This window comes from Acinetobacter sp. BWR-L5, assembly GCF_039655985.1.
Taxonomy (GTDB): Bacteria; Pseudomonadota; Gammaproteobacteria; order Pseudomonadales; family Moraxellaceae; genus Acinetobacter; species Acinetobacter johnsonii.
This window is the reverse complement of record NZ_JAGFEV010000002.1, coordinates 230,687-288,357: the sequence shown is the minus strand read 5'-3', so window position 1 is coordinate 288,357 and position 57,671 is coordinate 230,687. Positions and strand designations below refer to the sequence as shown.

General features: G+C 41.6%; 55 protein-coding genes, 6 tRNA genes, 1 other RNA gene and 1 riboswitch (2 of these 63 running past the window's edge). Of the genes, 29 read left to right on the top strand and 33 right to left on the bottom strand.

Going from position 1 to position 57,671, the window contains the following annotated elements; genetic code table 11:
- Positions 1 to 453, top strand: the 3' portion of a protein-coding gene (gene greA, locus JZ787_RS04870) for a transcription elongation factor GreA (RefSeq protein ID WP_004695598.1). Its footprint begins 24 nt before the window's first position; the window shows 453 of its 477 coding nt (coding positions 25-477); the start codon falls outside the window, past its left edge; the stop codon is at positions 451 to 453.
- A gap of 211 nt (positions 454 to 664) precedes the next feature.
- Complete coding sequence (locus tag JZ787_RS04865; protein ID WP_346311802.1) at positions 665 to 1,282, top strand: CatB-related O-acetyltransferase; 618 nt, start codon at positions 665 to 667, stop codon at positions 1,280 to 1,282.
- 34 nt (positions 1,283 to 1,316) lie between these two features.
- On the opposite strand, the gene JZ787_RS04860 is transcribed toward JZ787_RS04865, so the two are convergent.
- Positions 1,317 to 1,799 carry a hypothetical protein gene (locus JZ787_RS04860; protein ID WP_346311801.1) on the bottom strand — a complete coding sequence of 161 codons (483 nt, stop codon included), beginning with the start codon at positions 1,797 to 1,799 and terminating at the stop codon, positions 1,317 to 1,319.
- 818 nt (positions 1,800 to 2,617) lie between these two features.
- Between JZ787_RS04860 and JZ787_RS04855 the strand changes: the two genes are divergently transcribed.
- Positions 2,618 to 3,058, top strand: a complete 441-nt coding sequence (locus JZ787_RS04855) for a universal stress protein (protein WP_004695589.1) — start codon at positions 2,618 to 2,620, stop codon at positions 3,056 to 3,058.
- A 43-nt stretch (positions 3,059 to 3,101) separates the two neighbouring features.
- Here the strand turns inward: JZ787_RS04855 and JZ787_RS04850 are convergent, their stop codons facing one another.
- On the bottom strand, positions 3,102 to 3,425 hold the full coding sequence (locus tag JZ787_RS04850) for an MGMT family protein (RefSeq protein ID WP_058870079.1): 324 nt from the start codon (positions 3,423 to 3,425) through the stop codon (positions 3,102 to 3,104).
- Positions 3,426 to 3,539: 114 nt separating this feature from the next.
- Entirely contained in the window at positions 3,540 to 5,039 is a 1,500-nt protein-coding gene (locus tag JZ787_RS04845) for a cation:proton antiporter (RefSeq protein ID WP_004695584.1), read from the bottom strand.
- Positions 5,040 to 5,262: 223 nt separating this feature from the next.
- Here JZ787_RS04845 and JZ787_RS04840 point away from each other — a divergent pair, with 223 nt between their 5' ends.
- Entirely contained in the window at positions 5,263 to 5,820 is a 558-nt protein-coding gene (locus tag JZ787_RS04840) for a hypothetical protein (protein ID WP_279734909.1), read from the top strand.
- A gap of 54 nt (positions 5,821 to 5,874) precedes the next feature.
- Here the strand turns inward: JZ787_RS04840 and JZ787_RS04835 are convergent, their stop codons facing one another.
- A complete protein-coding gene (locus JZ787_RS04835) occupies positions 5,875 to 6,780 on the bottom strand; it encodes a neutral zinc metallopeptidase (RefSeq protein ID WP_004695581.1) in 906 nt (301 codons plus the stop codon).
- Between the two features lie 41 nt (positions 6,781 to 6,821).
- Positions 6,822 to 7,748, bottom strand: coding sequence for a DUF808 domain-containing protein (locus tag JZ787_RS04830; protein WP_346311800.1), 927 nt, complete (start codon positions 7,746 to 7,748; stop codon positions 6,822 to 6,824).
- A 197-nt stretch (positions 7,749 to 7,945) separates the two neighbouring features.
- On the opposite strand from JZ787_RS04830, the gene trpS reads away from it, so the two are divergent.
- The 3 genes from trpS to JZ787_RS04815 all read left to right on the top strand — a co-directional run bounded on the left by trpS (position 7,946) and on the right by JZ787_RS04815 (position 11,823).
- The gene (trpS, locus tag JZ787_RS04825) at positions 7,946 to 8,959 is read left to right on the top strand and encodes a tryptophan--tRNA ligase (protein ID WP_004695576.1); all 1,014 of its coding nucleotides are present in this window, start codon (positions 7,946 to 7,948) and stop codon (positions 8,957 to 8,959) included.
- 461 nt (positions 8,960 to 9,420) lie between these two features.
- Positions 9,421 to 10,065 carry a YqiJ family protein gene (locus JZ787_RS04820; protein ID WP_005400418.1) on the top strand — a complete coding sequence of 215 codons (645 nt, stop codon included), beginning with the start codon at positions 9,421 to 9,423 and terminating at the stop codon, positions 10,063 to 10,065.
- A gap of 45 nt (positions 10,066 to 10,110) precedes the next feature.
- Positions 10,111 to 11,823, top strand: coding sequence for a flotillin family protein (locus tag JZ787_RS04815; RefSeq protein ID WP_339422338.1), 1,713 nt, complete (start codon positions 10,111 to 10,113; stop codon positions 11,821 to 11,823).
- 301 nt (positions 11,824 to 12,124) lie between these two features.
- Here the strand turns inward: JZ787_RS04815 and JZ787_RS04810 are convergent, their stop codons facing one another.
- The 10 genes from JZ787_RS04810 to sdhC form a co-directional block, all read right to left on the bottom strand.
- Positions 12,125 to 12,499: a hypothetical protein gene (locus JZ787_RS04810; protein ID WP_346311799.1), complete on the bottom strand. Its 375-nt coding sequence runs from the start codon at positions 12,497 to 12,499 to the stop codon at positions 12,125 to 12,127.
- Positions 12,500 to 12,867: 368 nt separating this feature from the next.
- On the bottom strand, positions 12,868 to 13,758 hold the full coding sequence (gene sucD, locus JZ787_RS04805) for a succinate--CoA ligase subunit alpha (protein WP_004982733.1): 891 nt from the start codon (positions 13,756 to 13,758) through the stop codon (positions 12,868 to 12,870).
- Between the two features lie 11 nt (positions 13,759 to 13,769).
- Positions 13,770 to 14,936 carry an ADP-forming succinate--CoA ligase subunit beta gene (sucC, locus tag JZ787_RS04800; protein WP_062033971.1) on the bottom strand — a complete coding sequence of 389 codons (1,167 nt, stop codon included), beginning with the start codon at positions 14,934 to 14,936 and terminating at the stop codon, positions 13,770 to 13,772.
- A 172-nt stretch (positions 14,937 to 15,108) separates the two neighbouring features.
- Positions 15,109 to 16,542: a dihydrolipoyl dehydrogenase gene (gene lpdA / locus JZ787_RS04795; protein ID WP_346311798.1), complete on the bottom strand. Its 1,434-nt coding sequence runs from the start codon at positions 16,540 to 16,542 to the stop codon at positions 15,109 to 15,111.
- Between the two features lie 59 nt (positions 16,543 to 16,601).
- On the bottom strand, positions 16,602 to 17,816 hold the full coding sequence (gene odhB / locus JZ787_RS04790; RefSeq protein ID WP_062033969.1) for a 2-oxoglutarate dehydrogenase complex dihydrolipoyllysine-residue succinyltransferase: 1,215 nt from the start codon (positions 17,814 to 17,816) through the stop codon (positions 16,602 to 16,604).
- 16 nt (positions 17,817 to 17,832) lie between these two features.
- A complete protein-coding gene (locus JZ787_RS04785) occupies positions 17,833 to 20,655 on the bottom strand; it encodes a 2-oxoglutarate dehydrogenase E1 component (RefSeq protein ID WP_159152604.1) in 2,823 nt (940 codons plus the stop codon).
- An 805-nt stretch (positions 20,656 to 21,460) separates the two neighbouring features.
- Complete coding sequence (locus JZ787_RS04780; RefSeq protein ID WP_005400410.1) at positions 21,461 to 22,171, bottom strand: succinate dehydrogenase iron-sulfur subunit; 711 nt, start codon at positions 22,169 to 22,171, stop codon at positions 21,461 to 21,463.
- Between the two features lie 14 nt (positions 22,172 to 22,185).
- Positions 22,186 to 24,084 carry an FAD-binding protein gene (locus JZ787_RS04775; protein WP_010327291.1) on the bottom strand — a complete coding sequence of 633 codons (1,899 nt, stop codon included), beginning with the start codon at positions 24,082 to 24,084 and terminating at the stop codon, positions 22,186 to 22,188.
- 12 nt (positions 24,085 to 24,096) lie between these two features.
- Entirely contained in the window at positions 24,097 to 24,462 is a 366-nt protein-coding gene (sdhD, locus tag JZ787_RS04770) for a succinate dehydrogenase, hydrophobic membrane anchor protein (protein ID WP_004695554.1), read from the bottom strand.
- Entirely contained in the window at positions 24,462 to 24,860 is a 399-nt protein-coding gene (gene sdhC, locus JZ787_RS04765; protein WP_005400408.1) for a succinate dehydrogenase, cytochrome b556 subunit, read from the bottom strand. Before sdhC ends, sdhD begins: the two co-directional genes overlap by 1 nt.
- Positions 24,861 to 25,887: 1,027 nt before the next feature.
- Here sdhC and gltA point away from each other — a divergent pair.
- Positions 25,888 to 27,162, top strand: coding sequence for a citrate synthase (gltA, locus tag JZ787_RS04760; protein ID WP_004695551.1), 1,275 nt, complete (start codon positions 25,888 to 25,890; stop codon positions 27,160 to 27,162).
- Positions 27,163 to 27,310: 148 nt separating this feature from the next.
- Here gltA and JZ787_RS04755 read toward each other — a convergent pair whose 3' ends face one another.
- From JZ787_RS04755 to JZ787_RS04740, 4 genes are all read right to left on the bottom strand, one after another.
- Positions 27,311 to 28,903, bottom strand: coding sequence for an NAD(P)/FAD-dependent oxidoreductase (locus tag JZ787_RS04755; RefSeq protein WP_346311797.1), 1,593 nt, complete (start codon positions 28,901 to 28,903; stop codon positions 27,311 to 27,313).
- An 18-nt stretch (positions 28,904 to 28,921) separates the two neighbouring features.
- Positions 28,922 to 29,767: an SDR family NAD(P)-dependent oxidoreductase gene (locus tag JZ787_RS04750; protein ID WP_234950553.1), complete on the bottom strand. Its 846-nt coding sequence runs from the start codon at positions 29,765 to 29,767 to the stop codon at positions 28,922 to 28,924.
- Between the two features lie 15 nt (positions 29,768 to 29,782).
- Positions 29,783 to 30,739: a metal-dependent hydrolase gene (locus JZ787_RS04745; protein WP_168158161.1), complete on the bottom strand. Its 957-nt coding sequence runs from the start codon at positions 30,737 to 30,739 to the stop codon at positions 29,783 to 29,785.
- 183 nt (positions 30,740 to 30,922) lie between these two features.
- A complete protein-coding gene (locus tag JZ787_RS04740; protein WP_078389149.1) occupies positions 30,923 to 31,429 on the bottom strand; it encodes a type IV secretion protein Rhs in 507 nt (168 codons plus the stop codon).
- Between the two features lie 203 nt (positions 31,430 to 31,632).
- Between JZ787_RS04740 and JZ787_RS04735 the strand changes: the two genes are divergently transcribed.
- Entirely contained in the window at positions 31,633 to 33,258 is a 1,626-nt protein-coding gene (locus JZ787_RS04735; protein WP_346311796.1) for an NAD+ synthase, read from the top strand.
- Positions 33,259 to 33,374: 116 nt separating this feature from the next.
- On the opposite strand, the gene JZ787_RS04730 is transcribed toward JZ787_RS04735, so the two are convergent.
- Positions 33,375 to 33,451, bottom strand: a tRNA-Met gene (locus tag JZ787_RS04730).
- Positions 33,452 to 33,629: 178 nt separating this feature from the next.
- Between JZ787_RS04730 and JZ787_RS04725 the strand changes: the two genes are divergently transcribed.
- Positions 33,630 to 33,929 carry a hypothetical protein gene (locus tag JZ787_RS04725; RefSeq protein WP_346311795.1) on the top strand — a complete coding sequence of 100 codons (300 nt, stop codon included), beginning with the start codon at positions 33,630 to 33,632 and terminating at the stop codon, positions 33,927 to 33,929.
- A gap of 280 nt (positions 33,930 to 34,209) precedes the next feature.
- On the opposite strand, the gene JZ787_RS04720 is transcribed toward JZ787_RS04725, so the two are convergent.
- From JZ787_RS04720 to coaD, 4 genes are all read right to left on the bottom strand, one after another.
- Positions 34,210 to 34,286 (bottom strand) — tRNA-Met (locus tag JZ787_RS04720).
- Between the two features lie 73 nt (positions 34,287 to 34,359).
- Positions 34,360 to 34,737, bottom strand: an RNA gene (rnpB, locus tag JZ787_RS04715) — RNase P RNA component class A.
- A 26-nt stretch (positions 34,738 to 34,763) separates the two neighbouring features.
- Positions 34,764 to 35,027 carry a YfhL family 4Fe-4S dicluster ferredoxin gene (locus JZ787_RS04710; RefSeq protein ID WP_004695536.1) on the bottom strand — a complete coding sequence of 88 codons (264 nt, stop codon included), beginning with the start codon at positions 35,025 to 35,027 and terminating at the stop codon, positions 34,764 to 34,766.
- A 1-nt stretch (position 35,028) separates the two neighbouring features.
- Positions 35,029 to 35,520 (bottom strand): pantetheine-phosphate adenylyltransferase, encoded by a 492-nt coding sequence (gene coaD / locus JZ787_RS04705; protein ID WP_004695534.1) that lies wholly within the window; start codon positions 35,518 to 35,520, stop codon positions 35,029 to 35,031.
- Between the two features lie 141 nt (positions 35,521 to 35,661).
- Here coaD and smpB point away from each other — a divergent pair, with 141 nt between their 5' ends.
- Positions 35,662 to 36,138 (top strand): SsrA-binding protein SmpB, encoded by a 477-nt coding sequence (smpB, locus tag JZ787_RS04700; RefSeq protein ID WP_004695532.1) that lies wholly within the window; start codon positions 35,662 to 35,664, stop codon positions 36,136 to 36,138.
- 42 nt (positions 36,139 to 36,180) lie between these two features.
- Here smpB and JZ787_RS04695 read toward each other — a convergent pair whose 3' ends face one another.
- From JZ787_RS04695 to rluD, 3 genes are all read right to left on the bottom strand, one after another.
- Positions 36,181 to 36,747 carry a flavodoxin family protein gene (locus tag JZ787_RS04695; protein WP_346311794.1) on the bottom strand — a complete coding sequence of 189 codons (567 nt, stop codon included), beginning with the start codon at positions 36,745 to 36,747 and terminating at the stop codon, positions 36,181 to 36,183.
- Between the two features lie 107 nt (positions 36,748 to 36,854).
- Positions 36,855 to 37,595 (bottom strand): peptidoglycan editing factor PgeF, encoded by a 741-nt coding sequence (pgeF, locus tag JZ787_RS04690; RefSeq protein ID WP_346311793.1) that lies wholly within the window; start codon positions 37,593 to 37,595, stop codon positions 36,855 to 36,857.
- 30 nt (positions 37,596 to 37,625) lie between these two features.
- Positions 37,626 to 38,678, bottom strand: coding sequence for a 23S rRNA pseudouridine(1911/1915/1917) synthase RluD (gene rluD / locus JZ787_RS04685; protein ID WP_346311792.1), 1,053 nt, complete (start codon positions 38,676 to 38,678; stop codon positions 37,626 to 37,628).
- 71 nt (positions 38,679 to 38,749) lie between these two features.
- Here rluD and JZ787_RS04680 point away from each other — a divergent pair, with 71 nt between their 5' ends.
- A complete protein-coding gene (locus JZ787_RS04680) occupies positions 38,750 to 39,733 on the top strand; it encodes an outer membrane protein assembly factor BamD (protein WP_168158167.1) in 984 nt (327 codons plus the stop codon).
- A gap of 191 nt (positions 39,734 to 39,924) precedes the next feature.
- Positions 39,925 to 41,823: a DNA primase gene (locus tag JZ787_RS04675; protein ID WP_346311791.1), complete on the top strand. Its 1,899-nt coding sequence runs from the start codon at positions 39,925 to 39,927 to the stop codon at positions 41,821 to 41,823.
- Positions 41,824 to 41,848: 25 nt separating this feature from the next.
- On the opposite strand, the gene hemA is transcribed toward JZ787_RS04675, so the two are convergent.
- On the bottom strand, positions 41,849 to 43,132 hold the full coding sequence (gene hemA / locus JZ787_RS04670; protein ID WP_346311790.1) for a glutamyl-tRNA reductase: 1,284 nt from the start codon (positions 43,130 to 43,132) through the stop codon (positions 41,849 to 41,851).
- A gap of 78 nt (positions 43,133 to 43,210) precedes the next feature.
- Here hemA and JZ787_RS04665 point away from each other — a divergent pair, with 78 nt between their 5' ends.
- The 11 genes from JZ787_RS04665 to panD all read left to right on the top strand — a co-directional run bounded on the left by JZ787_RS04665 (position 43,211) and on the right by panD (position 49,298).
- Positions 43,211 to 44,920: a hypothetical protein gene (locus JZ787_RS04665; RefSeq protein WP_346311789.1), complete on the top strand. Its 1,710-nt coding sequence runs from the start codon at positions 43,211 to 43,213 to the stop codon at positions 44,918 to 44,920.
- 5 nt (positions 44,921 to 44,925) lie between these two features.
- Positions 44,926 to 45,507, top strand: a complete 582-nt coding sequence (gene lolB, locus JZ787_RS04660) for a lipoprotein insertase outer membrane protein LolB (protein ID WP_004695517.1) — start codon at positions 44,926 to 44,928, stop codon at positions 45,505 to 45,507.
- A 10-nt stretch (positions 45,508 to 45,517) separates the two neighbouring features.
- Complete coding sequence (gene ispE / locus JZ787_RS04655) at positions 45,518 to 46,348, top strand: 4-(cytidine 5'-diphospho)-2-C-methyl-D-erythritol kinase (RefSeq protein ID WP_195728183.1); 831 nt, start codon at positions 45,518 to 45,520, stop codon at positions 46,346 to 46,348.
- 1 nt (position 46,349) lies between these two features.
- Positions 46,350 to 46,424: transfer RNA gene (locus JZ787_RS04650), tRNA-Gln, on the top strand.
- A gap of 28 nt (positions 46,425 to 46,452) precedes the next feature.
- A tRNA-Gln gene (locus tag JZ787_RS04645) sits at positions 46,453 to 46,527 on the top strand.
- Between the two features lie 19 nt (positions 46,528 to 46,546).
- A tRNA-Gln gene (locus JZ787_RS04640) sits at positions 46,547 to 46,621 on the top strand.
- A 90-nt stretch (positions 46,622 to 46,711) separates the two neighbouring features.
- Positions 46,712 to 46,786: transfer RNA gene (locus JZ787_RS04635), tRNA-Gln, on the top strand.
- Positions 46,787 to 46,822: 36 nt separating this feature from the next.
- Positions 46,823 to 47,776 (top strand): ribose-phosphate pyrophosphokinase, encoded by a 954-nt coding sequence (locus JZ787_RS04630; RefSeq protein ID WP_004695513.1) that lies wholly within the window; start codon positions 46,823 to 46,825, stop codon positions 47,774 to 47,776.
- Positions 47,777 to 47,877: 101 nt separating this feature from the next.
- Positions 47,878 to 48,174 (top strand): 50S ribosomal protein L25, encoded by a 297-nt coding sequence (gene rplY, locus JZ787_RS04625; RefSeq protein WP_004695511.1) that lies wholly within the window; start codon positions 47,878 to 47,880, stop codon positions 48,172 to 48,174.
- An 18-nt stretch (positions 48,175 to 48,192) separates the two neighbouring features.
- Positions 48,193 to 48,774 carry an aminoacyl-tRNA hydrolase gene (pth, locus tag JZ787_RS04620; RefSeq protein ID WP_004695508.1) on the top strand — a complete coding sequence of 194 codons (582 nt, stop codon included), beginning with the start codon at positions 48,193 to 48,195 and terminating at the stop codon, positions 48,772 to 48,774.
- Between the two features lie 143 nt (positions 48,775 to 48,917).
- Entirely contained in the window at positions 48,918 to 49,298 is a 381-nt protein-coding gene (gene panD, locus JZ787_RS04615; RefSeq protein ID WP_004695506.1) for an aspartate 1-decarboxylase, read from the top strand.
- A 64-nt stretch (positions 49,299 to 49,362) separates the two neighbouring features.
- Here the strand turns inward: panD and JZ787_RS04610 are convergent, their stop codons facing one another.
- Together JZ787_RS04610 and JZ787_RS04605 are read right to left on the bottom strand one after the other, a co-directional pair.
- The gene (locus tag JZ787_RS04610; RefSeq protein WP_346311788.1) at positions 49,363 to 49,965 is read right to left on the bottom strand and encodes a GDYXXLXY domain-containing protein; all 603 of its coding nucleotides are present in this window, start codon (positions 49,963 to 49,965) and stop codon (positions 49,363 to 49,365) included.
- Positions 49,962 to 51,746, bottom strand: coding sequence for a DUF2157 domain-containing protein (locus tag JZ787_RS04605; protein ID WP_346311787.1), 1,785 nt, complete (start codon positions 51,744 to 51,746; stop codon positions 49,962 to 49,964). The genes JZ787_RS04610 and JZ787_RS04605 overlap by 4 nt, the downstream gene beginning before the upstream one ends.
- 247 nt (positions 51,747 to 51,993) lie before the next feature.
- Positions 51,994 to 52,156: riboswitch (FMN riboswitch) on the top strand.
- 105 nt (positions 52,157 to 52,261) lie between these two features.
- Here JZ787_RS04605 and ribB point away from each other — a divergent pair.
- A complete protein-coding gene (gene ribB / locus JZ787_RS04600) occupies positions 52,262 to 52,921 on the top strand; it encodes a 3,4-dihydroxy-2-butanone-4-phosphate synthase (protein WP_339399548.1) in 660 nt (219 codons plus the stop codon).
- Positions 52,922 to 52,983: 62 nt separating this feature from the next.
- Here ribB and JZ787_RS04595 read toward each other — a convergent pair whose 3' ends face one another.
- Complete coding sequence (locus JZ787_RS04595; protein ID WP_346311910.1) at positions 52,984 to 53,595, bottom strand: LysE family translocator; 612 nt, start codon at positions 53,593 to 53,595, stop codon at positions 52,984 to 52,986.
- A gap of 85 nt (positions 53,596 to 53,680) precedes the next feature.
- The gene (locus JZ787_RS04590; RefSeq protein ID WP_005400387.1) at positions 53,681 to 54,166 is read right to left on the bottom strand and encodes a DUF1289 domain-containing protein; all 486 of its coding nucleotides are present in this window, start codon (positions 54,164 to 54,166) and stop codon (positions 53,681 to 53,683) included.
- A 180-nt stretch (positions 54,167 to 54,346) separates the two neighbouring features.
- Here JZ787_RS04590 and JZ787_RS04585 point away from each other — a divergent pair, with 180 nt between their 5' ends.
- The 4 genes from JZ787_RS04585 (at position 54,347) to JZ787_RS04570 (ending at position 56,922) form a co-directional block, all read left to right on the top strand.
- The gene (locus tag JZ787_RS04585) at positions 54,347 to 55,279 is read left to right on the top strand and encodes a rhodanese-related sulfurtransferase (RefSeq protein ID WP_078425297.1); all 933 of its coding nucleotides are present in this window, start codon (positions 54,347 to 54,349) and stop codon (positions 55,277 to 55,279) included.
- Between the two features lie 214 nt (positions 55,280 to 55,493).
- Complete coding sequence (locus tag JZ787_RS04580) at positions 55,494 to 55,793, top strand: hypothetical protein (protein WP_183174773.1); 300 nt, start codon at positions 55,494 to 55,496, stop codon at positions 55,791 to 55,793.
- Between the two features lie 78 nt (positions 55,794 to 55,871).
- On the top strand, positions 55,872 to 56,486 hold the full coding sequence (locus tag JZ787_RS04575) for a DedA family protein (RefSeq protein WP_346311786.1): 615 nt from the start codon (positions 55,872 to 55,874) through the stop codon (positions 56,484 to 56,486).
- Between the two features lie 22 nt (positions 56,487 to 56,508).
- The gene (locus JZ787_RS04570) at positions 56,509 to 56,922 is read left to right on the top strand and encodes an ABZJ_00895 family protein (RefSeq protein ID WP_004695488.1); all 414 of its coding nucleotides are present in this window, start codon (positions 56,509 to 56,511) and stop codon (positions 56,920 to 56,922) included.
- 64 nt (positions 56,923 to 56,986) lie between these two features.
- Here the strand turns inward: JZ787_RS04570 and JZ787_RS04565 are convergent, their stop codons facing one another.
- On the bottom strand, positions 56,987 to 57,671 hold the 3' portion of the coding sequence (locus JZ787_RS04565; protein WP_346311785.1) for a LysR family transcriptional regulator. It continues 209 nt past the right edge of the window; the window shows 685 of its 894 coding nt (coding positions 210-894); the start codon falls outside the window, past its right edge; it ends in the stop codon at positions 56,987 to 56,989.

Here is a 57,671-nt window from a genome sequence, read left to right as displayed (position 1 = left end):
CAAGGCAAATTAGCCTTAGAGAAAGAATTACATCAATTAAAAAGTATTGAACGTCCACGTATTATTGCGGCAATTGCTGAAGCACGTGAGCACGGGGATTTAAAAGAAAATGCGGAATACCATGCTGCACGTGAGCAACAAGGTTTCTGTGAAGGTCGTGTTCAAGACATCGAAGGTAAATTGGGTGCGGCTCAAGTTATCGATGTAAAAGAACTTGAACAGAACGGTCGCGTGGTTTTTGGGGTGACAGTCACTATCGAAAACTTAGACACCGAAGAACAAAAGACCTATATGATCGTGGGTGACGACGAAGCTGATTTTAAAATCAATAAAATTTCAGTGAACTCTCCTATCGCACGTGGCCTTTTGGGAAAAAGCGAAGGCGATGAGGTAAAAATTCAAACTCCTCAGGGTGAAGTTGAATACGAAATTGTGAAAGTTGCATATATCTAAGTTTCTTTGATATTTACGGCTGTAGAAACCCCTCGATTGAGGGGTTTTTTGTTTTTGTATTTTACCAAATAGCTCTTCCTAGCCCTCTTCTTATCCACGTGGGAAATTTCACTCCAAGAATGAGATAGATTTAGGGTATTCATTTCCCCTCTTTATCAAAGCAAGACTTTTATTTGTTATAATTTCTCACACTCTTCAACGCTGTCTTTTTATGTCTGAGCCACTGATTAATTCTCCTGTCAAACACTGGTGTGAGTTTGAGTTCATCTCTAAAACGGTGAAGAATCCGAATATTCACATTAAAGGGAATTACTCTTACTATTCAGCGTATTGGGATCAAGGTTTTGAACGTTGTGTCGTGCGTTATTTGCATGATAAGCCCTCGACCATAGACAAACCAATTGATCAACTCTATATCGGCAACTTCGTCTGTTTTGGCGCAGAATGCGTCATTATGATGGGTGGTAACCAACTGCATCGTACTGACTGGATTTCGGCTTTTCCTTTTGATACACGTAGTTTTATTCCCGCAGGTGATACCATCATTGGAGATGGCTGCTGGATTGGCTCTCGTGCCATGATTATGCAGGGTGTGGAGTTAGGTGAAGGCGCAGTGGTCGCAACAGGTGCTGTCGTGACCAAAGATGTTCCACCCTATGCAGTTGTGGGTGGTGTACCTGCTAAAGTGATTAAATATCGTTTTTCTGAACAAGATATTGAAAAACTGCTTGCACTGAAGCTCTATGCCTTAGATGAAAAGCAGTTTTTAAAAATGCGGGAGCAGTTACAGACGGATGATGTTACTCAACTCATTGAACACCTGAATTAAACGTCTGTTGTAAGATAGCATCTCATTCTTCTTGTTATACCCTCACCCGAAAAGAATCGATCATTTTAAAAGAATCTTGTTGTATTTCTTGCCAATGCGGAAGCAATTCTGCATGAAAATAGATCGTTATATAGCTCGTATTGAATCCATAATTTGGTACGTGATAACTTAATTCACAACTTGTATTTTCACTTTGAAAGTAATGGCAATTAATGATAGCACCCACTCCTTTCCCCTCAATTTCTTGCCAAAAAACCCTTTGAGAAACCCGCCCAATTCCTCTAACATCTATTTGGTAAAGCCCAAGATTTGGGTTAAATACTTTTTTTTCATTGATCTCTTTTGCGCTCATCTCTTCATGTGTTGCTATATCTCTTAGGTAGAGTTTTAAACTAGCAATTGAATCAAAAAAGCCTTTGTTCTCTTGTTCTTCTAGCCATATAGTCCGCTGATTGAGTGCTACTGTGATGTTATTTACATTTTTTGAATCCAACTGAAATCCATCTGATGGCTCCATTTCAGGCTATTTGACGTCAAAACTAGCATTTTGAATCTGATCATCGCATCCTTTGATATTATGCTGTTCTCTAACATTCTTGCCCCAATAGTTCACATCTTGGTATTCAACTCTTGCAAAAAATAGATAATTTCGATCGATCTTCATTTGTTGATCACCAAATCTCCCACACTCGTAAGGCTGATCTTTTATACTTGGAATATCACTAGGTTCTAAAATTATGGCAATAAAGATCACAATACTAATAATTATTGGTGACAATAATAGTAAGACTAAAAAATCTACGACTGTAAGTGGTTTTCTGAGAAAATCTAAAATCATGAGTGCCTTAGTTGGTAAATATTTAGCTACCTAATGCTTAACATCTAATAAGTTACTAAAATATATTGTTTTATTTTCTATCATTATCATTAAAATTTAATCACTTATTCTTCTTTAAATATAACCATCTGAAAAATTTAAGATAGCTTAACATTCTCTAAATTTGTTCGTTGCCAATTCAGTTGATTCGTATCTGTCATCGTATTTATAAAGTAGTAAGTTGTTCATAAATATAAGCTATTTTTTAGGCAAAGCCTATGTTTCTTAAACGCTACATTTACATTCAACTTTAGTGTTAAATTGATTATTATTCACACGCTTTTGTGCTAATTTAGAAGTGAGAAATTAGCATTTCATATGCAAATATCCATATGAATTTACTAGGTTTTATTCTTTAAAAAATACAGCTATTATCAAGATATAAGCTGTATTTAACCCGTGATACATTAGAACAGAAATCTGCACGTATAATCAGTTGATAATAAGGAGAAACAACCATGGCATACCAAAACATTTTAGTCCCTGTAGACGGTTCAGAAACATCATATGCAGCAGTTGCGCAAGCGGCTGAACTTGCTAAAGCATTTGGCGGTAAAATTACAGTCGTTCAAGTACTTGCACTTGACCCTTACATTGCAGCTGAATACATTTCTGCAACTCAAACCAATGACTTAATTGAACGTGCGCGTACTTCAGTTTTGAAAACGCTAGAGGAAGCTGCGGCTAAATTTAGCGATCTGGGCATTCCAGTTGAAGCAAAACTACTTGAAGGTCAGGTGGTGCACCGTGAAATTATCAAAGAAGCAGAAACATCTAAAGCAGACCTGATTGTCATTGGCTCTCATGGCCGCACAGGTTTAAAACGTTTATTCCTAGGTAGTGTTGCACAAAGTGTTTTAGGTGAAGCGCACATTCCTGTTTTAGTTGTTCGCCAGTAATACATCGAGTGCTCTACTTCTACGGAGGTAGAGCATTTCTATTTTAAATATCCCACTGAAACTCTTTCATTTTCACTTTGTCCCCAATCACTAAAATACCTTCCGCCATAAGTAACTGTGCTTGAATGTTCTGTCCCTGATCATTCAGTTTACTTAGGCTAATTTTCCCTTGGGAGTTGATTACCCGATACCAAGGTAAACTACTGTCTGCATCCATATGTTTTAGCACATAGCCTACTAAACGTGCATGTTTGGGAATACCTGCTAAGCGTGCAATTTGTCCATAACTGGCTACCCGCCCATAAGGAATCTGGGCGATCACCTGAAAAATCATCGGTGCCAGTTCTTTGACTATCGATTCCGCCATTTCAAATGTGTCCTGTTCTAACTATTCCATAATGACATCATTATCTGATTCAAATAAACCAGCTCATTCATTCTAAAAAGCCCCAATACAGGGGCTTCTTGATAGAGCAAATCGCTAAAAATTATCAGGACTTTCCAAACGTTTCACTTCCTGAACTCGCTCAGGGTTATGCACCGCAGCAATGCCGTCATCTGCTTTAACATCAATCAATGCTTCAGGTTGATAGACGATAATGGTTTCATAGCCCTGTGCATCTTCACCAATAATGTACTTGAAGCCTTTACGGTTCATTTTATTACACAGACGTTGATACCAACCTTTAAAACCTGTCTTTTCTTCATTCGGGTTGTAGTAAAACGCATTCATTACAGCAGGCAATCCTAGACCACAGACCATACCTGAAAGCAACACGGCGATAAAAGTATAACCAATCAAGATACTGCTGTATTCGCTCAGCTCAGGCACGTTAGCTACCGCTAAGATCAGTGCTAAGGAGATACCTCCACGCACTCCACCCCATGACAAAATCGCTAAACTTCCGTTATAACTTTTCTTACGGAAAGAGGGAAAAAAGGCAAAAGATAAATAGTTCGCTGCAAAACGTGAAGCATGCAGAATAATGAAAGCGACGATGCCGCCAAAAATCAGACTAAAGCTGAGATCTAAAATAAACAGTTCCAAGCCAATTAAGGTGAATAAGAACGAGTTAATAATCCCTTCAACCGTATGCCAAAAATGGTTTACTTCCCGTATTTCGCGTTCTTGTAAAATTTCTTTCCATTTATTCCCCACAATCAAACCACCGATGACGCATGCAATCGGTGCTGAAGCATGGGCAAACAGTGCAACCAAGTACGAACCACAGGCTAAGAGTGCTGTGGTTAAAATGAGAGACTCCATTTCGTGCTTACCACGTAGTAGTCGCAAGATCCCTAAACCAAAGGCCCAACCAATAATGACGGCGACAAAAATTTCATAGAGTAAGGTCTGCAATACCCCCATGACGGTAAAGTTTTCACCTTGTAAGACGTTTAAGAGCGTCATAAATAAGGCAATACACATGGCATCATTAAACAGTGATTCTCCTTCGAGCTTGACCATTAAATGATGGGGTGCACGTACCGAACTGAGTACGCCTTTGATCCCAATCGGGTCCGTTGCACCCAATGCAGCACCCAACAGCAAAAGCACCAATAAATCAACATGCTGTCCAATGATGAACTGATAACCATAGAGCACCACCCCAAAGAACACGGCACACAGAACCAACGCAATACTGGCTAAAATACTGATTGGCTTCCAATAACTACGTAAATCTGAGACTTTGAACTTCAGTGCCGAAGAGGTCAAAATGAAGCAAATCACACCATTGATTAAAAAGTCATAAAAATCAATGTGACGAACCGCTTCTTCAATGTTATGAATATTGATGGTAATAAACTGATTACCACTCAGCAGGCTCGCACCCCACTGTAAAATAAAGACAAAAATGGCGGAAACGATGGGGACGCCAATAGCTTGGGGAAAACCTAAAATACGTTTATTAAAAATAGTCGTTGCAATGGATAATGCAAAAATAACGGTAAAAACTTGTAGAAAAAAATAATTTCCCATTGAACTTCCAAATTGGGCGGTTGGGGAGATGGTGGCTTTCAGTGCTTATCTATGGAATAAAAATTCACTTCATACACATTGATGCTCGAAATATTTTAATCATTTTTCACATCAACGCCCGAAAAAAATAATTTTTTTAACATTTCTCCTGATGATGAATTAACATAGGGCATATGCATGTTTTTTATGCGTGAACGTTCCCTTTGGCCAAGTTTGATCTCCTATGCAATTCACTTTTAAAACCATCTTTCGGATGTTCTTCGCACTGATTATTTTCCTGACCACCTTTGCGTTGTTTCTAACCTGCTTTGCGAAAACCAAAGAAATTTTACAGGCTGAGCAAACTTTTGCCTCAGCCCAAAGTTTTAAAATGAACTCTCGTCCCGATCAAACTCTGGTTCTACTTTCAAACAATAAAGCACCCGATGATCATATTTATTTGCATGTGGCCAATCAGGGTTATATCGCCAAACTCAGCTGTAATCATTATTTAACCGACATTTGTGTAGATGACTACAACGAACAACATACCCGCCAAATTCAGTCAATTGAACTACTCAAAGCAGGGCAATTTAACTATATTCAGCAAGTCAGTTATCTCGATACACGGACACAAAATGTTAAAACATTACGTTATACGCCTGAGCAAATTCAGCAGTTTTACCGTGCGGATATGAGCAACTTAAAATATGTGGTGTTTGGGGTGTTGTTATTTGCCTGTATTGCGTTATATGTGAGTGTCCGTATTGCTCGAAACTTTAAGCAGTTCTTAAACCGATAGAAAGAATTGATTGAAATAAAAAAAGAGGCGATCAATCGCCTCTTTTTTTATGGCTTAAATGGCTTGATTAAAAGTATCACAACTTTCAACTTGCCCCGACTTAAAGCCCGTGCCAAACCAAGTCATACGCTGTTGACTGGTTCCATGGGTAAAGCTATCAGGGACCACTTGCCCTGTTGCCCGTTTTTGTAGGTAATCATCACCAATCTTATGTGCCGCATCCATCGCTTCTTCAACATCGCCTTGCTCTAAGAACTGAGTCCGTTGATTGTTATGATGCGCCCATACTCCTGCTAAACAGTCAGCCTGTAACTCTTGGCGTACCGATAAAGCATTGCCTTGCGCTTTTGAGCCCTGCGCACGAGCCTTTTGCACTTGTTCAGAAATCCCTAAAATGGTCTGAATATGATGTCCAACCTCATGTGCCACTACATAAGCCTGAGCAAAGTCACCCGCTTGATCTTGGCGCGCCAACTCCGTTTGGTTTTGCTCTCCTCCAATACCCATTTGAGTCCGCATGTCTTTAAAGAAAGCGGTGTCGATATACACCTTCTGATCTGCTGGACAGTAAAACGGCCCCATTGCAGACTGAGCAGTACCACAACCAGAATTGATCACCCCTGAAAACATCACCAACTTCGGTGGAACATATTGTTGTCCCAATTGCTGTTGGAAAATTTGACTCCATGTGTCTTCAGTGTCGGCCAGTACCGTACCGACAAAGTCCATCGCTTCCTGCTGATCAGGCGTTGGGTTATCCAAACCTTGAGTTTCTGCCGCTCCAGTTTGTGCGGTCACTTGTTTAGTGGCTTGGTAGGCTTGCTGCGGATCGACTCCTAGAAATTTCCATGCCACAAAGGCCACGATCAGCCCTAAAATACTGATGCCACCCGCCTTGACACCGCCTCCACCGCGGCGATCCTCGACATTGCTACTGACACGACGTCCCTTCCAACGCATAGCACTCTTCCTTCTTCTAATTCATGCTGACCCAATCCAGTTTATGCCTTTTTTGAGCTCGGCCAAACTTTTTTAATCAAGCTCACAATAGCCAATACAATCAAACCAGCCACAAAACCAATCACTAAGTTAATCAATGTTGGGGTTAATGCCCCCACAATGCTTCCCACAGTTGGAATATGTTCAGCATAATCCACTGAACCTTCAGTGAAATGATGCAATAAAGGCACGCCGTGGGAAATAATGCCACCACCCACTAAAAACATCGCGATAGTGCCCACGATGGTTAAGGTCTTCATTAGTTTTGGTGCAAAAGCCAATAAACCACGGCCAATCGTTTGCTTAAATGAAGAGGCTTGCTGAGTTAGATATAGCCCTAAATCATCAATTTTGACAATCATCGCCACAAAACCATACACACCGACGGTCATTAAAATGGCAATTACAGACAACACCATGACTTTGGTTGAAAAAGTTGCAGCAGCCACAGTCCCCAGTGAAATCACCACAATTTCTGCCGACAAAATAAAGTCGGTGCGAATCGCGCCTTTGACTTTATCTTTTTCAAAAGTCGCCATATCTGTTTCAATCGCAGTTAATTCTTGGCTGGCTTCTTCTTTGGTTTTGGCTTTTTTGTGATGCAAACTATGTAGGACTTTTTCTACCCCTTCATAACATAGAAATAAACCACCAATCATTAACAGTGGTGTGATCAGCCACGGCGCAACTACACTAATCAACAGCGCCGCAGGGACTAAAATCAATTTATTAACAAAAGACCCTTTTGCCACAGCCCAAACCACAGGCAGCTCACGGTCAGTACGAACCCCACTCACCTGTTGTGCATTGAGTGCTAAATCATCTCCCAAAACACCCGCCGTTTTTTTTGCCGCCATCTTACTCATGACCGCAACGTCATCTAATATCGTGGCAATATCATCTAGTAATATTAATAAGCTACTCGCCATTTATTTTTATCCATCTTGAGAATTTTGACATTTTAATCTGTGATCTAAGCTTTTGAATATTTGTTTTTTGAAATTTAACTGATTTTATAATTTTTTCACTGCAGTTTTTTTAAGACTGACATTGAAAAAGATTATGCCGTACAATGTCTGCATTCTTTGAAAATAGCATGTCGCTACGACGACTTTGGAAATAGATAATGAGTAATCAAGACAACCGTCCTGTTATTTTGACAGGCGACCGTCCAACGGGACAACTTCATTTAGGGCACTTTGTCGGATCTTTACGTTCACGTGTGGGTTTGCAGGATTCACACCATCAGCATTTATTATTGGCCGATGCGCAAGCCTTTACTGACAATGCAGATAACTTTGAAAAAGTTCGCCGCAATATTCTTGAAGTTGCCACAGATTACTTAGCAGTCGGGATCGACCCAACCAAAACCACCATTTGCGTGCAGTCGAGCTTACCTGCGCTGAATGAACTCACCATGTTGTATCTCAACTTTGTGACCGTGTCTCGTTTAGAACGTAACCCAACCATTAAGTCTGAAATTCAGATGCGTGGTTTCGAACGAGATATTCCAGCGGGTTTCTTATGCTACCCCGTCGCACAAGCAGCAGATATCACCGCATTTAAAGCAACGGTTGTACCTGTGGGTGAAGACCAGATTCCAATGATCGAACAGACCAATGAAATCGTACGCCGCTTAAACCGTCAGATTGGTCAGGAATTACTACCTGAGTGTAAGGCTCTGCTTTCCAATATGAGCCGTTTACCCGGCTTTGATGGTAAAGCCAAAATGTCGAAATCTTTAGGCAATACCATTGTGTTGGATGCAACAGATAAAGACATTAAAAAAGCAGTTAATGCGATGTACACCGACCCGAACCACCTGCGTGTTGAAGACCCAGGTCAGGTTGAAGGTAATATCGTATTTACGTATTTAGATGCGTTTGATCCAAACAAAGAAGAAGTTGAAGAACTGAAAGCACATTACCGCCGTGGCGGTTTAGGCGATGGTACGGTGAAAAAACGTCTTGAAGGCGTATTGAAAGAGCTGATCACGCCAATTCGTGAACGTCGTATGGAACTTGCGAAAGATCCTGATTACATCATGGATATTTTGAAGACTGGTACAGACAAATGTCGTGATATTACTCAACAGACTCTAGATGAAGTTAAATCGGGTTTAGGGGTGTTTCATTTCTAATCCGTTCTTAAACTAAAGCGCATATTTAAGCCTTTCTCACTGAGAAAGGCTTTTTTTGATCACTAAACAAACAAAAATAAGCCACATGCATCTCAAAAACTGACATTTAGTGTCGTTTGTTAACCTAAATTTACAGTAATTAACGTGAATACTCATGAAATAAGAATGCACAGCCCTTATGATAAGTCCATAGCTTAGATTAACCCTGAGATATAACGTTTCTCCTTTTTACCGAAACTGTGTAACAACAGATTCGTAGTTCTACGCAATGAATACCCCAATCATTGCGTATTTTTTTTGCCTAAAATTTGTCAAATCACAATTAAACCGCTCTCTCTTTACGTGCCAACAAACTTAGACATTCTGTTTTTTGAATGCTATGCTAAAGCCCAATTTCAATACAATTCTTTTTAAAAATTTACACTTAACTGATAACAGCATAAAAATAGAGAACCTTTAGAATGTGGGAATTATTTACTCACCCATCCAATTTAATTTTTAGTATTTGTCTCAGTCTGATGTTTTTGTTGGGACTGCTCGAATTGATTTTATTGGTATTAGGGGGCGGCTCACAAGGCCTACTTGACCAATTTCTACCTGATGACCTAGGCAGTACTAAAGACGTCGACATTGCACTAGATGCCGATCAAGGTTGGCTCAATGCCCTGCTGGATTGGTTGTTTATCGGCCGTGTCCCTCTTTTAGTCTGGCTGATTATCTTCCTCACTCTATATAGCTTAAGTGGCTTTATTCTACAGTCCATTCTTCAAACTTGGACGGGAAGCTATTGGAGTGCATGGATCATGGCACCACTTTGCCTCATACTTTCGATGCCTATGATTCGTTACAGCGCCATGCTGATTGCTAGAATTTTGCCACAAGATGAAACCACAGCAATTTACAGTGAAGAGCTGATTGGACGAACAGCACTGATTATTTTAGGTGAGGCTAAAGTCAACTCACCGGCTCAAGCACGAGTTCAAGATCAGTTCGGGCAAACGCATTATGTACTGGTTGAACCTGAAACAGACCTTCATTTTTCTCAAGGTCAAGAAGTCATTTTGACTCAAAAAACCAAGATTGGCTTTAAAGCCATTTCACTTTAATTCTTTCATTTTGTACTTATAACTTTAAATAAAATCGGGACCCTTATGCTCAGCAACAATTTCTATAACATTCTTATTCTTGCAGGGATTATCTTTGCAGCTCTGGTTATTATCGGCATTATTATTGCCCGTCTGTACCGTCGTTCCAGCAAAGAAATCTCTTTCGTACGTACCGGTTTTGGCGGCGAAAAAGTCATTTTAGGTGGAGGTGCAATTGTACTGCCTGTATTACATGAAATTATTCCTGTCAACATGAACACGCTACGTTTAGAGGTTCGCCGTGCTGATGATCAAGCGCTCATTACCCGAGACCGTATGCGCGTCGATGTCATGGCGGAATTCTATGTCCGTGTGAAACCACTAGCAGAATCAATTGCAGTTGCCGCACAGACTTTGGGACAAAAAACCATGTCTCCAAATGAGTTGAAGAACCTTGTGGAGGGTAAATTTGTCGATTCCTTGCGTGCAGTCGCTGCTGAAATGGCGATGGAAGAGTTACATGAAAAGCGCGTGGACTTCGTACAAAAAGTACAACAAGTGGTGTCTGAAGACTTACATAAAAATGGTCTAGAGCTTGAAACTGTATCTTTAACAGGTTTAGACCAAACAGGTTTCAAATACTTTAATCCTCAAAATGCATTCGATGCCGAAGGTTTAACCAAGCTGACCGAAACAATTGAAGACCGTCGTCGTAAACGTAATCACATTGAGCAAGACGCTGACCTTGCCATTAAGACCAAAAACTTAGAAGCAGAACAAGCTCGCCTACAAATCATTCGCGAAGAAGAATACGCCAAACTTCAACAAGAGCGTGAAATTGCAATTCGCCGTGCAGAACAATTGGCTGAAATTGCCTCTCAAGAAGCAGAGAAAAAACGTGAAGCAGAAGAAGCACGTATTGCAGCTGAGCGTGAAGTCGAGTTAAAGCGTATTGGTGCAGCACGTGATGTGGAAAGCCAAAACATTCAAAAATCACAAATTATTGAACAAGCACAGGTTGAACAAAAGAAAACCATCGAGCTGGCGGAACAGTCACGTGCCATTGCAATTGCTGAAAAGTCGCGCGAAGAGTCTGAAGCCAAAGCTTCTGCTGACCGTGCACGTGCTGAGGCGGTTAAAGCCGAAGAAGAAGTGATTACCGTACGTGAAACACAGCGTGCTGAGCGTCAAAAAGCTGTTGAATTGGTTGCAGCGAAGCAAGCTGCAGAAAAAGATGCAATTGCGATTACGGTTGCAGCAGAAGCAGGCAAACAAGCCGCTGCCGATGATGCCGAAGCCGTTCGTATTGCAGCGGAAGCTCAAGCCGAACAAGCTCGCTTAAAAGCCAAAGGTGAAGCGGATGCCAAAATACTGTTGGCTCAAGCAATGGAAAAACAATACCAAGTCGACGCAGATGGTACACGTGCGGTGAATGAGGCCAACAACGTCTTATCTCCAGAGCAAGTCGAAATGCAAATTCGCCTAGCATTGTTAAAATACTTACCTGAAATCATTCGTGAAAGTGTTAAACCAATGGAAAATATTGATGACATCAAAATTCTACAGGTCAATGGTTTAGGTAATGTCGGCTCAGCCACAACTGGAGGTGATGGTGTGGAATCTTCACAAGTTGCTTTGTCTGATCAAGTGGTGAATAGTGCGCTACGCTATCGTACCCAAGCGCCATTAATTGATAGCTTAATGAATGAACTGGGAATTCAAGGCGGCGACATCAATGGTTTAACTCAAAGCTTAAAACCGCAAAGCAAAGCTCAATAGTAATTAGACTTACAAGCAAAAAAACGCGATGATCTGTCGCGTTTTTTATCATCTACTTTAATATTCAACTTTCAATAAAATACACATTTAAGCTGTTAAAACGATAAACCTAAGAATTCACTCAGCACAGTAAGCCTATCATCTATTATAAAAATTTAAGTTAGTTTAGCTTGGTAATCGATTCGCCGACCATCAGAAAAGTCCAAAAAGTAATATGAACATCCTAGACGCTACAATTGAGTGAAAACATTCTAAACAGTAATGAAAAAAACTTTTTAATGAATAAATAGAATTAAGCTATTTAGTGCAAACGTACCCAAAAGAAACGAATCAATTGCCCACGATCATAAGGAAAATTTGAAAGGTACTCATATCCAACTTTATTTCTTTTATTAACTTTAATTTCGATACCATACCCGAATGAAATACTGAGTACATCCAAGTCTGAACTGTGAAACTCCCCTGTCCCTAATTTATGGCTCAAACCATCAGAGTTGTAGGCCGAGTAGTTAAATACACGAATATATTCATTCTCATAAAAATCATTATTGATCAATGTATAATCGTTTTCCTCTTCCTCATGTTGTGCAGCTAACTGCTGATAATGGTGGAAGATATCATCACTCAAAGACTCTGCCAAATAGACATCTTCATTTTCAGCATAAGCGCTATTCATCGCCAATCCGAATAAGAATAAGCAGCGGAAAAATAATAAATGAATCGGCTTCAACATCTGCAATACTATGTCTTCAAAAGAATTATTTTAATTATGAATATAGCATAGTCCTCTATAGAAACAGTGCTCACTAAATATTTATCGATACTCAGATTGGTAGGTACATAGCAAATCTTGCTCTAATTTCACCATTTTATCTTTTGTTCAGTATGGCTTTTTCAATGCGGCAGAATATAATTTTCAACAGGGATTAAGTTACTTTAAACCCTCATATTATTTTTTGTCTTAGAGCAAACCAAAATACTCCCCACAAAAAAGCCGCATGTGCAATTAACACCTACGGCTTTTTCCTTTAAAATATAAAAAGCTTAAACTAAACCTTTGTCCTTTAAAAGTTGGAACATCGTTGAACCGAGTTCTGCTGGGCTACGTGTATACGCCATCCCCGCCTTTTCAAATGCTGCAAACTTTTCTTCTGCAGTACCTTTACCACCAGAAATAATTGCTCCCGCATGTCCCATACGCTTGCCTTTCGGTGCTGTTACACCTGCAATATAACCCACCACAGGTTTAGTCACATGCGATTGAATATATTCAGCTGCTTCTTCTTCAGCCGTACCACCAATCTCACCAATCATGATTATCGCTTCAGTTTGCGGATCTTCTTGGAACAGTTTCAAACAATCAATTTGGTTCATGCCCGGAATTGGATCACCACCAATACCAATACAGGTTGATTGTCCTAAGCCCAGTTTTGTCGTTTGAGCAACCGCCTCATAAGTCAACGTACCTGAACGCGAGATAATACCAATTTTACCCGGTTGGTGAATATGACCCGGCATAATCCCAATCTTACATTCACCCGGAGTAATAATACCCGGACAGTTTGGACCAATCAGACGCGTACCATTACCATTGGTTTCAAGATAACGCTTAGCTTTGAGCATGTCTAAAGTTGGCACGCCTTCTGTGATGACCACAATCAGTCCAACACCTGAATCCACTGCCTCAATAATTGAATCTAATACAAACGGTGCTGGCACATAAATCACAGTCGCATCTGCGCCTGTGCCTGCAACTGCATCTTTCATGGTGTTAAATACAGGTAAATCTAGATGAGTTGTGCCACCTTTACCAGGAGTTACCCCGCCAACGACTTTAGTTCCATAATCTAGTGCTTGTGCTGAGTGAAATGTACCGTTTTTACCTGTAAAACCTTGTACCAATACTTTGGTGTCTTTATTAATTAATACGCTCATATTGATACTCCTTACGCTTTTACTGCAGCAACAATTTTTTCTGCGGCATCCGATAAGCCATTTGCAGAAATAAGTTTTAAACCTGATTCATCAAGTAATTTGGCACCCAATTCAGCATTGTTCCCTTCTAAACGAACAACCACAGGTACGGTCACATTTACTTCTTGAACCGCTGCAATAATTGCTTCAGCAATCATGTCACAACGTACAATTCCACCGAAGATATTAATCAATACCCCTTGTACAGAGGTATCTGCCAGAATAATTTTAAACGCTTCAATCACGCGGTCTTTGGTTGCACCACCACCGACATCAAGGAAGTTCGCAGGTTGGCCACCATAGAGTTTAATAATATCCATGGTTGCCATCGCAAGGCCAGCACCATTAACCATACAGCCAATATTGCCTTCAAGCGCGACGTAGTTAAGGTCAAATTCAGACGCTTTTAACTCACGTTCATTTTCCTGTGACTTATCGCGCAGCGCAGCAATTTCTGGTAAACGATAGAGCGCGTTGGAGTCGATCCCCACTTTGGCATCGACACATAGGATGTCACCATTTTCACGCACAGATAGCGGGTTAATCTCAAATAAAGCAAAGTCATTTTCAATGAATGCTTGATACGCAGCAGACATGACTTTCACAAATTGATTTACTTGACCATCTTTAAGGTTCAACTTAAATGCAACTTCACGTGCTTGAAATGGCAATAAGCCAACCAAAGGATCGACTTCAACTTTGATAATTTTTTCTGGGGTTTCTTCAGCAACCTTTTCAATTTCAACGCCACCTTCGGTTGAAGCCATAAAGGTCACACGACGACTTGAGCGGTCAACCACTGCACCTAAATACAGTTCACGCTCTACAGGATAAACATCTTCCGCGACAAGTACGCTATTTACAGGTTGGCCATGGCTATCGGTTTGATAGGTAACAAGGTTGGTCCCGATGATGCTTTTTGCATATTCAGCAGCTTCCGTTGCTGACTTTACAACTTTTACGCCACCCGCCTTACCACGACCACCCGCATGCACTTGGGCTTTCATGACAGCAAATTTTCCGCCTATTTGATCAAAGGCTTTTACTGCTTCGTCTGGAGTGGTGGCAAGTACGCCCTCTTGGACAGGCATACCATATTTTTTTAATAGCGCTTTAGCTTGATATTCATGTAAATTCATCGACTAACCTTTTTATTACTGCTTATTTACTTTTTGTTGCACCGAAACTGGTTACTATCACAGTAACCATTTTGGATTTTTAAAACTTCTTGTCTTTATTTTTAGATGATTCTTCATGAGAAGACAACACCTGAAACAAAAAAGAGCGACCGTAGTCGCTCTTTTCGTTGTCTTATTTGCGTTTACGCTGGATTGCGTGAATCGCTCGACCATCCACTGCAAGTGCAGCTTCATGAACCACTTCAGAGAATGTTGGGTGACCGAAAGTCATCAACTGTAGATCTTCAACCGAAGATACAAACTCAAGTGCAATCATACCTTGGTGTACGATGTCAGACGCAGCAGGCCCAATCACGTGCATACCCAGTAAACGGTCAGTTTTTGCATCAGCAACAAACTTCACGAAACCTGCACCTTCACCCGCAGCTAAAGCACGACCATTGACAGCAAAACCGAATTGACCTGTTTTAACTTCATGGCCTTTTTCTTTGGCTTGCTCTTCAGTTAAACCAACCCACGCTGCTTCTGGATGTGTGTAGATCACAGAAATGATTGTGTCATAGTTCACTTGAGCTACATGACCGTGAATACGTTCAACAGCCATTACACCTTCTTCCATCGCTTTATGCGCAAGCATTGGACCACGAACCAAGTCACCAATTGCATATACGCCGTCAACAGACGTCGCACACCAATCATTCACTTCAACTAAACCGCGTTCAGTGAGTTTGATACCGCAGTCATCTGCCAACAAGCCTTCAGCATACGCACGACGGCCTACACAAACAATCAACTTATCAAATGCTTGAGTTTTTTCTTCGCCGCCTTGAGTATATTTAACAGTGACTCCAGAACCATTAACTTCTGTGCCTGCAACTTTAGCGCCAACACGGATATCAAGACCTTGTTTCGTCAAAAGTTTTTGGTAGTCTTTCGCCAATGCTTTATCAGCCATTGGTAAGAATGCATCCATTGCTTCAAATACAACAACTTCCGCACCTAGACGACGCCATACTGAACCAAGCTCAAGACCAATTACACCCGCACCAATGACACCTAAACGCTTAGGTACTTCTTGAAACTCAAGTGCGCCTGTAGAGTCAACAATAATGTCTTGATCTACTGGAGCTACAGGAATGTTTACAGGAACAGAACCCGTTGCAAGAATCACATATTTAGGCTCTAAAATTTGAGTTTCACCTTCGTGAGATACAAACTCAACTTTTTTGCCTGCAAGTAATTTACCTGTACCCTTTAACCACTCAATACCATTACCTTTAAGTAATTGGTCAATACCGCCAGTTAATTGGTCAACGATTTTGTCTTTACGCGCAAGGAGTTTAGGCAAATCAAAGTTCACCTCACCTGTTGTAATACCGTGATCAGCTAAGTGATGCACTGTATCTTCGTAGCGGTGAGAAGAATCAAGTAAAGCTTTAGAAGGAATACAACCCACGTTTAAGCAAGTACCACCTAAAGATGGTTTGCCTTTGTGAATACGTTTTTCGATACAAGCAACTTTAAAACCTAATTGCGCTGCACGAATCGCTGCTTCATAGCCACCTGGGCCACCGCCAATTACAACAAGATCAAATTGTTGAGACATTTTTATCTCCAAAAATGGGCTTAGAGGATAGCTCTAAGCCCATGTTTTATTCTTTAGAATTAAAGGTCAAGGATCAATTTAGCTGGTTCTTCTAACAATTCTTTGATTGTTACCAAGAAACCAACTGCTTCTTTACCATCAATTAAACGGTGGTCATAAGAAAGCGCTAAATACATCATCGGTAAGATTTCTACTTGACCGTTTACAGCCATTGGACGCTCTTGGATTTTATGCATACCCAAAATCGCAGTTTGTGGTGTATTCAAAATCGGAGTCGACAACAATGAACCGAAAGTACCACCGTTAGTAATGGTGAATGTACCGCCAGTCATGTCTTCGATGCCCAATTTGCCATCACGTGCTTTGTAAGCAAAGTCACGGATACCATTTTCAACTTCAGCATAGTTCATGCGATCTGTATCACGAAGTACAGGTACAACTAGACCACGCTCAGAAGATACTGCTACACCGATGTCATAGTAACCGTGGTAAACAATGTCATCACCGTCAATTGAAGCATTAACTGCTGGGTAGCGTTTAAGCGCTTCAGTTGCCGCTTTAACAAAGAAAGACATAAAGCCAAGACGCGCACCGTGACGCTTCTCAAATGCGTCTTTGTATTGAGCACGCATTTCCATGATTGGCTTCATGTTCACTTCGTTAAACGTTGTCAACATTGCAGTTTCTTGCGTTGCAGCAAGTAGACGCTCTGCAACACGCTTACGAAGACGTGTCATAGGAACACGCTTTTCAACACGCTCACCCACAGCAACACTTAATGGTGCTGCAGCTGGAGCTGCTGGTTTAGTTTGGTGATTTGCTACATCTTCTTTTGTGATGCGACCACCACGGCCTGTACCTGCAACATCAGCAGCTGGAATGCCAGACTCAGTCAATGCTTTACGCACAGCAGGCGCTTGATCAGCAACTTGAGCACGTTCAACGACTGGTGCAGCACCCGCTTCAGTTTGAGTAACTGCTTGTTCTACTTTCGCTTCAGACTGAACTGCTTCAGTTTGCGCAGCGCCAGATACAGCACCTTCTTCAAACTGTGCAATCACTTCATTTGAAAGAACTGTGTCACCTTCACCTTTAATGATCGATGCAATTGTACCGTCAGCAGGAGCAACAACTTCTAAAACAACTTTATCTGTTTCAATATCACAGATCACTTCATCACGTGATACTGCTTCACCTGGTTGTTTGTGCCAAGTTGCGATTGTTCCATCCGCAACTGACTCAGGGAATACCGGTGCTTTAATTTCGGTTGCCATTACTAAGAATCTCCTGTTATTCAGCTACGATCGCTAAAGCGTCATTTACGAGCTGAGCTTGTTGTTTTGCATGCAAATATGGTGAACCACAAGCCGGTGCAGCAGAAGCTTCACGACCTGCATAACTGATACGTACTGGTTTAGCCGACTTCATTACATCATCATATAGACGAGGAGCAATAAATAACCAAGCACCTTGGTTCTTCGGCTCTTCTTGCGTCCAAACAATGTCTTTCACATTTGGATATTGAGCAAGAACTTCAGCAATACGTTGTTCAGGGTATGGATACAATTGTTCAATACGAACGATTGCAGTGTTATTCAACTCTTGCTCACGACGTTTCTCAAGCAAGTCATAGTAAACCTTACCACCACAAAGCACTAAACGTGTTACGTCTGCTTTGTTGATGTTGTCGATTTCATCAATCACAGTTTGGAATGTACCATTTGCAAGTTCACTTAAAGTAGACGTTGCAAGCTTGTGACGAAGTAAAGACTTCGGTGACATGATGATCATTGGCTTACGAATTGGGCGAATCGCTTGACGACGTAAAGCATGGAAAATCTGTGCAGGCGTAGTCGGTGTCATCACTTGCATGTTGTCTTCAGCACATAGCTGTAAGAAACGTTCTAAACGTGCAGATGAGTGCTCTGGACCTTGACCTTCAAAACCGTGAGGAAGAAGTAAGGTTAAACCACACACACGTTCCCACTTGGTTTCACCTGATGCGATGAACTGATCGATTACCACCTGTGCACAGTTTGCGAAGTCACCAAATTGTGCTTCCCAAATGATCAAACTCTTAGGCAGAGTCGTTGCATAACCATACTCAAAACCTAACACCGCCATTTCAGACAACAATGAGTCATAAATAGCAGTACGTGGTTGATTTTCTTTGATATGGCAAAGTGGAATGTACGTTGAACCATCCACTTGGTTATGCAGTTTTGCATGACGGTGTGAGAAGGTACCACGACCTACATCTTCACCAGTCAAACGAACCAAATAGCCATCATCTAAAATAGATGCATAAGCCAAAGTTTCTGCAGCACCCCAGTTCAATGGAATTTCGCCAGTTTGCATTTTTAAGCGATCATCAATCACTTTTGCAACTTGACGCTGCATCACAAAACCTTCAGGAAGCTCGCGCATTTTGCGACCAAGCTCTTTTAAGCGATCTTCAGAACATGTTGTATCCCATACGTCTGTATAGTCATGTCCTAAGTACGGTGCCCAATCTACAAACATTTTTGTATTTGGTTCAAGTACCAATGCATTTGCAACGTGCTTACCTGCTTCTAAATCAGCACGGTAGTCTTCAACCATTTGATCTGCTTTAGCACGGTCTAATACGCTTTCTTGAACCAATTGGTCTGCATACAGCGCACGCGTTGTCGTTTTCTTGTTGATGACTTGATACATCATTGGCTGAGTTGCAGCTGGCTCGTCCGCTTCGTTGTGACCACGGCGGCGGTAACAGAACATGTCAATGACAACGTCTTTACGGAAAGTATGACGGAAGTCATGTGCCAATTGCGCAACAAACAATACTGATTCAGGATCATCACCGTTCACATGGAAAATCGGTGCTTGGATCATTTTCGCGATGTCCGTACAGTATTCTGTAGAACGCGCATCACGTGGATCAGACGTTGTGAAACCAACTTGGTTATTCACCACAATATGAACCGTGCCACCCACTGTATAGCCACGTGTTTGTGACATTTGGAAGGTTTCTTGGTTAACACCTTGACCTGCAAATGCAGCATCACCATGAACAATTACTGGCAATACGTCATCACCACCAATGTCTTTACGACGAACTTGACGTGCACGTACTGAGCCTTCAACCACAGGGCCAACGATTTCTAAGTGTGATGGGTTAAACGCCAATGCCAAGTGAACTTCACCACCTGGAGTCATTACGTTTGAAGAGAAACCTTGGTGGTATTTAACGTCACCAGAACCTTTTTTATGTAAGCTCTTACCTTCAAACTCACCAAATAGGTCTGCTGGGTTTTTACCCATGATGTTTACAAGAAGGTTTAAACGACCACGGTGCGGCATACCAATGACCACTTCTTTACAACCTACAGAACCTGCACGTTGAATCAAAGCATCAACCATTGGAATGAAAGATTCACCACCTTCCACGCCAAAACGTTTTGCACCAACGTATTTATTGCCTAGGAACTTTTCTAGGCCTTCAGCCGCAGTTAAACGCTCTAATACGTGTTTTTTCTGTTCTGCAGTGAAGTTAAATTGACCACGTGCACCTTCAAGGCGTTGTTGAATCCAACGTTTTTCTTTGGTATCAACAATGTGCATGTATTCTGCACCAATTGAAGCACAGTACGTTGCTTCCATGGCTTGAACCATTTCACCTAGAGTTGCTTCGTCTTTACCAATCAAAAGATTACCTGTATTGAATACAGTGTCTAAATCAGATTGGGTTAAGCCATGTGCAGCAAGGTCAAGATCTGGCACGATTTCACGTTTTGCCAAACCTAAAGGATCAAGCTTCGCTTTTTGGTGACCGCGGTTACGGTACGCTGCGATTAGTTGTAGTACGCCAATTTGACGACGTTCATGTTCTGTACTAACAGAACTTTGTACCACTGCTTGAACACGACTTGAATTACGACCTAGTAATAAGAATTGCTCACGTACATTGCTGTGTGGTTGATCACCTTTCGGGTATTTATCGAAGTATGCACGCCAGTCAGCTTCTACTGAGTCTGGTGCAGCCAAGTACTGCTCATAAAGTTCTTCAATATACGCTGCACTATCAGCGGAAAGTTCAGTGTCAAGACGCAATGCGTCAGCAACTTCTTGCATTTGTGGACCCATTTCCTATTGCAAAAACATTTCAGGATGCTTTTTAAGCGAACCCATGATTAGTAATGTCAAATTGGTAACATGACATTAGTCCCCATAAGGCGGATGCCATGAGGCGTTATCACTACATTAGAATTACCCAATGTGACAATGAATCATAACGCCCTCAGCGGCATCATCACTCATTCATACCCGGCCAAAACCGAGCAATTTTTTGCAAATCGACTTAGAAAAAATAAGGCATTGCATTATTTTTTCTAAAGCGACTAACCCTTCATTTATACTCGCTCTAATGCGGCTTAAATGTTGAATTAATGTACATATTTAGCGCGCATTTTTTAAATATAAACGTGCAAAAATTTTAACATACTCCCCATATTTCAATTGATTTTTTTGACACATACCTTTCATAAATTGGCGAAATACACATATCAAAATATCATCTAATATATGGTGCTTTAAATAAAACTGAGTTTCAACGTAGACCAAAGTCTACTCCAAAAAACACATACGAAAAGAGAGCATCATCTTTCAATATGCCCTCCCCATCAACAATATCCATCTTAACATCTTCATAACTTTTTTTGCAGACTCATACTTGCACTTATTTATGACATTTGTTTTAAATCGCCGCGCTTTTCACCAATCTGGTGCAATTTTCACAACAGCCACCTATCACAAACAAAAATAGTGCCAACCACACACTTTCACTCAACTTTATTTTTAATTGCAAAAATATAGCTATACAAATAAAAAAGCACACCCTGAAGGTGTGCTTTTTTTAACTGATAAATCAGCCTACAAATTAACCCGCCACATCTAAAAGCATGTTACGGATGTGACCGATTGCTTTAGTTGGGTTCAAACCTTTAGGACAGACTGATACACAGTTCATGATGCCTTTACAACGGAATAGCGAGAATGGGTCGTCTAGACGAGCCAAACGCTCTTGAGTTGCTGTATCACGAGAGTCGATGATAAAACGGTATGCATTCAACAATGCTGAAGGCCCCAAGAACTTGTCTGGGTTCCACCAGAATGATGGGCATGAAGTTGAACAACATGCACAAAGAATACATTCGTATAAACCATCTAAGTGTTCACGCTCTTCAGGAGACTGTAAACGCTCTTTTGGTGGTGCTGGTTGGTTGTTGATCAAGAATGGGTGAATTTTGTTGTACTGATCGTAGAACTGATTCATATCCACAACTAAATCTTTAACCACCGGCAAACCAGGTAAAGGACGAACTGTGATCACTTCTGGTAAGTCGTTTAGGTTCCAAAGACACGCTAAACCATTTTTACCATTGATGTTTACACCATCCGAACCACAAATACCTTCACGGCATGAACGGCGGAATGTTAATGATTCATCCTGTACTTTCAATGCAAGAAGCGCATCAAGCAACATACGGTGCTTATCAGTCAACTCTAACTTGAAAGTTTGCATGTACGGCGCTGCATCCTTATCAGGATCGTAGCGGTAGATATTAAATGTACGAGTACCTCTACTCATCTTACTTCTCCCAATTAGAATGTACGTGGTTTAGGTGGAATTGCAGCAACAGACAATGGCTTATAACGTACTGGCTTGTACTCAAGACGGTTATCGCTAGAGAACCATAATGTGTGCTTCATCCACTCATCATCACGACGACCATATGGGTAAGCTGGATGATCTGGCGACTCTTCAAAGTCTACAACCGTATGCGCACCACGGCACTCTTTACGAGCTGCTGCTGAGATCAATGTTGCTTTAGCCACTTCATACAAGTTTTCAACTTCTAAAGCCTCTACACGCGCAGTGTTAAATACTTTAGATTTGTCTTTCAAGTGAATATTGCGTACACGCGGTTCAATCGCAAGAATCTGCTTCACGCCTTCTTCAAGAAGTGCAGTTGTACGGAATACACCAGCATGATCTTGAACGATGTCACGAATTGCATCTGCAACTTCTTGGGCATTTTCACCAGTTGTTGAATCATCCAATTTACGGATACGTGCAACAGTTTGCTCAAGTACAGTCGTAGGAAGCGGTTGGTATTCATCACCGTGATGTTTAGTCACGTAGTCAATGATGTGCTCACCCGCAGCTTTACCAAATACAACCAAGTCTAGTAGCGAGTTCGTACCTAAACGGTTTGCACCATGTACAGACACGCAAGAACATTCACCAATTGCATAGAAGCCTTTAACAGGTTTCGTAAAGTTACGATCGCCCGCATTAGTCGAATAGATATCGCTATCTTTGTCATAATGTGCTGCAAATGCTTCAGTTTCAGAACCTTCAGGCACAACCACTTGACCGTGGATATTCGTTGGAATACCACCCATTTGGTAGTGAATTGTTGGTACAACTGGAATTGGCTCTTTCGTGATGTCAACGTTCGCGAATTTCTTACCAATCTCAAATACAGATGGAAGACGCTTCATGATCGTTTCAGCACCTAAGTGCGTCATATCAAGCAAGATGTAGTCTTTCTTCGGACCACAACCACGACCTTCTTTAATTTCTTGGTCCATAGAACGTGATACGAAGTCACGTGGCGCCAAGTCTTTTAAAGTTGGTGCATAGCGCTCCATGAATGGCTCACCAGCATCATTACGAAGGATTGCACCTTCACCACGACAACCTTCAGTTAACAATACGCCTGCACCAGCAACACCCGTTGGGTGGAACTGCCAGAATTCCATATCCTGCAATGGAATACCTGCACGAGCCGCCATACCAAGACCGTCACCAGTATTGATGTAAGCATTCGTCGATGCACGGTAAACACGGCCCGCACCACCCGTAGCAAACAATGTCGCTTTGGCTTGGAATACTGCAATTTTACCCGTTTCTTGGTCAATTGCTGTTACACCTAGTACATCACCTGCTTCGTTACGAATCAGGTCAAGTGCGATCCATTCAACAAAGAATTGTGTACCCATTTTCACGTTGCTTTGATAAAGCGTGTGAAGAAGTGCGTGACCTGTACGGTCAGCAGCAGCACATGCACGTGGAACCGCTTTTTCACCGTAGTTTGCAGAGTGACCACCAAATGGACGTTGGTAAATCGTACCGTCTGCGTTACGGTCAAATGGCATACCCAAGTGTTCTAGTTCATAAACAACTTGTGGCGCTTCACGCGTCATAAATTCGATCGCGTCTTGGTCGCCTAACCAGTCAGAACCTTTAACAGTGTCGTAGAAGTGGTAGTGCCAATTATCTTCTTGCATGTTACCAAGAGATGCACCAATACCACCCTGCGCTGCAACTGTGTGCGAACGAGTTGGGAATACTTTAGTTAAAACAGCAACTTTCAAACCAGCTTGAGCAAGTTGGTAAGACGCGCGCATACCTGAACCACCACCACCAACGATGACAGCATCGAAAGTTTCGTGTGGAATATTTGTGTAATCTTCTTTAGGGGTTATAGCGCCCATGATCTATTCCTATCAATTCGCCCAAAAAATCTGGATTGCCCAGATCGCATATGCAAATACAGCAATAATTACTGCTGAAGTCAGTACAAGGCGTAAACCTGAAGCTGAAGGACCCATTTGACGAGTAGTCACATAGTCTGTGAATACTTGCCACATACCAATCCATGCATGTGCAACAAGAGATAAGACGGCTAATAAAGATAAGATCTTCATTGGAGCTGTCATCATAAAGCCGTACCACTGTTCGTAGCTAAAACCGCCATTGCATAGGATCCAACCTAAAACAACAACTGTATAAACCGCTAATACGACAGCACTTACACGTTGGATAAACCAATCGCGAGAACCTGAACCCGTTAAACCAGTAGCACTTTTCATTAGATAACAATCCATACAAATGCCGCAACGATACCGATTGCAGACAAGATCAATGAAATAGTAGCTGCGATACGACCACTTTGCAGTTCTTCAGCAATACCGATATCTGCAAGTAAGTGCTTAACTCCCGCAATAAAGTGGAAAATTAAGCCGGCTACAAATACCCATACGACAAAACGCACAATGAAGCTATTAAAAATAGCCTGAACTTGAGCAAATCCTTCAGGCGAAGACAATGACTTGTCTAAGATCCATAGAAGTACCGGTACGAGTAAAAATACGATGACACCTGATAGACGGTGTAAGATTGATGCAATAGCCACAGGGGATTTTAAGTTTACTTCTAAAACTTGACCCATGGACAAATTGACAGGTCTGTTGCTTTTCACAGCGGGCATCCTGTAAGTAAAAACTCCATCCGGAGTTTGTTGGAATTAATTCGAAGGAAAGCTGGCATTGTTCAGCAGCTACTTTAAAACTCTAAATTAAATAGCGTTTGAACTTAAAACGACACTGAATTATAAGACGTGAACTATCAAAATACAAACAATGCCCTTGGCCTTTTTGCATAAAAATTCTTTAAATAAGAATCATTAACACATAGATAAATACCTTGCGCTACAATACTTTAGCTTCAAATCTCAGCTATATGGTTGGTTTTTATAAAATAAACACCAAATTCAAGCGCTAAAATTTATACAAAAACGGTAAAATTCGACTTTAGACTAAAGATGCACAAAAAAGTCTTGTTTTTAAAACTGGCTAATTTCACTGCTTTATTTTAATCATTTTTTATTTATATATAAAATGTTCATTATTTTATTTTAATATAGTGACATAAATATGCATGATGTTGGTGCAACAGATTAATCCCCTACAAGATTGAAATATCTCGTAATAAATTTTAATTAAAACAATTTTTTCACATCCGTATAAATAAAAAAAGTGACTTATATATCGTTTTCGAAATACCAAATAAGCTATTTTTTATACAATTAAATCATTTTTTTTGAGTCACTTATTGTTTTTAACAATGACTACGAAAGCAGCATTTTCTTTTTAAAATGATGCGTAAGTTACGAGAATCATAATAAATGTAAATATATGACGACTTGAATTCTGTTTCTTTTCAAGCGCTTTTTTCAATATAAAACTGCTTACAATTGCGCCAGCAACATTTTTTATTTATGCACTTGCTCCTTGAATTAACTTATTATAGTGTGTCGGTGCTGTGATTTTATGCAAATTTTAATGGATTAAATCTTAACTATAACTTCGGAAGTCATCATTTTATCCATAAGTATAATTGACAAAATTTCAGCACTCTCTACTCTTAGAGCAAATTTTTAATCCGTCTGATTCGTGCATTAAAAGATGAGTATTTCGAGTCAGATAAATCATTCACCAGGACAGGAGATCTATTGAATGTCTGAAGCAACTGGCAAAAAAGCCGTTTTACAGCTTGATGGCAAAGAAATTGAATTACCAATTTACAGCGGCACATTGGGCCCAGATGTAATCGACGTTAAGGATGTATTGGCCGCAGGTCACTTCACTTTTGATCCTGGTTTTATGGCTACTGCTGCATGCGAGTCTAAAATCACTTTCATCGACGGTAACAAAGGTGTGCTTTTACACCGTGGCTACCCAATCGACCAGTTAGCAACTAAAGCTGACTACTTAGAAACTTGCTACTTACTTCTCAATGGCGAGCTTCCAACAGCTGAACAAAAAGAAGTATTTGATGCTAAAGTTCGTAACCACACTATGGTTCACGATCAAGTTAGCCGCTTCTTCAATGGTTTCCGTCGCGATGCTCACCCTATGGCGATCATGGTTGGTGTAGTTGGTGCGCTTTCTGCGTTCTATCACAACAACTTAGACATCGAAAATGTTGATCACCGTGAAATTACAGCTATCCGCTTAATTGCTAAAGTACCTACTTTGGCTGCGTGGAGCTACAAGTACACTGTAGGTCAACCATTCGTTTACCCACGTAACGACTTAAGCTACGCTGAAAACTTCTTGTACATGATGTTTGCTACTCCAGCAGACCGTGATTACAAAGTAGATCCGATCCTTGCTAAAGCAATGGACCGTATTTTCACTCTTCACGCAGACCACGAACAAAATGCTTCTACGTCTACAGTACGTTTAGCTGGTTCTACTGGCGCGAACCCATATGCATGTATCGCTGCGGGTATCTCTGCACTTTGGGGCCCTGCTCACGGCGGCGCGAATGAAGCTGTTCTTAAGATGCTTGATGAAATCGGCACTGTAGAGAACGTTGCTGACTTCATGGAAAAAGTGAAAACTAAAGAAGTTAAACTCATGGGCTTCGGTCACCGTGTGTACAAAAACTTCGATCCACGTGCGAAAGTAATGAAAGAAACTTGTGACGAAGTTCTTGGTGCGCTTGGCATCAACGATCCACAGCTTGCTCTTGCTATGGAACTTGAACGTATCGCGCTTTCTGATGAATACTTCATCAAACGTAACCTATACCCGAACGTAGACTTCTACTCAGGTATCATCCTTAAAGCGATTGGTATCCCGACAGAAATGTTTACAGTGATCTTCGCGCTTGCACGTACTGTTGGTTGGATCAGCCACTGGTTAGAAATGCACAGCGGTCCATACAAGATCGGTCGTCCTCGTCAGCTTTACACTGGCGAAGTTCAACGCGACATCAACCGTTAATTCGGTCTGCGTTGATAGACAAAAAACCACCCGCATGGGTGGTTTTTTTATATATTGAACTCTAAACCTACCATTCATGAATCACACCCTTAAAGTATTAAAAGGCCTGAACAGACTCAGGCTTTTTTTAATACTTAATGTGGCTACTTTAAGCTTCAACAACATCGTAGTGTTTTAGCTCAAGCGCAGATAAACGTTGCTTTAACTCAGCCAAGGACCACGGCCAAGCCGCGAAGTTACGCCCATTTTGATCTAAATAATAGCTTGAGCAACCACCTCGGTTAAATACGGTGGTTTTTAAATGAGTTTGTACCTTGGCATTGTGATAACGTAGAACATCTCGCTTGACCATCATACGTTTAAAGCCTTGCTGCTTCATTTTTAGTAGGCCATCTACAATGTACTGAATCTGCGCTTCAGTAATCCCAATAAAAGAGTCATAGACCAAGATATTTGGCCCCAATACCAAAAAGGCATTCGGCACATTTTCCAAACTTGTGCCCAAGTACGCTTCTGGAGAACCGTACTTCCAAAGGTCAGCCAATCGCTCGCCTTGTGCATTCCATACACGTTGCCCAATCGGAGGATGTGCCACTTCAAAACCGGTTCCCCAGATAATAACATCAACCTCAAATCGCTCCCCATTTGCCGCAATGACACTCTGCCCATCAATCTCGACCAAACCTTGTGGCAACAAGGTGACATTGTCTTGTTGCAGTGCTGGATAATAATTGTTGGCAAATAAAAGCCGCTTACAGCCGATCGAAAAGTTAGGCGTTACGGCTTTACGTAAGGCGTCATTCTGTATTTGCAATTTTAATAATTGACGGCTTAAAACATTGACTGGCTCCAGCAGTGAAGGATGACGTAGCCCAAAGTTGATCCCATTTAAAATACTGGAAACACTCTTCCGCCAGCCTTGCTGAATCATCGGGAATTTGGCGACCAACGACTTCACTGTAGCATTGAGCTGCATATCCGCTTTGGGCAAAACCCACGGCGCAGTCCGCTGAAATACGATCAACTCTTTCGCCAACGGCTGAATTTGTGGAATAAACTGAATGGCAGATGCACCTGTTCCAATCACTGCAACCCGCTTTCCCGTTAAGTCATAATCATGTTTCCAACGGGCTGAATGGAACATTTCTCCTTTAAACCCCTCTATCCCTTTAATCTTAGGTACAGATGGTTCTGTAATCGGCCCTGTGCTAAAGATCACGGTTCGTGCTTGATATGTCCCTTGAGAAGTTTCAAGTTGCCAAATATTCGCCTCTTCATTCCACTTTGCACTGTGCAACTCATGCTGAAAGCGGATTTTGTCTTGTAATTCAAACTGCTCAACCACCTGTTCCAAGTAACTTAAAATTTCAGGTTGTTTCGCAAATAAATGGCTCCATTGATGACTAGGTGCAAAGGAAAATGAATACAATGCCGAAGGTACATCGCAGCCACAACCAGGGTAATTATTATCACGCCACGTACCACCAACTCTCTCTGCCTTTTCTAAAACCAGATAGTCCTGATAGCCGACTTGTTTCATTTTATAAGCCGTAGCAATGCCCGAAATCCCAGCACCTACAACAATGGTATCGTAAGTATGTGCGGCTTTAGGACGAAGCACAGCCTTTTTACGGGTTTGCTTAGGTTGAGCTTCCGTACTTTTTGGCGTCGTAGTTTGATCTCGCATTTGATCAGACGGTGCTTGCACATCTGCTTGCTCTATCTCTAATTGCGTTTCCATATTCATTTTTCTCTATTCTTATTTTGTGATTTGATTAAACAGTGGATAACCCAAACCTAAAAGCTTGACGTATAAGCTTGGTGATGCCCGCTTCATCCACCAAAACAATTTGGCATCGGGTTGAGGAATGGTATAAAGCTTGCCTGCATCTAAGCGATTTAATGTTTTTTTTACAACAGCATCACTGGTGGTAAACGCATGGTTCATTAGCAGTTTGTCAGCCAGTCCAGAATAGCGGCTCGGCAAGCGGCCATTCTTCATAATATTGGTCGGCACCAAGGTCGGACATAGCACATTGACTGCAATGTTATAAGCATGAAGTTCTGAAGCTAAGGTTTCTGATAGTGCCAAAACACTAGACTTTGTCACGTTATACGCTGTCATCTCAGGGGCTGCAGTATAGCTCGCAGCTGATGCCACATTGATGATGGCACCAAAACCTTGCTGTTTAAATTTGGGGACAAAGTAGTGGCAACCATGAATTACCCCCCACAGGTTGACATGCATACACCACTGCCAATCCTCCAGCGACACCTCATCAAACTTACCACCTAGCCCAACTCCGGCATTATTGATGAGCAAGGTGACAGGATGTCCCAAAAGCTGTTCCGCTTGCTCCGCCAGAGCGTGTACAGATTCTTTTAATCCAACATCACAATGCACTGCATAGGCTGACGTAGATGTCATCGACTGAATCAAATCTACCGTCTCCTGTGCCGAGCTTAAATCAATATCTGCACAGATGACATCACCACCGCGCTTTGCCAGTTCCAGTGCAAAGCTACGACCAATTCCGCTACCTGCACCAGTTACAACTGCGTAAGCCTTTTCACTTGGTTTATTTTTTTTACTCAACAGTCCCATGTCATAACCTCCTTTTTATGATTTCAGTACTGGAGTAAATTCTTTAGTGAAATAGGGGGTTAATACTCCTGTTTCAGGGTGTAGTAAACGCTCTTTGTAATAATCTAAAAATGCAGAAGTGTCATAGTCATTCGGGTGAAAGCTCGGACGTAAATAGTCAAAAATATGCATCCAACTACTGCCATAAACACCTCGTTTCAGCCCAAACAAGAGGCTGAAACTGCGCGGCACATCCTTCCAATAACTGAGACTCACCAAATTAGACGGTTTGCGATAAAACGGGACAAAAACTGACGCCATGGAAATCAGCAGCAAAATGGTGATAAGGGCTGGAAAAAAGCCTGCAATACGCAAAGCATAGTTATTAGAAAGTGATTGAAACACATCATATGCAATGTCTTTGTGCTCAGATTCCTCTAACATGTGCCACATCCAAATCGCCCGTTGCTTTTCATCTTGAGAATCGAAGAAAATCTCTTCATGGTTCATCATGTATTCAGACAACACCGCGGTAAAATGTTCAATACCTGCCATCAAAGACAATTTCATCGGTTGTGGTAAACGGTTAAAACCGTAATCAAAAACGATTTCGGCTAAATAACGAAAAATGCCAACCGGCAAATCAACCTGTTTAAAAGTATCGTTCAATTCTTCATGTAGCTTTGAATGCAATGCCTCCTGCCCAATCAAAGACGTCACACGTTGTTTTAATACAGGGTCTGTGAGGAAATCGCGGTGATAACGGGCGGTATCAATCACCAAGTCTTCACCATAGGTCAGAAAGATCGAGAGTGATGCAAAGTAAGCACTGGCTAACTCCGCATTTAAGTAAAATTTGGGATCAATTTTCTCCGCTTCAAAGTCAAATTTCATATGCCGAATCGGAATAATCGCAGACTGTTTTTCAGCATCGAATACGGGTCCTGCAAAAATTTGGCTGGCTTTGCCTTTCAATGGAAGAGCGATACGCATAGGACATTCCTTCTTATTTTTAGCTCATTTTTCAGGCTCAATCTCACGATTTTTACCTGTGCTTTGCATTCAAAATAAGAGTCCGCTTCCCCTATGCCACTGGCATTTTTCTTCAAATGATTTGCAATTTATGACTTTAAAATCTGTTGTCTAACAATCACTCTACAGATTTATCTATCGGGGTCAGAACGAGGCTTTGTGTGCCACAAAGGGAATACACTGCTCATAGGCTGAGCACTCTTCGCCATAGTGTTTTTTAAGAAAATAATCTTGCACCATTTGCGCCTGTTGTTCGATGCCATAGCTTAAAAACTGCTTGCCTTGTTTTAATGCATAACGGTATTGACGGTTAAAAAGCGCCTTACGCACTACAGCGAGTCCCTGTTGAATTTGCCAAACATGTGTTAGCTCATGAATCAACCAAGCTTGTTGATGAATCGGTTGGTCGGCAAAGTTTTCGCACCAGTCTTTGATATTAAAATAGACATGTCCATTGGGGCTAATCGCATAATGAGGCAACACTGCCCGATGCGCGATAATTCGAACCGAATCCATGTTCAGACTGTTCCCAAAAATACTGCTGGCAAGCTTTTTCTCCCCTTCAGTCAAGGGCCGATTTTTAAGTTCAAACTTTTGCTGTATTTTTTGTAAAAGCGGTTGAAACCACACAATCACACTCCATAAAGACATTAGAATAATTTGTTCTTTTTAAGGACATTTACGGATTTTTTTTAGAATATCCCTTAAAAAAAATCGCATTTCGTATATAGTATTCGCACTTATTATTGATTAATACTTCTATTTGTTTATCGTCACTTACACCACGTAGAACTTATAGCTATAACAAACTCAATCGTCGTGTATATCCCTATAGGTATAGGATTTAGTTGGAAATGAAAAGTTTTAAAATTGCACTTGCACAGTTCTCTCCGCACATTGGCAACCTTGAAGCAAATGCCCAAAAAATGTTGGAGCAGGCCAATGAAGCAAAAAAACAAAATGCTGATTTAATTATTTTTCCAGAACTTTCGAGCATTGGTTACCCAGCAGAAGATTTACTTCTACGTCCTAGCCTAACCAAACGCACGCAACAAGTTTTTGAACAACTTAAAACAGTAAAAGACATTGTGATGGTCTTTGGTTTTGTCAACCAAACCGAAGATGGTCAACGCTACAACGCCGCTGCGGTCATGAAAGATGGACAAGTTTTGGGTGTGTATAACAAACAAAACTTGCCAAACTATAGCGTATTTGATGAAAAGCGCTACTTCACCGAAGGGCATCAACACCTTGTTTTTGAATATCTAGGGCATAAGTTTGGTGTGTTGATTTGTGAAGATGTTTGGTCACTGTCAACAGTACAACAATTGGCACAGCTCAATGTAGAAACGGCTTTGGTCTTAAATGCTTCACCATATGAAGTCGGTAAGCCACAGCACCGCGTTGAAACCATGTCTGCACTGGCGAAACAAATGAACCTCAACTTGGTTTATGCCAACCAAGTCGGCGGTCAAGACGACCTGATCTTTGATGGTACAAGCTTCGTGATTGCCAAAAACGGTTCGGTTGTACTTCAAGCTGAAAGCTTTAAAGAATCTCTGTATTTCGCTGAATACGAAGCAGAACAACAAGCCTTTAAGGCCAATGCTCTGCCGCCTGCTTTAGACACTATGGCAGAGATTTATCAAAGCTTAGTAATGGCGACCCGTGACTATGTACAACGCTCAGGTTTCCCTGGAGTGATTTTGGGTTTATCAGGCGGGATCGACTCAGCTCTAACTCTTGCCATTGCAGCCGATGCGATTGGCGCCGACAAAGTCCAAGCCGTAATGATGCCATATACCTATACCGCTCAAATCAGTGTAGAAGATGCTGCTGAACAAGCGAAAAGTATGGGGGTAACTTTTGGGATTGCTGAAATCAACCCGATTGTAAACAGCTTTATGCAAACGCTTTATCCGTTCTTTGGCAACAGCCCTACGGATGCAACTGAAGAAAACTTACAAGCGCGTGCCCGCGGTACACTGCTGATGGGTTTATCAAACAAATTTGGTAATTTGGTCCTGTCTACAGGCAACAAATCAGAATTGGCGGTGGGATACTGCACGCTCTATGGTGACATGGTCGGTGGTTTTGCCGTACTGAAAGATGTGTATAAAACCATTGTGTTTGAACTTGCGAAATACCGTAACAGCATTTCAGACAAGCCTGTGATTCCTGAGCGTGTGATTACTCGCCCACCGTCAGCAGAGCTACGTCCAGATCAAAAAGACCAAGACTCTTTACCGCCATATGATGTGCTGGATGCCATTTTGTATGCCTATATCGAAGAAGATATGAGCCAAGATGACATCATTGCCAAAGGCTTTGATGCTGAAGTGGTTGCTAAAGTGATTCGTTTGGTCGATTTCAATGAATACAAACGTCGCCAAGGTGCAATTGGTCCGCGTATCAGCTCACGCGCATTTAGCCGTGAACGTCGTTACCCGATCATGAATGGCTGGAAAGCTGGCGTATAAGCTGCTTTTCCAAAAAAAAGCCCAAACATCTGTTTGGGCTTTTTTATATCGACATATTCAAATCTATTTTTTACGCACAAAAAAAGAGACCAAGCTGAGAGCTTGGTCTTTTAAAATGGTGGCTATGACGAGACTTGAACTTGTGACCCCCGCATTATGAGTGCGGTGCTCTAACCAACTGAGCTACATAGCCGTAAACTGTGCGCGCATTATGCAAAGTTCAAAGGCAAGCGTCAACCCTTTTTACACACAAATGGTTATTCAATATACAAAAACACTTTAAACTATCAATTTTTCAGCAAACCACTCTTTTTAAACTTATTTTTATACTGCAAGCTATATTTAAGTTAGGCATATTTACGAGAAAGATAATGAAAAAGAGAGTCTGTTTTTTCTTTATCCTAAGTACTACAGCATTGAGCAGTTGTCAGCTGATTTCCCCCATGATCACCGACTATAACGGTGTACGGCGTGATGTAGCGACCTATATCAACTCCAACCTATTATTTAGCCTAAAAGATCGAGAAATATTGGTCAACTACGCCAAAGGACAACAAAAGATCCTGACTGCAGATCGCTTAAGCCCAACTGCACAGCAAAACTTGGCTTTAGAAAGAGCAGAAGGATGCTACTGTGCAAGTCAGCACATCTCTTTAAAAAACTCAATTTAGTCGATCATCAAATTTTTGCATTGCCCGAACATCAAGCCAATTGGCAACACATTCAAAAATTACAGATGCAGATCAATTTAACGCCTGAAAACATTAACTGCGAGGGGAAGTTCTAAAAAGATCATAAATGTCCGCAGTCACAGCTTTGGTTTAAATATCGAAATAACGGTGCAGCGAACCACAAGGCCATTTCAGAAATGGCAAGTAAATAAAGACTGTTTCACAGCCTTTCTTCCCCACAAAAAAAAAAAGATCATGCTGAGAGCATGATCTATAAAAATGGTGGCTATGACGAGACTTGAACTTGTGACCCCCGCATTATGAGTGCGGTGCTCTAACCAACTGAGCTACATAGCCGTAAACTGTGCGCGCATTATGTGGTTTTCTCACTAGTACGTCAAGTACCTTGCGCGCTTAATTGATCAAAATTTGTTGAAGTGAGCCGATAAGCCGGGTTCTGTCGAGAACGATCATTCCTCTAGGCGTACAATCACTCATACGCTCAAGCGACCTACCCGGATCCAGCATGGGCCATGCCTAAAGGATCCCTATTTGGTCTTGCTTCCGGTGGGGTTTACCATGCCATGAACTGTTACCAGCCATGCGGTGCGCTCTTACCGCACCCTTTCACCCTTACCTCCGATTTCGATTGCTCGAAACCATAATGAAGGCGGTCTACTCTCTGCTGCACTTTCCGTCGGCTCACGCCGCCCAGGCGTTACCTGGCACCTTGCCCTATGAAGCCCGGACTTTCCTCCCCTGCTTCAATCACGGAGATCTCCGCAGCAGCGATCGTCTGGCTCACTTCGAGGCGCATAGTATCAAATCTTAGACTTAATTGCTTGCGCTTTTTTGAGCAATCAGCTTTTTATATTTATCCATGAGCTCATCCTCAGTTTCCGCATGATTAGGATCAAGCGGAATACAGTCCACTGGACAGAACAATTGACACTGGGGTTTATCATAATGTCCGATACACTCTGTGCATAAGTCTGGATTGATTTCATAAATCAATTCCCCCATGAAAATGGCTTCATTGGGGCACACAGGTTCACAAACATCACAATTGATGCATTCATCGGTTATATATAAAGACACATTACCAACCTTGTTGATGTTTACGTTCAAAAGCAGCGACTACAGCTTGCGGTACAAACTTCGTCACATCACCTTTTAAACGTGCTATTTCACGAATCAACGTCGATGAAATAAATGAATACTGCTCTGACGGCGTTAAAAATACTGCCTCAAAGTGTGAATCAAGTTGACGGTTCATATTGGCTAACTGGAACTCGTATTCAAAGTCAGACACTGCACGCAATCCTCGCAGTACAGCCGTTGCCTTCTGTTCACGGAAGAAATTTACCAACAAACCATCAAAACCTACAAACTCAACATTATCAAGATGGCTTAATGATGCTTTGGCCAAGCTCACACGCTCTTCTAAACTAAAGAGAGGGTTTTTATGATGACCAATGGCAATGGCTACTACCACTTCATCAAACATACGTGATGCACGTGTGACCAAATCAATATGACCATTGGTAATTGGATCAAAAGTCCCCGGGTAAATGACGCGAGTTTTAGACATCCATTTTTACTCTGTTGATTTTGTAGAGCCATATTTTAGCAAAAACTTGTTTTATAGGTGAAGAAACTCCATAAATTTGAAAAAACTTCACCTTAACCTTGCTTTAAGGCACAATAGGTACATTGTTGGAAGTAATTGATTATGGCGAAAGCAACTGTAGTTAAAAAAAATACCAGCGGGACGATTGCACAGAATAAACGTGCACGTCACGACTATTTTATTGAAGAAAAATTTGAAGCTGGCCTGTCGCTGCAAGGCTGGGAAGTGAAATCATTGCGTGCAGGTCGTATGACGCTGTCTGAGAGTTATATCACCTTTAAAAATGGTGAAGCTTTCCTGTTCGGTGCTCAAATTCAGCCTTTACTCAGTGCATCTACGCACATTGTTCCTGAAGCGACCCGTACCCGTAAGTTACTGTTGAACCGTCGTGAACTGGATAAGTTACTCGGCGCAGTGAATCAAAAAGGTTATTCGTGTGTTCCGCTTGTTGCTTATTGGAAAGGACCACGTGCGAAATTAGAAATCGCTTTAGTGAAAGGCAAACAGCTACATGACAAACGTGCCACAGAAAAAGACCGTGACTGGCAACGTGATAAAGCCCGTATTATGCATAAATAATAAAAAACCTCCTATGTGGAGGTTTTTTTATTATTAGAACTGTTAATAGTCAGCTTTTAGCTCAACCAAATATTTTCCAAACTTTCGAGCAGTTTCCAAGTCACCTTCGGGTGGGGTTATTTCAATACTGGCGTTGTCTGACTGAGTCATCAAACCTAAAAAGCTCGACATCCGATTAATATCGTGTTGGCTACGTCCCGTCGGCATAAACGGTAAACCAGCCCACAACATACCATGCTGCATAGAAAATAAATTAATCTGCTGTAATACCGCCAGTTTATCGCCACTTAAGCCACCACCATTGGTAAAGCCTGCAGCCAGTTTTCCTTGCCAAGCCCGTGCTAACCAACGCTTAGAGGAATCTTCCATAAACTGCTTAAGCGCTGCGGTAAGACTGCCCATATACGTTGGGCAACCCATCACAATAATATCGGCCTGATCTAACAAGTCCCACTGCACTGCAGCAACAGAAATTAAATGCACATCAGCACCCGCCTGCTCTGCACCTTGTGCAATATACTGAGCGACTTTCGCCGTATGACCATAGGCGCTATGATAAACCACACACACATGAACAGGTGCAGCAGAAACAAGATCAGGTACTGACATGGAAACTTTTAAGACCAAAGAATTGAGTTAAGTTTAACACTTCCACTCGCTGAGTGGGGAGTAAGTGCAAGGATTAAAACAGCCAAGCACTTGATCAAAAACCCAAACTATTGCATAAACACAAAGGTCGCCATACGCCCAGTTTTGGCATGACGGCGATACGAAAAGTACTCATTCGACTGGCTAAATGAACACTGATCACCGCCAAAAACCACTTCAACCCCGTGCTTTTTTAGAATGAATTTTGCGATCGCATATAAGTCAGCATAATATTTTCCAGCTTGTGCACCTGTTTGAAATGCAGACTCAAGCTCAGCATACTTTGAACAAAAAGCTTCTTTTACTTCCGCCCCAATTTCAAAACAAGGTTGGCTAATAGCCGCACCCAACCAAGCCCATGTCGGCTGAGTATTCATACTGGCAATGGTATTTTCAATAATGCCATGCGCCAACCCACGCCAACCTGCATGCAAATTGGCCACTTCAGTTCCATCCGCATTGCCTAAAACCACTGGCAAACAATCGGCTGTCATCATCATCAGGGCATGCTTCGGGCGCTGTGTCACCAAACCATCCCCTACTTGAGCATCAAAGTCAATTTGCTCATTCACTACACGGCAAATGGTGCTGTGAGTTTGCGTCATCCATGTAATTTTATCGACCCCATAGCCCGCAAACTCTTCGAGCAAGATCATGCGATGCTGTTGCACACGTGCAGCATCATCCTGTACATGCAAAGCCAAATTAAAGCCTTGTAATTCAGTTTGAGTGGTCTCTAAAGCACGATCATGATGTACACGGGTTTGCCCCACAAAAACACCTGCCGGAAGTCCTTGAACAAATTGCATATACTGTCCTTATGATGATTCATCTATAACTTAATAGGCTTTGTTTTCCGTACGAAGTACATCAACCAAGGTCGCCAAGTCTGCTGGCCACGGCGCTTTAAACAACATTTCTTCACCTGTACGTGGGTGTTTCAAACCGAGCTCTGCTGCATGCAAGGCTTGGCGTCTGAAACCACGTAAAGTCTCATCTAAAAGCTCCGATGCACCTGCGGGCACGCGCACACGCGGCATATACACAGGATCGCCAACTAAACCAAAACCAATATAACTAAAATGCACACGAATCTGATGCGTACGTCCAGTTTCAAGACGCGCTTGGATACGGGTGAAATGTTGGAAACGTTCTTTCACGTTGTAGTGTGTTACAGCATCTTTACCGCCCGGCAATACCGCCATTTTGACACGGTCTACAGGGTGACGTTTAATCGGTTCATCCACCGTGCCGCCCGCAATCACATTGCCATACACAATCAGGTCATAAACACGGTAAACCGTTTTTTTCGCCAATTGCTTACTCAGTGAAAATTGCGCTTCTAAATTTTTCGCAACGACCAACAAGCCAGAAGTATCTTTATCAATACGATGTACCAAACCCGCACGGGTCAGTTCTGCCGATTTTGGATAGTGATGCAATAATGCATTTACCAACGTACCCGATGAATTGCCCGCACCTGGGTGAACCACCATCCCAACAGGTTTATTAACGACAATAATGTCATCATCTTCATAGACAATATCCAGCGGAATGTCTTCAGGCAGACTACGAGTTTGGGCTTCTAACTCAACTTCAAGGGTTAACAGTTCAAATCCTTCACATTTATATTTGGGTTTGACACTGTTACCATTTACCAACAAATGGCCTTCTTTTAGCCACTGTTTGAGTTTTTCACGCGAAAAGTCGCTCCAAATCGTTGCTGCAACTTGGTCTATACGTTGTCCGAGATAAGTTTCATCCAATTGAAATTGCAACGATAAACGTGTTGCAGTAGAGCTTGAAGTATGGTTATCTGCATCCTCAGAATCTTCAAGTAAATTGAAATCGGTTTCAGGGAAATTTGGATCGGAAGATTGTGCTTGAGCCATTTGATCATTCAAATAAAAGTGATTTAATAGCGCAATTGTAGCTCATTGCCCGTATTAACAGAGGAATTTTTATGTCGCTACCACATTATAAAATGACAATGCTTGCTCTAACGATTGGCATTGCATCTGCAATGGTAGGCTGTAGCAGCAATCCCAAGAAAGAAGTGGTAGATACCGGTCCACAATCGAGTGAACAGGTTTATATTCAAAAAGCAGAAAAAGCACTGCAAAGTGGTCAATATACCGACGCTGCAAAACACTTAGAAGCATTAGATACCTATTACCCTACAGGTGAATATGCGCAACAAGCTCAACTAGAGCTGCTCTATGTGAAGTTTCAGCAGAAAGATTATGAAGGTGCGATTGCACTGGCTGATCGTTTCATTCGTTTGAACCCTCAGCATCCAAACGTGGACTATGCCTACTATGTCCGTGGCGTAGCCAATATGGAACAAAACTATGATGGTTTGATTCGTTATACTTCTTTAAAGCAAGCACATCGCGATGTGAGCTATCTTAAAGTGGCGTATCAAAACTTCGTAGACTTTATTCGTCGTTACCCTTCAAGCACTTATGCGGTTGATGCCGCACAGCGCATGAAGTTTATCAGCAATGAGTTGGCTGAAAGCGAAATGAATGCGGCACGTTTTAATATCAAACGTAAAGCATGGGTCGCAGCACTAGAGCGTGCTCAATGGGTGATTGAACATTATCCACAAAGCCCTCAAGTGCCTGAAGCTTTAGCAACTGTTGCTTATTCGTATGACCAATTGGGCGACAAGCAAACTGCGCAACAATATACCGATGTCTTGAAACTAAATTATCCAAATTTAGTGAAATCGAATGGTGAAGTGAACTTACGTGCTGCACGTAAAGAAGCAAGTTGGGTCAACCGTGCGACTTTAGGTGTGTTTGGTCGCGAAGAACAAAACAGTTCTGAAGAAAAAATCGAACAGCCGAAACAAACAACAGAGCGCAGCTTTACCAATCGTGTCAGCTTCGGTTTACTGGATCGTCCTGAAACACAGCAAAACATCACTACTGAAACCGAATAATTCCTCTGAAATATTCGCTATTTTAGAAAGGGCAAGTTATCATACTTGCCCTTTTGTTTTGTGCGATTTCCGCTTGATCAAAACGCCTAAAAGGTATACAAAACAATCTAGATTCGATGGTTTTTTGCATTTTAAAACCTCCATCTCTGCTTCTTTTCACGGTTCAAAACATCAGCGACTGACGATTCGACATGGCTATTCCTCAACACACCATTGACCAAATTTTAGATCGGACCGACATTGTCGACCTGATTGGTCAACGTGTGAAACTTAAAAAGTCAGGTCGTACCTATTCAGGCTGTTGTCCGTTCCATCAAGAAAAATCACCATCTTTTCACGTGTATCGTGACAAACAGTATTTCCACTGTTTTGGTTGTCAGGCCAATGGTAATGCCATTCGTTTTTTAATGGACATCGACAGTCGTAGCTTTATTGATGTAATGAAGGATTTGTCGAGTCAAACAGGTATCGAACTTCCCAAAGATAACCGTGACTCGAAAAAACTGGTGTATAAGCGCGAAGCTAAACCTGTCAAAAAACCACAGGTCGATGTCGCCGCAGGGGACAAGAAAGCTGAACCAGCTCCAGCACAACCTGAGTTTCAGATTGAGCATGATCCTTTTGCTGAATTTCAGTCCATGGACTACCAAGAGGGTTACGCTGATTTTGATACTTTCGAGGGCTTCAACACTGCCCCCGTTCAAGAAGGCAACTTATACGACCTGTTAGAAAATATTGCGCAATACTATGAGCAACAACTACCGCATAGTCGCGCTGCTCAGCAGTACTTTAAACAGCGTGGTCTCAGCCGAGATACCATTGCATATTGGCGTTTAGGTTATGCACCTGAGGACTGGCAACACTTAGAAAAAGCCTTCCCGCAAGATATCGAAGGCTTAAAGCTACTCGGACTGATTCGTACTAGTGACAACGGTCGTGACTTCGACTTACTGCGGGATCGCGTCATATTTCCGATTCGTGATGCCAAAGGTCGCGTGGTGGGCTTCGGTGGTCGTGCTCTAAATGACGAAATTAAACCCAAATACATCAACTCGCCAGACTCTGAGGTATTTCATAAAAACCAATTGCTTTATGGTTTATATGAAGGCCGTAAACAAAAAGCCCAAGACTGGCTAATGGTCGAAGGCTATATGGATGTGATTGCGCTACAGCAGTATGGCATTGCAGGTGCCGTGGCGACCTTAGGAACTGCCAGTAACACCGAACACTTAAATATTCTGTTTAAACAAAACAACCGTATTACCATCGCCTTCGATGGTGACGTGGCCGGACAAAAAGCGGCACGCCGCACTTTAGAAATTGCGCTACCTTTACTCAATGATGGTCGCGAGCTGAAGTTTTTTGTTTTACCGAATGACCATGACCCTGACTCACTGATTCGTCGCGAAGGTATTGAAAACTTTAATAAACTGCTCCAGCAGGCACCACTACTGTCAGACTTTGTCTTTGCACATCTGACGCAGAACCATGACATCAGCAGCCCTGAAGGTAAAAGTCAGGTCATGAGTGAGTTACGTCAACTGACGGACTTATTACCCAAAACGGGCTCTTTCCGTTATTTGCTAAATCAATCCTTCAAAGAAAAACTTGGTTTTGGTCGTCGCTGGACACCTCAAGTCAGCAACGATGCCTCGTTGTCTTTTAATATTCGCACCAAAGATGAAGACTTCGCCCTCGCCGTTCTGATCCATCATCCGTTTTTGTATATTCACTTTGAAACTCTACGCGCCTATTTACCTGAAGATGAACTTTTAGCGCATGTGCTACAAGTCTTAGATGGCATCTTTGATGATTTGCCCGACGACCAAGAACTGGCGACCTATTATGTGCTGGGTGCGTGTAGCCGTTATGCCAACGCAATTGCCGATATTATGCAGCGCACCAATATTGAAGTTCTGACCAAAACACCTGAAATGGCCGACAAACTGGCCAGTGAATATGCTCTCTCGCTTGAAGAAAAATATTTGCGCCAAAAACTAAAAGCGCCTTTAAGCCTGCTTGAATCGCGTAATCTACGTCAAAAACTGAATGAATTGACCAAAAAAATAGGCTTAAGACTGATTACTTAAACCTATTACATTTTTATATTTAGATTTACTTTTTAGTTTTACGACGTTTAGCAAAAGTCTCATTTAAACACGTTTGCATTTGTTCAAAATGACTCGGATCTTCAGATTTGGCTGCTTCACGCAGCATAATCGAGGTTGGATGCAGCAACTTCTGCGTCAAACGATGTGCAAACTCTTGCATTACCTGTTCCGCCTTTTCCCCTTTCGCAATTCGTGCCAGCGCTAGATCTAATTCTTCTTGTCTTAGCTGTTCACCTTGCTGACGGTAAGCATGGATGGTTTCACCTGCGAGATTAACCTTCTGCTGGGTCACCAACTCGGTTGCTAGTTGGTTGACCATCACCTCAGCTTCAACCGCCGCCTGACGACGCTGAGCAAGGTTTTCATCAATCACCGACTGTAAGTCATCTACGCCATATAAATAGACGCCATCCAAACTTTCCACTTTCGGGTCTATATCACGCGGAACAGCCAAATCCACCATCAACATTTGTTGATAACGACGCTTTTTTAAAGCAGCTTTGACATCTGGATAATGAATCACCTGATGTAAACTTCCCGTACAACTGGAAATGACATCTGCACGCGCTAAGTTATTGGCCAACTGATCAAATTCAATGATTTCAACATCTACACGATGGGCTATTTCTTGAGCCAAAGTTTCAGCCCGTTCACGGGTACGGTTACAAATGAGGATTTTTGCGACTCCCATTTCAGCCAAATGCTTCGCCACTAAGCTATTCATTTCGCCCGCAGCGACCACCATGACCGTCAACTTTTCAGGCTTACTAAACACTTGTAATGCCAACTGAGCAACCGCGTAGCCCATTGATACGGCATGACTACCCACAGCCGTTTCAGAGCGTACGCGTTTCGCCGCATAGAAGGCATATTCAAAAATTCGGTTTAAATGAGGAGATACAGTATGAGCCGTCTTCGCTAGAGATAGTGCAGATTTAACCTGCCCCAAAATTTGAGGTTCACCGAGCATGAGTGAATCTAAACCGCTTGCAACGCGCATCAAGTGAGTGACAGCCTGCGCATTTTCATAACGGTATACATGATTCAACAATTGTTTAACATCTATGCCATTTGCTTGGGCGAGCCAGTTCAATACCATATCTGAGTTTTCAGACATGGCATACACTTCTGTTCTATTACACGTAGACACCACCACCATTTCATTTAAGTCTTGGTTTTGGCCTTGTTGCTCAAGCAGTTGCGTTAACTTATCAGGGTTAAATGCAATTTGCTCACGCAATTCTACGGAGGCGGTTTGATGGTTGACACCCAATGCAAAGAAAGACATATCAGATCATCATTTCGCTAAATTTATGCTATTGTGCAATAACGGTGTCATAAAAAGCATTACTTGGATCAAGAAAAATTGCGTCAAACACATTGCCGACTGAGCGGCGCGAGAATTAAGCAATATTCTACCACATTCTTACTCGTCGGTAGCATGGCATCTAGTGCTCATCTTAGAGCAGCTGGAGATTTTTCGCTATCTAATTATGATGCAATTCAACAAAGTATGATTGCCGAATTTGCACTGGCTTACCAAGACAGTGCGACTGCTCTGCACAACTATACTGTGCTGGCGATTAAAAGTAATTCCACCACCATTAAACAACGCGCTTTAAATATTGCCCTTGAACAAAATGACTTGCATGCCGCACTCGACATTGCAACGCATTGGGTGGTGCAAGAGCCTACCGATGTTCCAGCCTTATTTTATTTGTCGCACATTGCACTCAAAGCACATGAATATGAGCTTGCGGCTGAAACACTCGATAAAATTCTCAATATTGATGCCAATGCCGATTTAGAGCAAATCCTTGCGGGGATTGCCCCTGATGAACCTGAAGATCAAGAAATTCTCATTCAAGCGCTACGTTCGAGTAAGGAGCGGAACAACCCCTCTATTTTGGCGTTGATTGCAGGTTTAGAGGCGCAAAATGGACAGCTTGAGCAAGCCCTAACCACCATCAATAAAGCCCTAAAAAAGCGCGGAAAAGTCACAGGCTACATTCTGATGAAGGCCAACTTACTCAGCGCACTCGGCCAAGAGGAAGAAACCCGTAATTGGTATGCAAAATCAAGTCGTAAACACCGCGACAATGTCGATATCCGTTTAGCCGAAGCCAAATATCTGATTAAAATTAATGCGTCAAATGAAGCCTTAACCAAGCTTGAGAGCCTGATTAAAAAATGGCCTGAACAAGAAGAAGCCTTGTTTATTGCGGGATTAACCAGTATTGACTTAAAGAAGTACGAAAAAGCGGAAAAATATTTGGTTGAACTACGTAATTCGGCTGAATATCAAAATGAAGCCTATTACTATCTTGCGGTAAATGCTGAACGAAAACAGCATTTTGAAACAGCCAAGGCCTACTATCGTCTGGTCGATGGTAGCTTGTATACCGTATCGCGTCGCAGCCTCATCAGTATCTATACCCAGCAAAAAAAACCCAATGATGCTTTGCGCTTTTTAACCCAAGAACGGGTGAACTATCCACAACATGCAAGCTTTTTGTATCAGGCGCAAGCCGATATCTTAAAGCGCATGAATAACAAAGCTGCAGCCATGCGACTGTTAGATGAGGCAATTAAAAACTTACCGGATGATCCTGAACTGATCTATTCTGAAGTGCTAATGTTGGATCCACATACGGATAAAGACAAACTTGAAAAGTTGCTCAATCAACTGTTAAGTATTGAGCCCAATAGCCCTACCTACCTCAATGCTTATGCATATACTTTAGCCTTGCAAAACAGACGCTTAGATGATGCACGTCGATTTGTTGAACATGCTTTAGAATATGCCCCCGAACAGGCCTCCATCTTAGATACCTTAGGCTTTATTTGTTACTTACAAAATGACTTTAGCACTTCAGCCAAAGTCTTAGAAAAAGCCTACCTCATCAGTGGTAGTGTCAATATTGGCGTGCGTTATGCGCGTTCAGTTTATATGCTCGGTGATCTGCAAAAATTCTCCACTGTGTTACAACAACTCAAACAAAAACACCCAAATGATCCTCAATTGGATCAACTCAATACTTTATTGTTACCCCAACAACTGAAAAAGAGCTCATAGTTTTTATGCGTATTTTCTCAAATCTGAGCTTAAGCTTACTTGCTGCAAGTAGCTTGGCACTAACAGGCTGTCAACAATTTACCAAACCACAGCTTGATCCAAACACCATACAAACCGAATCTGATCAACACTTTAGCTTACAGGGTAAAATTGGGGTGCGTACGCCTGAACAGACAGGCAGTGCTTTTTTCACATGGGTACAACAGCAACAAGAGTTTGATATCGAGCTCAGTGGAATTTTAGGCGTTGGTAAAACGCAAATTACTGGTCGTCCAGGTGAAGTGAGCCTGAATAGTGCTAAAACTGGCCTCATCCAAGCTGAAACTCCTGAAGAACTTTTAAAAACAGCAACAGGTTGGCAAGCACCCATCACCCATTTGGTCAATTGGGTTCAAGCCAAACCCGCAACAGTTCAAGCACAAATCCAACGTGACAGTGCCAAACGAGCGGTACAGATCATTGAAGATGGTTGGAGCGTTGAGCTGAGCTATAACGAACAAGCCCATATGCCAAATCGCTTGATTTTAAAACAAGCACTTGAAAATGGTGCAGAAAACCGTATTACAATGGTCATTCAAAACCGCTAGTTATCTCGTTATGATCCGTGTCCCTGCCCCATCAAAACTGAATTTGTTTTTACACATTACGGGTCGTCGTGAAAACGGCTACCATGAACTGCAAAGTATTTTCCAGTTGATCGATCTGTGTGATTGGTTAGAGTTTGAACTCCGTACAGATCAAGAGATTCATATTGAAGGCTTAAACAGTGTCGATTTGAGTCAAAATTTGATTTATAAAGCGACACAGATACTTAAGCCGTATGCACAAACAGCTACCGGTTTATCCATTCGTCTTGAAAAAAATATTCCGATGGGTGCAGGCTTAGGTGGTGGTTCATCGGATGCCGCGACGACACTAATCGTAGTCAATCAACTGTGGCAGTGCGGGCTAAATACTGAGCAATTAGCAGACTTGGGTGTTCAGTTAGGCGCAGACGTTCCCATCTTTGTCCATGGTCGCAATGCATGGGCTGAAGGCATAGGTGAGCACTTAACATTCATAGACTTAGATCAAAAACAATACATTGTGTTAAAACCTGATTGTTTTATCAGCACTCAATTGCTTTTTTCACAAAAAACATTGACAAGAAACACGAAGAGCTCTAAATTTTGCGCCTATCAGTTAAAGCCATCTGATTTTGGAAATAATTTTGAGCCTTTGGCAAGAAGTTTATATCCAGAAGTAGATGAAGCAATGCAATATCTCGACCAGTTCGGTATTGCAAAACTTACAGGTACAGGTGCTTGTGTTTTTACTGAAGTAACGAGTGATATGAACATTGATGATGTTCTTGCAAATGCACCATGTAAAGCTTACTTGGTCAACAGCTTGAATGAATCACCAATAAGACATTTCTACGTTACCTGATAGGGGTATCGCCAAGTGGTAAGGCACCGGTTTTTGATATCGGCATCCGTTGGTTCGAATCCAGCTACCCCTGCCATTTTATTTCACCTGTAGATGACTGTACTAGGGGTATCGCCAAGTGGTAAGGCACCGGTTTTTGATATCGGCATCCGTTGGTTCGAATCCAGCTACCCCTGCCATTTTACAGTAATCAAATTTAGGGGTATCGCCAAGTGGTAAGGCACCGGTTTTTGATATCGGCATCCGTTGGTTCGAATCCAGCTACCCCTGCCATTTTCCAAAAAAGACAGAGCAACACTTTGCTGTTCTACTGTTAATTTACCTTGACAGAATGACGCAAAAATATTAAAGTTCTGCCGCATTAGGGGTATCGCCAAGTGGTAAGGCACCGGTTTTTGATATCGGCATCCGTTGGTTCGAATCCAGCTACCCCTGCCATCTAATTCCTAAATTGCCAACCGCCAAGGGTGCTTCATGCCCAATCTTGTCGTTTTTAGTGGATCTGCACATCCACAATTCGCCCAAAAAGTCGTAAGCCACTTGCACATCCCTTTAGGTGCTGCATCTATTGGTCAATTTTCTGACGGTGAAATTGCTGTCGAAATTACTGAAAATGTTCGTGGTAAAGACGTATTTATCGTACAACCTACTTGTGCCCCAACGAATGATAACCTAATGGAAATCCTCGTTATGGCTGACGCTTTGCGTCGTGCAAGTGCTGGTCGTATTACCGCAGTGATTCCTTATTTCGGTTATGCGCGTCAAGACCGTCGTCCTCGTTCATCACGTGTTCCAATTACTGCAAAAGTTGTCGCAGATATGCTGACAACTGTAGGAATTGACCGTGTGGTAATGATCGACCTTCACGCTGACCAAATCCAAGGTTTCTTCGATATCCCTGTAGACAACATCTACGGTACACCAGCGCTTTTAGCTGACCTTCGTCAACAATCACATGACAACCTCATGGTGGTTTCTCCTGACGTTGGCGGTGTCGTTCGTGCACGTGCTGTTGCTAAACAAATGGGCGATATTGACCTTGCTATCATCGACAAACGTCGTCAAAAGGCAAACGAATCACAAGTCATGCACTTGATTGGTGATGTTAAAGGCCGTGACTGCGTGATCGTAGATGACATGGTGGATACTGCAGGTACGTTATGTAAAGCTGCTGATGCATTGAAAACATTTGGTGCGCGCAAAGTGGTTGCTTATGCAACTCACCCTGTTTTATCAGGTAAAGCTATCGAAAACTTGAAAAACTCTGTGATTGATGAATTGGTTGTTACAGACACCATTCCTCTTTCTGAAGAAGCTCAAGCTCTTGGTAAGATTCGCCAAGTTTCAGTTGCGAGTATGGTTGCTGAAACAATTCGTCGTATTAACAACGAAGAATCTATTAGCGCAATGTTTGATTCTTATCTATAATATAGCGCTGAATTTTAAAAGCCCTGCCCAGTGCAGGGCTTTGTCTCACTAGGTCGGTCGCAGATCTAGTTTATTTAAAACTTAAATTAAGGATGTCTATCATGGCAAACTTCGTATTAAACGCTCAAGCGCGTGAAGCAGCTAACCAAGGGAAAGGTGCGAGCCGCCGCCTTCGTCACGCTGCTCAAGTTCCAGCTATCATCTACGGTGGTGCTGCTGAACCTGTAGCTGTTACTTTAGAACTTCGTGAGCTTGTTAAAGCTTTAGAAAACAACGCTTTCTTCGAAGAAGTTGTTGAAATCAAAGTTGGCGACAAAGTTGAAAGCGTTAAAATCAAAGCGTTACAACGTCACCCAGCTAAAAACACGCCTATGCACGCTGACTTCGTTCGCGCATAAGTGTTATTGGTGTAATTAGTGTCAAATATTTCACTGATTGTTGGTTTGGGCAACCCAGGTTCTGAGTATGCCCAAACCCGCCATAATGCAGGCTTTTGGTTTGTTGAACGCCTTGCAGAACAATATGGCATTACGCTTAAAAAAGACCCAAAATTCAATGGAATGAGTGGGCGTGGTAATATCGAAGGTCAAGACGTCCGTCTGCTATTACCCACAACCTTTATGAACCTTGTTGGTAAAAGTGTTGTTCCCTTCGCTAAATTCTACAATATTGCTCCAGAAGCAATACTGATTGCTCACGATGAACTGGATATGAACCCTGGTGTCATTCGCCTAAAAACAGGTGGTGGTCATGGTGGTCATAATGGTTTGCGTGACATAGTTCCTCATATCGGTCCAAACTTCCATCGCTTACGCATTGGTATTGGTCACCCCGGTTCCAAAGAACGTGTTTCAGGACATGTCTTAAGCAAAGCACCAAGCAATGAACAAAATTTAATGGATGACGCAATCCATCACGCATTGGCTCGCACTAAAATGCTGGTGAATGGTGAGATTCAGCCTGCCATGAATCAAATCAATGCTTACAAACCAAACTGATAAGTCAAAAAAATGTTGAACCATGCTGCTTGCCATACTGTCATTTTAAAGGCAAAATGCGCTTGCCTGATTGCTTATCCAGCAAGTTCAGATTGATTCAACCATAAGATAACGATCTTAGGTCCACTCAGGAGACGCTAGCCATGCTATCTCGTTTATTAAAAGCAAAAATCCACCGTTGTGTTGTTACTCAAGCTGAACTCCATTATGAAGGTTCATGTGCAATCGATGGTCTTTTATTGGATTTAGCCGGTATCCGCGAATATGAAGAAATTCACATGTGGAACGTGACTAATGGTAAGCGTTTCAGTACCTATGCAATTCGTGGTGAAGAAGGTTCTGGCATCATTTCAGTCAATGGTGGTGCAGCACATCAGGCCGATGTAGGCGATTTAATGATTATTGCTACCTTTGGTGATTTTACAGAAGCTGAAGCAAATGCACATAAACCACGTTTAGTTTATGCAAATCCAGACAATACTGTAAGTCACATGGCAAACTGTATTCCAGTACAAGTGGCTTAAGCCCAATAGATTAAAAAAATCCGCTGCGTGCGGATTTTTTTATGAGCAGAATAATGCAATTGTATCAATTCTGAGCAGTACGAAACCCGCTCAACCAATCTCGTTTGCTCTCACAGCCTAAATCTTGTAGCTGATCACCTTTCAATGCAGTAAGTATCGCATTGCCTTGCTCATCGACTTTAAACTCAGCATATTCTGCCTGCTGATAACAATCCGCCAAACCTTCTGCAAATAAAAAACTTCTCGACGCAGGATAAAGTCCGCTATAGCGATTATTCGGGTTTTGTAAAATCAGTCGAGCTGTACGAACATTTTTCGGCAACTCAAAATAACTATGTATCACGCGCCTCTGTGAATCGAGTTCAACATAAGTGAGCACTGAAGACTTGTTCTTAATCACTTCATCAAAATAATGACCTGAAAAAATCTGATCTTCTTGATTAATGTTTGCTTGGCTGGTACTTTCTGGACTCAAATGCTGAGGCGCAAAATAAAGTTGATAATTCAGCGCCATATAATCCCCCTGGATAATCGAACGCGGGTCTACAGGTTGCAAGCGCACATACATGGTTTGACTATTGTTTAAGTGCCATTCATTTTTAAAAATTAAGCCTAAACATACCGCGATACTGAGTAGTGCCAAAGCAAGAGGAATCATTTTCTTCATATGCCGAACTCCTCTTTTTGCTTAAATAGCATCAAGCTCAATGTCAGCAAGAGCAACATCAGACCTGACAAGAACATGCTTAAACTTTTAATTAGAAAGGTCACGTCAAGGGAATAATATAAAAACCCTAAAATTAAAGCGAAAGTTGCCAGCGCAAATCCATAGATCACTTTATCTTGTGTTTTTAATGCCCATGAAATGATGGCCAAACAAATAAAAATATCGAAATAACCATAAAAAATCAGCCCTACTGCAAAAGTAGTCAAAATAAAATGAGCAAATAAATGAAACTGCTTTTGAATATGTAAAAAGACAAAAAGCACAAACCATAAAATCGGTAAGCCAAAAGCCAATATCGGAATGTGCTCAATTTTCGCTAATTCGTATTTCCCAAATAAAGTATAAAAACCCATGGAAAATAGAATAATCCCAAGTGCAGAAAGCAATAAACTACGTTGATATTCGATTGGCTGTATGAATTTTATGGCCAGAATTCCCAGATAAAAAACATAATTCCAAAGTGCTAAATAAACAAAATTTTCAACAATATTACGCCAACTGAGATGTGCATTAATATCCCAAATACACGCCACACCTGCTGCATATAAACCCAAAATTTGAACAAAGACAAAGAACCAATGTGTTCGCATGAAATAAGCGAGCACTAGCATCGCCAATTGTAAAAATAGAATAGGAAGAATTTGATTCATTAAATCAACGGTGTGAAAGATGACCGCAATTTGTCCTGCAACCCAGAGACAATAAGCGAATTGTCTTAAAAATAAACTTTGTTTAGCTTTCAATAAGTAAGCCGCCAAAGCCACAAAGACAACACCCATAAGCAAAGAGAAATTCCCCCAAAAGGTCAGCATCAACGTAGCAAAGACGATGCCCGCAATCCAAGCTCCCACAGCAAGGGGAATAGAATTGAACCGACTATGTGGAATAAATTTAATCAACATGTAAGTGATGAAAGCAAACCACGCAAAAATAATCAGTGCGATAAAAAATAATTCAAAAATTTCATTCTGACCAAACCACTCCGTCACCGCCTTCACAATGATCAAGGTAAAGCTAATGCCTAAGCCAACGGCTGAAAGTGCACTACATAGCTGATCTTTATTTTGATAATAGTAAGCCAGTAAAATGCCCAACAAGAGAAAAGACACTGTGAAATAAAGAATGCTTTTATCCGCATAGAGATACATCGCCATATGCCAAACCGAGAGAATGGCAAACCATAGTAAGAATAAATAACGAAGTTTCGAATAATATTTATTGCAGAAATAGAATTGAATTAGTGCAAATACATGAATACTGATTAAAAAGAGATCTGGATATTGATCTCCCCAAAAGGTTTGGATAAAAAATAGAAACAATGCCAACTGGCTGGTAATACATAAAAGGAAAAATACACCGATATTCGGACGATATAACCACGGTAAAAGCAGCACAGACCAAAGTAGAAATAATAAATAGCTGTCAGCACCCGTTTGATAAATTTGACCAATCACAGCCAGACTTAAACCAATCATCAACCCACAGATACTATGTAAACATTGCACGAGAAAATCATGTTTTGTCAGCCAAAAGCTGCAAACCGCACTGAGGAATAATAACAACTGAGGAATAGCCAGCTGAATATTCTGTGGCAACATAAACCAATTGGCGGCAACCAAATACAACATACTGACCGCAATGAGTGTAAAACCAAAAACTTGCAGATGCTTTATAAAGGCTTCGGCACTCCAAGGGTAATCATATTGTTGAATTTTGATCAATTCTAACTCCTCACTCTTATTTTTATCTTGATCATTTCAAACCATGCAAACTATAGAAAAACTTCTTATTCATGTTTATGGTTCTTCTCAAGTATTCATTTTCAAACATTAAACTCATACTAAGTGAAATCATGCGCAGAGAATGTTGGTCTTTAGCAAAGCTATAGCAAAAATTGTTCTATGTATAAAACTGATCATTCTAAAACTCCCCCTGTTTTTCTAAATGTTTAGCACTATAATGGAGTTACATCGCTTCAGGGCGGGGTGTAATTCCCCACCGGTGGTAAGTTCAGTTGAATGACTCAGACTGAATCAGCCCACGAGCCAGCCAAGTAGAAATCATCTATTTGGCTCGCAGATTTGGTTCAATTCCAAAGCCGACGGTATAGTCCGGATGAAAGAAGACGACGTGACCAATAGAATCTCAGGTGCAAACCTGTGAGGATTTATTGCTACGCCAATTTTTCAAAGTCCTGAAATGTTCAACCGTACTTCAATTTTACGCGAGCGTTTCAATGTCTAGTTTGATTCAACCCGAAATTTTCTTTTCAGCCCTTTCTCCAGCTGAACAACGTATCCAACAAGCTTTAGAAGATATCCGCCAAGGCAAACCTGTTTTGGTGATGGATGACTTTGACCGTGAAAACGAAGCCGACCTCATTGTGGCTGCCGAAACTCTCACTGTCGAAACGATGGCACGCATGATTCGTGATGGTTCTGGCATTGTCTGTTTATGTCTGACCGATGAACTGGCCGATCACTTAGAGCTGGTGCCTATGGTGTCAGATAACTCAAGTCAGTTTAAAACAGCATTCACTGTGACCATTGAAGCTGCAACTGGCGTGACCACTGGTGTGTCTGCACAAGATCGTACCACCACAGTCAAAGCAGCAATTAAAGATGGGGCTGTTGCCAGCGACTTAAATCGCCCTGGTCATGTATTCCCGCTTCGTGCACGCCAAGGCGGTGTGCTCACCCGTCGTGGTCATACCGAAGGTACCATTGATTTAGCACGTTTAGCAGGCTTAAAACCAGCAGGTGTATTGTGTGAACTGACCAATGCCGATGGAACTATGGCCTCTGGCATTCAAGTGTTGGCATATGCGCAAACGCATCAGTTGACTGTGATCACCATTGAAGAATTGGTGCAATATCGCATTAAACACGGAGTTTAATTTTTACGCTCCCGATCAAAAAGCCTCCAACATGGAGGCTTTTTGATGCAGCACCATCAGCATCAAGCAAAGACAGTATAAATACCATAGAGCGCAATACTGACCAATATCGCACCACAAACGCCTAACAACTTATTGTACAAAGCGGACTGCGATAATTTATTAAAACCCAAATAAACCAAAGACAATGTGCTAAAGTCTAGAATAATCCAGAGAATGGTCAACAGTACAAGGCTGATATCGACATCACTGGTGACCCCAATGAACTGTGGGAAAAATGAGGCAAAGAAAATAATATCCTTCGGATTTGAAATCCCCACCAAGAAACCTTGCTTAAAGCCCCCCTGCACCGCCTTTAGTTGCACAGGTGATGTTTCTGTTTCTTGTGCAATGGCTTCTTTTAAAATTTGAAAACCGAGATAGGCAATATATACGCAGCCTAAAATTTTAATCGCATTTAGCCAATGCTCTGCAATGTTTAAAAAGCCTTTTAAGATGAGCACAGATAGTACAATGAGAACCAAAGAAGCTAAATTCGTCCCAAAAATGGTTTTTAAGGCTTGTTTATATCCACCTTTTAGACCTGCACTGGCAACCAACAACATCACTGGCCCAGGTGTTGCGATCATGACCACTACAGCCATACAGTACAACACCAGCTCAAATACATTCACCATCGAAAAAACCCTTTTCCCCAGTCACTCTCGCAAATAGCTTAGGTATGCGGAGTATTCTTTTTCTATATCAAACCAAGAGGACTTATTCGTCCTCTTCCATATGGATGAGATGTTGCCGAATTGCGTCAGCACGCAAAAAAGCCAAATCATAACTGGCTGTAGCAAGTGCAAGAACACGGCGCTCAAACTCTTGCCAAATCGATTTCACTTGCTGCGCTTGAATGCCTAAACCACTTTCTTCGGTAAAGTTCTTATTTTTTTCACATACTTTTAACGCATGATAAAGCTTCCGCCCTTTTGATGCATCGGGACGCAAACGAACGCGTTTAGATAAAACAAAAGCTTCGACCTGCTGCACATCAGCAAAAGGCAACATTGGCACTAAAATTTGATCTAGTTGTGCATCTAAGCGTTGCCAAACTGAACGATGCTGCTCCGAAGTGTAGGTATTCCACTGAATCACTTCATGATTAAAACGACGACAACCACGACACACAGAATCACCAAATACCGTTGAACAACGCCCTGCACATGGGGTCAAAGAGGCAATTCGACGATCTGTACTCAAAACATACTCCTGTTAATAAACGCACCAAAACAAAACGGATTTTGTCTTTGGCAACTGAATATACACGCTCCCCTACCACTTGAGAAGCCATTTAAAATGTTTACTTATCTCGCATCTTGATTCAATTCCATGTAAAATATGCGCCTTAAAATTATCTATCAAAATACATTGGAGTACTCCATGAACGCTACTGTAGAACAGCTTGCACCTGTAGAACAGCAAGCGACGACTGGTTGGGTTGTTGCCGCACTTTATCAATTCAAAGAAGTTCAAGATCCTGCTGATCTGCAACAACGTCTTTTAGACTTGGTAAAAACCATCAACCTATGTGGTACTCTGATTGTAGCGGGCGAAGGCATTAATGGTACGGTTGCAGGCGACCGTGCCGCGATCGATATGATTCATCAATTCCTTCTGAATGAAGGTTTTAACGAAATGGAATACAAAGAGTCTGACAGTGCAGACAAACCATTTCGTAAAATGAAGATCAAACTTAAAAAAGAGATCGTGACTTTAGGCGTTGAAGTAAAGCCACGTGATTTAGTCGGTCACTATCTTGACCCGAAAGAATGGAATGACCTGATTGCTCGTGATGACGTCATTTTGATTGATACACGTAATGACTATGAATACAAAGCCGGAACATTTAAGGGTGCTATTGACCCGAAAACAGAAAGCTTCCGCGAATTTCCAGAATACGTTAAACAAAACCTTGAACAGCACAAAGATAAAAAAATTGCGATGTTCTGTACAGGTGGTATCCGCTGTGAAAAATCGACCTCCCTTCTTCTTCAAGAAGGTTTCAACGAGGTTTATCACTTAAAAGGCGGCATCTTAAAATACTTAGAAGAAACTCCTGCTGAACAAAGCATGTGGGAAGGCGAATGTTTCGTTTTTGATGGCCGTACTGCCGTCACTCATGGTGTTGAAGAAGGCCTTAACATTAAGTGTCATGCTTGTGGTTGGCCACTTCTTCCTGCTGAAGCAGAAGAACCTAGCTATGAACATGGTGTGTCATGCAAATACTGTATCGACAAAACCACAGAAAAACAAAAAGAAGGCTTCCGTATGCGCCAGTCGCAGATTGCTGCGGCTAAACGTAAACGCCTTTAAAATCATTCAGATGATTTAAGTCAAGAATAAGCCCTCATTTGAGGGCTTATTCTTTTATCCAGTTCGCGTTTTTTAAAAATATTTAACAATTTTGTCACAATATTTAACTCAATCCGAGTCATACTGTATAAATAATAAGCTAAAGTGGTGCCCTGAAGGTCTCCACATAACAATAAAAATGACATGCCTAAACGACGAAAATAGGATGATTGCCATGCATAAAATAATCATGCCACGCCATCGCACACTGATTCGCAATGCCGCAGCAAGCCGTATCGAGCAATATCAGAATACCAGCTTCAACCAAATCAAAGCCAAGCTTGAACAACGCACGCATTTATTTATCGTGGTTTTGGGCATGTTGATTGGTTCAAGTATTGCCCTTGGCATTGGTTACCATTTAAGTTCAAATCTCTTAAATTATACGTTGCTTAGTTTAATCCCGATTGCGTTGGCCTATAGCTTACGTAAAGTCTATATTCACACCCTGACCCATACCCGTTTCGATGAATAGAAAACAATACATTTCAATTCTTTACCCACATGCGATAAGTCCTTAAGATAACTTATCGCATTTATTTTTATGGTCTATATGAATCTCACTGCATGGATCATCTCTGTCATGGAACAACTGGGTTATTGGGGAATAGCCTTACTGATGTTTCTTGATAATGTTTTTCCGCCTATTCCTTCTGAAATTATCATGCCTTCTGCAGGTTATGCCGCCTCACAAGGCGAGTTGGTTTTAGTTGGGGTCATTATTGCAGGATGTATTGGTTCACTCTTTGCCGCAGCAGTGCTCTATTGGATCGGTTATCAATTTAAACAAGAGCACATTTTCAGATGGGTTGACCGCTATGGTAAATATCTATTTATCAAATCCACCGATGTGAAAAAATCCTTAGATTGGTTTGAGCAGTATGGTCACCGTATTGTATTTTTTGGTCGCATGATTCCTGCGGTACGTTCACTAATTAGCATCCCTGCGGGAATGAGCCGTATGCCCTTTTGGAAGTTCATGTTTTATAGTGGACTCGGTACGATTATCTGGACGACATTTTTAGCAACAGTCGGTTATTACTTTGGTGAAAACCAAGCACTGATGCATCAAATTTTTAGCAAAGTCGGTTATGTCATTATTGCCATTGTCGCTGTGATTATCCTTTGGATTTTATATCGCAGGCATCTAGGTAAAACGCGCATCTAATTTATTCATTTTGGGGAAATACATGAAACACTATTTACTGCATTTTGCGGCGGTATATAGCATTGCTTTGGTGCTGTTAATCACCGTACTGGTCTTTGGTCTAAACCTTGGCGGTTTAACCTTAATTCCGACCTTAGTGGCTTGTGCACTAATTAGTGTCGGACACTTCGTAAAAAAAGAACACCGTGTTCCAAACAATCATGAAAAAATTCAACTGGTTTGGGGTTCAAGTGCTGTCGCAATTATCATTGGTAGTTTCTTTGTACTATTTTTAGTGCTAATGAACCCCAATGCTGAAGCGATTATGAAATCAGTCGATAATGCTGGTATTGGACTCACCGCTGTCGTTATGCTGTGTATGGTCGCGATTCATGGCGCTATTTTTCATATTGCCTATGGTTGGTACGCAGACTATTGTTTTAAAAAGTTACCATAAAAAAGCACCTCATTTGAGGTGTTTTTTTATACTTATAAAGATAGTAATCAAATGCTGCACGTGATTAGTACTTTTGAGTGGAAAGAGCCATTAACTTTGTTTGGCTGGCTCTCATTTCTTCAATCAACCAATCCTTAAAAATGACTTTATTTGGATCATCCTCAAAAGGAGATGCCGAAAGTAAATAATAAGCGGAGCCATCTTGCACAATCGGGCTAAGCATATCTAACATTTGAAAATCGAGCTCTTTTTCAACCATATAAGCTGAAGCCACTGTTGCCCCTAACCCTGCTAAAGAGGCCTCTATACACAAATAGAAATGTTCCAACGCTACTTTTTGAAAGTGCTTAAACTGCGCTTTATACGCATCCTTAAATTGTGTCCAAAGTTTAGGTCGCGAACTGGAAATAAACAGCTGTGACATCGGGGCTAAATGCTTGTGACGCGATACACAAACCATATGCTCATCCGCCATTTTTTCGCTATAAATGGCCTTGCCCCACTCAAAATCATTACGCCTTAAGGCCAAGTCGATGTTTTGCGCTTTAAAATCCGCTTCTCCACCACCTGTTAACAAACTGATATCAATCTCAGGATAACGTAGCTTAAATTGAACCAAGCGCGGAATCAGCCATTTCATGGCGATAGTCGGTTCACAGGATAAGATTAAGGTCTTCTTCTCATTCTTCTTTTTTCTTGTCATCTGAACGAGGCACTGGTCAATCTGAGGAAAGACCTGCTCACAACAA

What these genes read in the sequence shown, in the direction of transcription:
- JZ787_RS04865 (WP_346311802.1), top strand. Translation starts at nt 665, where the DNA reads ATGTCTGAGCCACTGATTAATTCTCCTGTCAAACACTGGTGTGAGTTT.
- JZ787_RS04860 (WP_346311801.1), bottom strand. Translation starts at nt 1,799, where the DNA reads ATGGAGCCATCAGATGGATTTCAGTTGGATTCAAAAAATGTAAATAAC.
- JZ787_RS04855 (WP_004695589.1), top strand. Translation starts at nt 2,618, where the DNA reads ATGGCATACCAAAACATTTTAGTCCCTGTAGACGGTTCAGAAACATCA.
- JZ787_RS04850 (WP_058870079.1), bottom strand. Translation starts at nt 3,425, where the DNA reads ATGGCGGAATCGATAGTCAAAGAACTGGCACCGATGATTTTTCAGGTG.
- JZ787_RS04845 (WP_004695584.1), bottom strand. Translation starts at nt 5,039, where the DNA reads ATGGGAAATTATTTTTTTCTACAAGTTTTTACCGTTATTTTTGCATTA.
- JZ787_RS04840 (WP_279734909.1), top strand. Translation starts at nt 5,263, where the DNA reads ATGCAATTCACTTTTAAAACCATCTTTCGGATGTTCTTCGCACTGATT.
- JZ787_RS04835 (WP_004695581.1), bottom strand. Translation starts at nt 6,780, where the DNA reads ATGCGTTGGAAGGGACGTCGTGTCAGTAGCAATGTCGAGGATCGCCGC.
- JZ787_RS04830 (WP_346311800.1), bottom strand. Translation starts at nt 7,748, where the DNA reads ATGGCGAGTAGCTTATTAATATTACTAGATGATATTGCCACGATATTA.
- trpS (WP_004695576.1), top strand. Translation starts at nt 7,946, where the DNA reads ATGAGTAATCAAGACAACCGTCCTGTTATTTTGACAGGCGACCGTCCA.
- JZ787_RS04820 (WP_005400418.1), top strand. Translation starts at nt 9,421, where the DNA reads ATGTGGGAATTATTTACTCACCCATCCAATTTAATTTTTAGTATTTGT.
- JZ787_RS04815 (WP_339422338.1), top strand. Translation starts at nt 10,111, where the DNA reads ATGCTCAGCAACAATTTCTATAACATTCTTATTCTTGCAGGGATTATC.
- JZ787_RS04810 (WP_346311799.1), bottom strand. Translation starts at nt 12,499, where the DNA reads ATGAATAGCGCTTATGCTGAAAATGAAGATGTCTATTTGGCAGAGTCT.
- sucD (WP_004982733.1), bottom strand. Translation starts at nt 13,758, where the DNA reads ATGAGCGTATTAATTAATAAAGACACCAAAGTATTGGTACAAGGTTTT.
- sucC (WP_062033971.1), bottom strand. Translation starts at nt 14,936, where the DNA reads ATGAATTTACATGAATATCAAGCTAAAGCGCTATTAAAAAAATATGGT.
- lpdA (WP_346311798.1), bottom strand. Translation starts at nt 16,542, where the DNA reads ATGTCTCAACAATTTGATCTTGTTGTAATTGGCGGTGGCCCAGGTGGC.
- odhB (WP_062033969.1), bottom strand. Translation starts at nt 17,816, where the DNA reads ATGGCAACCGAAATTAAAGCACCGGTATTCCCTGAGTCAGTTGCGGAT.
- JZ787_RS04785 (WP_159152604.1), bottom strand. Translation starts at nt 20,655, where the DNA reads ATGCAAGAAGTTGCTGACGCATTGCGTCTTGACACTGAACTTTCCGCT.
- JZ787_RS04780 (WP_005400410.1), bottom strand. Translation starts at nt 22,171, where the DNA reads ATGAGTAGAGGTACTCGTACATTTAATATCTACCGCTACGATCCTGAT.
- JZ787_RS04775 (WP_010327291.1), bottom strand. Translation starts at nt 24,084, where the DNA reads ATGGGCGCTATAACCCCTAAAGAAGATTACACAAATATTCCACACGAA.
- sdhD (WP_004695554.1), bottom strand. Translation starts at nt 24,462, where the DNA reads ATGAAAAGTGCTACTGGTTTAACGGGTTCAGGTTCTCGCGATTGGTTT.
- sdhC (WP_005400408.1), bottom strand. Translation starts at nt 24,860, where the DNA reads ATGCCCGCTGTGAAAAGCAACAGACCTGTCAATTTGTCCATGGGTCAA.
- gltA (WP_004695551.1), top strand. Translation starts at nt 25,888, where the DNA reads ATGTCTGAAGCAACTGGCAAAAAAGCCGTTTTACAGCTTGATGGCAAA.
- JZ787_RS04755 (WP_346311797.1), bottom strand. Translation starts at nt 28,903, where the DNA reads ATGGAAACGCAATTAGAGATAGAGCAAGCAGATGTGCAAGCACCGTCT.
- JZ787_RS04750 (WP_234950553.1), bottom strand. Translation starts at nt 29,767, where the DNA reads ATGGGACTGTTGAGTAAAAAAAATAAACCAAGTGAAAAGGCTTACGCA.
- JZ787_RS04745 (WP_168158161.1), bottom strand. Translation starts at nt 30,739, where the DNA reads ATGCGTATCGCTCTTCCATTGAAAGGCAAAGCCAGCCAAATTTTTGCA.
- JZ787_RS04740 (WP_078389149.1), bottom strand. Translation starts at nt 31,429, where the DNA reads ATGTCTTTATGGAGTGTGATTGTGTGGTTTCAACCGCTTTTACAAAAA.
- JZ787_RS04735 (WP_346311796.1), top strand. Translation starts at nt 31,633, where the DNA reads ATGAAAAGTTTTAAAATTGCACTTGCACAGTTCTCTCCGCACATTGGC.
- JZ787_RS04725 (WP_346311795.1), top strand. Translation starts at nt 33,630, where the DNA reads ATGAAAAAGAGAGTCTGTTTTTTCTTTATCCTAAGTACTACAGCATTG.
- coaD (WP_004695534.1), bottom strand. Translation starts at nt 35,520, where the DNA reads ATGTCTAAAACTCGCGTCATTTACCCGGGGACTTTTGATCCAATTACC.
- smpB (WP_004695532.1), top strand. Translation starts at nt 35,662, where the DNA reads ATGGCGAAAGCAACTGTAGTTAAAAAAAATACCAGCGGGACGATTGCA.
- JZ787_RS04695 (WP_346311794.1), bottom strand. Translation starts at nt 36,747, where the DNA reads ATGTCAGTACCTGATCTTGTTTCTGCTGCACCTGTTCATGTGTGTGTG.
- pgeF (WP_346311793.1), bottom strand. Translation starts at nt 37,595, where the DNA reads ATGCAATTTGTTCAAGGACTTCCGGCAGGTGTTTTTGTGGGGCAAACC.
- rluD (WP_346311792.1), bottom strand. Translation starts at nt 38,678, where the DNA reads ATGGCTCAAGCACAATCTTCCGATCCAAATTTCCCTGAAACCGATTTC.
- JZ787_RS04680 (WP_168158167.1), top strand. Translation starts at nt 38,750, where the DNA reads ATGTCGCTACCACATTATAAAATGACAATGCTTGCTCTAACGATTGGC.
- JZ787_RS04675 (WP_346311791.1), top strand. Translation starts at nt 39,925, where the DNA reads ATGGCTATTCCTCAACACACCATTGACCAAATTTTAGATCGGACCGAC.
- hemA (WP_346311790.1), bottom strand. Translation starts at nt 43,132, where the DNA reads ATGTCTTTCTTTGCATTGGGTGTCAACCATCAAACCGCCTCCGTAGAA.
- lolB (WP_004695517.1), top strand. Translation starts at nt 44,926, where the DNA reads ATGCGTATTTTCTCAAATCTGAGCTTAAGCTTACTTGCTGCAAGTAGC.
- ispE (WP_195728183.1), top strand. Translation starts at nt 45,518, where the DNA reads ATGATCCGTGTCCCTGCCCCATCAAAACTGAATTTGTTTTTACACATT.
- JZ787_RS04630 (WP_004695513.1), top strand. Translation starts at nt 46,823, where the DNA reads ATGCCCAATCTTGTCGTTTTTAGTGGATCTGCACATCCACAATTCGCC.
- rplY (WP_004695511.1), top strand. Translation starts at nt 47,878, where the DNA reads ATGGCAAACTTCGTATTAAACGCTCAAGCGCGTGAAGCAGCTAACCAA.
- panD (WP_004695506.1), top strand. Translation starts at nt 48,918, where the DNA reads ATGCTATCTCGTTTATTAAAAGCAAAAATCCACCGTTGTGTTGTTACT.
- JZ787_RS04610 (WP_346311788.1), bottom strand. Translation starts at nt 49,965, where the DNA reads ATGAAGAAAATGATTCCTCTTGCTTTGGCACTACTCAGTATCGCGGTA.
- ribB (WP_339399548.1), top strand. Translation starts at nt 52,262, where the DNA reads ATGTCTAGTTTGATTCAACCCGAAATTTTCTTTTCAGCCCTTTCTCCA.
- JZ787_RS04585 (WP_078425297.1), top strand. Translation starts at nt 54,347, where the DNA reads ATGAACGCTACTGTAGAACAGCTTGCACCTGTAGAACAGCAAGCGACG.
- JZ787_RS04580 (WP_183174773.1), top strand. Translation starts at nt 55,494, where the DNA reads ATGCATAAAATAATCATGCCACGCCATCGCACACTGATTCGCAATGCC.
- JZ787_RS04575 (WP_346311786.1), top strand. Translation starts at nt 55,872, where the DNA reads ATGAATCTCACTGCATGGATCATCTCTGTCATGGAACAACTGGGTTAT.
- JZ787_RS04570 (WP_004695488.1), top strand. Translation starts at nt 56,509, where the DNA reads ATGAAACACTATTTACTGCATTTTGCGGCGGTATATAGCATTGCTTTG.